Origin of the sequence: Streptomyces sp. RKAG293 (assembly GCF_023701745.1) — a bacterium.
Classification (GTDB): domain Bacteria; phylum Actinomycetota; class Actinomycetes; order Streptomycetales; family Streptomycetaceae; genus Actinacidiphila.
In genome coordinates this window covers 1659371-1714181 of the sequence record NZ_JAJOZB010000001.1, presented here as the reverse complement: position 1 = coordinate 1714181, position 54811 = coordinate 1659371, and the positions used below count along the sequence as shown (strand labels likewise).

The following is a 54811-nucleotide window of genomic DNA, read 5'->3' as shown; positions in this document are numbered from 1 at the left end:
CCGCACCGCCTGCAGATAGGTGGTGTCGGCGTCGTCGGGACCCGACGTGGTGAGCAGCATCAGGTGGTAGTCGGCCTCGGAGAGCGCGTTGCGCACCGCGCTCAACAGGCCCTGCAGGAAGGGATGCTGAAAACCGAGGGTCTCGTAGCCGGTGTCCCAGACCAGGCCGATGGTGTCGGACCGGCGCCGCACCAGCGTGCGGGCGGGTTCGTTCGGAGCGTATCCGAGTTCGCTGGCCAGTCGCCGGATACGGTCGCGGGTCGCCTCGCTCACCTCGGCCCGGTCGTTGAGCGCGCGGGAGACCGTAGCGGTCGAAACACCGCTGCGGAGAGCCAGTTCGCGGATGTTCACGGCGATTGCACCTGTTCCTGGAGTGGCGAGGGTGTGTGCTGCACACAGTCTTGACGATGTGTCATGGCGAAGACAGACTTCCGGCGCACCGGAAACGTTTACGTAACGCGGCTCCGCCACTGGGGCCCGACAGAAACGGGATGCTGCGATGCCACGCGCGATGCCAATGAAGTCCCCCAGGACCCGCTTCAGAGCACTTGTCACCCTGGCCACCGCCGCGGCCTGTGTCGCCGCGGTCGGCGCGGTACCGGCCACCGCCGGGAGCTCGGCCCAGTACACCGACGCCAGGGCGCCGATCGATCTGCGCGTCAAGGACCTCCTGAAGCGGATGACGCTGGAGGAGAAGATCGGGCAGATGGACCAGATCGCGGTCGCCCGGGTCCAGGGCGACTGCGAGTGGAGCGGCGGCGCCCTCAACGAGACCTGCATGAAGTCGGTGCTGGGCGACTACGCGGCCGGCTCGATACTCTCCGGCGGCGGCATGGGGCCCGCCGTGAACACGCCCGCCGAGTGGGCGAAGATGGTCAACACCGTACAGAAGTACGCCGTCGACAACTCGCGGCTGCACATCCCGGTGCTCTACGGGGTGGACGCGGTGCACGGCCACAACAACGTGCTCGGCGCCACCGTCTTCCCGCACCAGATCGGCCTGGGCGCCACCTGGGACCCGGCCACCGTCCAGGCGGCGGGGGCCTCCACGGCGCGCTCGGTCGCGGCGACCGGCATCGACTGGAACTTCGCGCCCGTCGCGGACCTCGCCCGCGACCAGCGCTGGGGCCGCTACTACGAGACGTTCGGCGAGGACCCGCTGCTGGCCGGGACGCTGGCCGCCGCGAGTGTCACCGGCATCGACACGGCGAACGGCGCCAAGCACGTCGTCGCCACCGTGAAGCACTTCGGCGGCTACTCCGAGCCGGCCAACGGCCACGACCGGGTGCCCGCGGACGTCTCCATGCGCTATCTGCAGGACACCCTGCTGCCCTCGTACAAGCAGGCCGTGCAGGCCGGTGCGAAGACCGTGATGGTCAACTCCGGTGCCATCAACGGCGTCCCCGCGACCTCCTCGAAGTATCTGCTCACCAAGGTGCTGCGCGACCAGTGGGGCTTCAAGGGCGTCACGGTCAGCGACTGGGAGGACGTCCGGGCGCTGCAGACGAAGTACAAGCTCGCCGCCGATTACCCCGAGGCGATCGCCCTCGCGGTCAACGCGGGCCTGGACATGGCCATGGAGCCGTACTTCGCCAAGGAGTGGAGCACCGGCCTGAAGACCGCTGTGGACCGCGGTCTGGTGTCGGTCAAGCGCATCGACGAGTCGGCCGGCCGGATCCTGCGGATGAAGTTCGAACTCGGCCTGTTCGAGCACCCCTACGTGGACGCGGCCAAGGCTGACGCCGCGGTGCTGGGGGCGGACAAGGACCTGGCGCGCAAGGCGGCCGCCGAGTCGCAGGTGCTGCTGCGCAACGACGCCGGGGTGCTGCCGATCTCCCCGGCGGCCAAGAAGATCGTCGTCGCGGGTTCCTACGCCGATGACATCAACGACCAGGCGGGCGGCTGGACCATCGGCTGGCAGGGTGTCCCCGAAGGGGTGACGCTGCCGGGCACGACCGTGCTGGCGGGGATCAAGGAGGCGGCGCCCGCGGGCACCGAGGTGGTGCGGGCCACGACCGCCGCCGACGCGGTGGCGCAGGCGGCGGACGCCGATCTGACCGTCGTGGTCGTCGGCGAGAAGGCCGCGGCGGAAGGCGCCGCGGACAGCCCGCGGCCCGAACTGTCGGCGGACCAGCAGGCGTTGGTCAAGGCGCTGAAGGCGGCGGGCAAGCCGGTCGTCACCGTCGTCATCGCGGGCCGGCCGCTCGCGCTCGGCGACGCGGACGGCACCCAGGGACTGCTGATGTCCTGGCTGCCGGGAAGTGAGGGCGGCCACGGGATCGCCGACGTGCTGTTCGGCGCGGTCAACCCCAGCGGCCGGCTGCCGGTCTCCTGGCCGAAGCACATCGGCAACGAGCCGCTGTACTACCAGCAGCTGCCGGGCACCAACGGCGGGCCGGAGTCCTCGTACGACGCGGCCTACCCGTTCGGTGCCGGTCTCTCCTACACCACCTACGCCTTCGGTGCGATCACGGCCGACAAGGCGGTGGTACGGGCCGGCGACCCGGTCGGGGTCAAGGTGACCGTCTCCAACACCGGTGCCAAGGCGGGCGATCTGGTGGTGCCGGTCTACGTGTCACGGCCGACCAGTGACGTCCTGACGCCGGCGACCCGGCTGGTCGCCTTCACCAAGGTGCACCTGGCCGCGGGGGAGACCCGTACGGTGCGGCTGCAGGTGTCGGCGGGGACCCTCGCGGTGACGCCGGGCGACCTGGACGGCGCGGGCGCGCAGAAGGTCGAGCGCGGCGCGTACACCTTCTCGGCGGGCGACAAGAGCGCGGCGGTGACGGTGCGCTGAGCCGGCGGGTGCGGGGCGGCGGTCGGTCCCTGCCGCCGCCCCGCACCCGTCCGTCCGCACCGGAGTCCGTGCGCACCGGAATCGTCCGTCCGCACCCGTCCGTGCGCCCGGCCCTTTCGTCTTCGTCGTTACTCGACGAGGCCGGCCAGCTTGCGCAGCGATTCGTTGAGGGCGGCGGTCGCCGAGTCCTTGAGCTTGCCCGCCATCATGGCGACCGCGGCGCCGGCGAAGCTGCTGTCGATCCGCAGCTCGGTGGCGTCGCCGTCGGGGGTCAGGGTGTAGCGCATGCTGAGGTTGACGCCCATCGGGCCCTTGCCCGCGATGCCCAGCACCCGTTCGGCCTCCAGGGCCTCCACGGTCCAGGTGACCTCGGCCGGGAAGCCCATCATCTTCATGTTCTCCTGATAGGTGGCACCGGCCGCCAGCGGCGCCGGACCCCCCTTCGGGAAACTGGTGTGGGTGGCGCTCCACTGGCCGTACGACGCGAAGTCGGTCAGCTGCCTCCAGACCTTCTCGGCCGGGGCCGCGATGCGCGCCTGTGCGGAGACTTCGGCCATGCGATCACTCCTTGTGCGAAGGCGCTGCGGCTCGCGCGCAGCGACGGTGTCGCGGAACGTAGTCGCAGCTGCCCGAACATTCAATACTGATGAAGCGTCAGAACTGATGAACCGTCAGGGATTCTCGGCGGGCCAGCCGTACGCTGCGGGTCGGCAGCGGCCCGCGGCTCAGTAACCGGTCCACATGACCCCGGTTCAGGCCGTGCCCTGGATTGATGCGCAGCAGCACCCGGTCGGGGCGGAAACGCGCCTGCCGGGCGAGCCGGCGCGGGATGACGTCGTCGATCCAGGCGAACGGACGGCCGCCGGCGTGGCGCAGGATCGGCGCCCACTTCCGGCCGGTGAACAGGTCCGCGCGCGGCAGCCGCGGATCGCCGGGACGCGGTCGGTAGCGGCCGAACTCCACCACCGGCAGCACCGGCAGGCCCAGCCGCGGGGCTATCTGCCGGTTGGCCTCGTGCTCCCAGGTGCTGGCCCAGGTGAGCTCGTAGACGGCGGACAACTCGCGCAGCCACGCGCCGTGTGCGGCGGAGAGCAGCACGGTGTGGTCCAGGATGTCGTACGCGGTGAATTCCGCCGAGGGCAGTACCGGATTGAGGACGCCGTCGATGTCGAGGAAAAGCAGCGGTTTGGCCATCGCTCTCCTTCCCCAGGGCGGGGCAGGCGGTCATTCGTGCCTGTGAGGGACGAAGATCGGGGCCATGGCGGTTGCGCGCTCAACAGGAGGACATATGGACGAGGAACTGCCGGCCCGGCTGCGCGCCGTTCCGGTGCTGGCCGAACCCCTGCCGCGGTTCGATCCGGACGGCGCTGACCCCTCTCCCGGGCGCCAGTTCGCCCGCTGGCTGGACGACGCGCTGGACGACGGTGTGCCGGAACCCCATGTCATGACGCTCAGCACCGCGGACCGCGACGGGCGCCCCTCAGCGCGGGTCCTCATGCTGCGCGGCCTCGGCGCCGACGCGTGCACGTTCGTGTTCGCGTCCGACTCGGGCAGCCACAAGGGCCACGACCTGTCGGCGAACCCGCACGCGGCGCTGAGCTGGTACTGGCCGCCCCAGGGGCGGCAGATCCGGGCGGCCGGCCCCGTCGAGGCGCTGGACGCCGGGATCGCGCGCGGCGACTTCCTGGGCCGTCGCGAGGCCTCCCGGATCGCCGGGTTCACCGGACGGATGAGCGCCCCGCTGACCGGGTCCGATGCCTACGACGAGGAGCGGCGGCGGGCCGCGGACCTGGTCGCGGCCGACCCGGGGGCCGTTCCGGCGGGCCACACCGTCTACCGGCTGCGGGCCGACGAGATGGAGTTCTTCCAGGGGGACCCGGGCGGCTTCCATGTGCGGCTGCACTATGCCCGGCAGGGCGACGACTGGAAGCGGGGACTGCTGTGGCCGTGAGCATCAGGTGGTGAGCGTCCGGTGGTGAGCGGTCCGGCCGTGAGCGTCCGGTCGTAAGGACGGGGACCGGCAGATCGACACCGCCCATCTGCTGCACTCCCTGCTGGAGACCGACCCCCGGGCCCGTGACGCCTGCGACGCGGGCGGCGGGCAGGTGGTGCGCGTGCTCGGGTACCTGGCGCAGCGCAGCATCGGCTACGGCCTGGAGCGGCAGGGCTCGGTCGAGGACTCCGGCGCGCTGCCGGTGGTCACCGCGCAGAGCACCCCGGGCTGGAGCCCGGGGGCCGCCGCCGCGATGCGCACCGCCGTGCGCTCGGCCCAGCGCGGAGGCCGCGGCCAGGCCGACGGGATCGATCTGCTCAACGCGCCGGCCGCCGACCCGCACAGCCGCGCCGTGGAGGTGCTGCGGACCGCCGGTCCGGACGTCAGCCGCTACCTGGACGAAGGACCTGTCGCGAGCTGACATCATGGCCCGATGCATGCGTCTCAGGGGAGGAACGCGGGGCTGGGGCTCGCCTTGGCGTCGGCGTTCGCGTTCGGTGGTTCAGGAGTAGCGGCGAAACCGCTCATCGAGGCGGGACTCGACCCGCTGGATGTGGTGTGGCTCCGCGTGGCGGGAGCGGCGCTCATCATGCTGCCGGTCGCGCTGCGCCACCGCGCCCTGCTGCGGCAGCGCCCCGGCCTGCTGGCGGGCTTCGGCCTGCTCGCCATCGCGGGTGTGCAGACCTTCTACTTCGCGGCGATATCCCGGATCCCGGTGGGCGTCGCCATCCTCGTCGAGTTCCTCGGCCCGGCCCTGCTGCTGGGCTGGGTGCGCTTCGTGCAGCGCCGGCCGGTGAGCCGGGCAGCGGCGATCGGAGTGGTGCTGGCGGTCGGCGGCATGGCCTCGGTGGTCGAGGTGTGGTCGGGGCTGGCTTTCGACGCCTTCGGTCTGCTGCTCGCCTTCGGCGCGGCCTGCTGCCAGGTCAGCTACTTCGTCCTGGCCGACCACGGCACGGAGGGCGAGGACGCCCCCGACCCGATCGCCGTCATCGCCTTCGGGCTGCTGATCGGCGCCGCGGTGATGACCGTCGTGGCGCGGCCGTGGGGGATGAACTGGGAAGTGCTGGGCCATCAGGCCGCGCTCGGCGACAAGCAGGTGCCCGCGGTGCTGCTCGTCGGGTGGATCGTCCTGGTGGCGACGGTCGTCGCGTATCTGACCGGGGTGCTGGCCGTGCGCAAGCTGACCCCGCAGGTGGCCGGGGTGGTCGCCTGTCTGGAGGCGGTCGTGGGGACCGTGTTCGCCTGGATCCTGCTCGGCGAGCACCTGGGCGTACCGCAGATCATCGGCGGAACGCTGGTGCTGGCAGGCGCCTTCGTGGCCCAGACCACCACCCGCAGCGGGGGGAACAAGCCGGTGGTCGAACCGCTGCCGCAGCCCGATCTGGTCTGAGGACGGCTCCGCCCGGCGGGCCCCTGATCTCGCGCCCCTGATCATGCGCCCCGGATCACGTTTCTCGGATCTCGCGCCCCCGGATCTCGTGTTTCGGACCTCGCGTCCCGATCTCGCGCCTTGGAACCGCCTTGTAGGGGTGCGTCCCCGCCTCGTAAGGTGACGATCATGCACCTCACCGTTCTGCCGCCGCCCGCCTCCTAGGCGGGCCGCCACCCCACGGACGACCCGGCTCGGGCACGTACCCGAGCAGGTCGCGGCTGCCCGCACACGGGACCACGCGACCATCTCAAGTCCTCCGCGGGAGAACACTCGTGCCGTCGATCCATGGCCACACCCTTGCCCCGTCCGTCGGACGCGGCCTGCTCTACATCACCTTCGCCGCCACCGCCTGGGGCACCGCGGGCGCCGCCGCCGCGCTGCTCATGGGGAGCAGCGGCCTCGGCCCCATCGCCCTGACCTTCTGGCGCACCGCCGGCGGCTTCGCGCTGCTGCTGCTCGTCCGGCTGGTCCGCCGCCGTCGCGGCACCGTCCGGACACCGGCCAGGAAGGAACCCCGGCGGCGCGCTGTGCTGCGCATCCTGGCCACCGGTCTCGGCCTGACGGTCTTCCAGACCGCCTATTTCGGCGCCGTCCAGTCGACGGGACTGGCCGTCGCGACCGTCGTCACCCTGGGCGCGGGCCCGGTCATCATCGCGGTCGTCGCCCGTCTCACCATGGGCGAACGGCTCGGCCGCGGCGGCGCCGTGGCGGTCTCCGGCGCTCTGGCGGGGCTCGCGGTGCTCGTCCTGGGCAACGGCGGCGGGTCCGTGGCCCCGGCCGGGGTCGGGCTCGCGCTGCTGTCCGCGTCCGGCTACGCCTGCATCACCCTGCTGACCCGCTGGATGGGCCGCGGCGGTGACGGCGGCGACCCGTTCATGACCTCGCTGTGGGCGTTCGCGGTGTGCGCCGTGACCCTGCTCCCGCTCGCCCTGATGGAAGGGCTGTCGCCGCGCGGCGCGGACCTGGGCCACACCCTGTGGCTGCTGGTCTATCTGGCCTCCGTGCCGACCGCACTCGCCTACGGGCTGTACTTCGCGGGCGCCGCGGTGGTCCGGGCGGCGACGGTCTCCGTCATCGCACTGATCGAACCGGTCTCCGCGGCCGTCATCGCCGTCGTCGTCCTCGGCGAACGGCTGACCGGCGCGACCGTACTGGGCACCGTCGTCCTGCTCGGCGCCGTGACGGCGTTGGGCCTGGAGGAGGCCCGGCTGGCCTCGGCCGGCCGCCGCGCGGCGGCCGGCACGGGCTGAACCGCCGAAGGCGGTCCTAGAGTCGGTTCGCCGGGTCGGAGGCCGCCAGCCGGCGCAGTTGGTGGGCGCGGGCCGCCTCGTCGTGCGGGGCGGCCCGCTCCGCGAGGCGCTCCGCGTCCCGCTGCTGCATCCGCCGGGGCTTGTTGCCGCCGTACTTGAACTTCGCGCGGACCTCGGTCACCTCCAGCCGGATGCCGCGGATCCCGGGCAGCAGCCGGCCGAACGGGTCCTGCCCGGGGGCGACGGGCGCGTAGTCGCCCGCCGGCTGGAAGTGCGCGAGCTGACGGTGCAGCACGGCGGCCTTCTGCGCCTCGTCGTCGATGACATGCGCCGTGCAGAGCAACTGGACGGCGGCGTAGAAGCTGGTCGGGGTGCCGTGCTCGGCGGGCACGCCCTCGGGGGCGTGCCAGGGGCCGGGGATGAACGTGTAGTCGTCCACGACGCTGAGCGTCACCCGTGGGTTCGCCTCGAGGGCGTGCCACAGCGGGTTGGGGCGGGCGAGGTGGGTGAACGCCTCATTGCTGTCCGGGTCGTAGGCGAAGTGCAGCGGCTGGACGAACGGGGGTTCGCCGGGCAGGCCGTTGACGGCCAGCTGCCCGAAGTCGTGGGCGGCGAGCCAGGTCTGCCACTCGGTGTCGTCCTGTGGTGCGTCCCAGGGGTGGATGAGCATGTCGGGTCCTTCAGAGTCGGGCTCAGGCTCAGGCTCAGGCTCGGGATCGGGCTCGGGATCGGGTTCGGGTTCAGGATCGGGTTCAGGCGAGGTAGGCGGGCAGGGCGATGGCCGGGTCGAGGTCGTCGGCCGGAACGGGGGCGCCGTAGGTCTTGGTGACGGGCACGATCCCGGTCCAGTACGGCAGTCCGGTGTCCTCCGGCTCGTCGTTCGGGCCGCCGGTGCGGACCTTCGCCGACACCTCCAGGAGGTCGAGCCGGATGACGGTGGTCGCGGCCAGCTCCTTGGCGTTGGCCCGGCGCGAGTCGTCCGCGCGGCCGGCCACCACCTGGTTGACGAGGGCGTCCAGCGCTTCGGCGCGCTCCTCCGGGTCGGTGACCTGGTGGGCGGTTCCGTGCACCACCACCGAGCGGTAGTTCATCGAGTGGTGGAACGCGGAGCGGGCCAGCACGAGGGCGTCGAGGTGGGTGACGGTCAGGCAGACGGCCAGCCCCGGGTCCTTCGCGCCGCGCAGCGGCCGCGACCCGGTCGAGCCGTGGACGTAGAGCCGCTCGCCGATCCGGCCGTAGAGGGTGGGCAGCACGACGGGCGCGCCGTCGCGGATGAACCCGAGGTGACAGAGGTAGCCCTCGTCGAGGATCGCGTGGACGGTGTCACGGTCGTAGGCGGCGCGCTCCCGTATCCGGGTGGGGACGGTGCGTTCCGTCGCCTCGTAGGAAGGGGCGGTGACGGTGGGGCCGGAGATGGTGGGGGCGGCGGCAGTGTCGGCCATGGCGCTATCCTTTGAACTAGTGCATAATGAACTTTGTGCTAGGAGAGTATCGAATCACCGGCCGGGGCGCATCGGGTATCGCCGCCGACATCGAGCGGGCGGTGGGCGAGGGCGCGCTCAAGCCCGGCGCGGCGCTGCCGCCGCTGCGTGAACTGGCCCAGGAACTGGACGTGAACCCGAACACGGTGGCCGCCGCCTACCGGCTGCTGCGCGACCGCGGGGTGATCGAGACGGCCGGCCGGCGCGGCAGCCGGGTGCGCTCCCGGCCCGCCACCACCTCACGCGACCAGATCCGGATCGAGGTGCCGCCGGGGACGCGGGACATCTCCAACGGCAATCCGGACGTCTCGCTGCTGCCGCCGCTCGGCGCGGCGTTCGCGGCGGCGGTGGCCCGTAACGCCGAGAACCCGGCGCTCTACGGCGGACCGGCCGTCGACGCCGGGCTGAGCGCTCTCGCCCGCGCGGCCTTCGACCGGGACGGTGTGCCCGACGGCCCCATCGGACTCACCTCGGGCTCGCTCGACGCCATCGAACGCGTGCTGGCGGCTCATCTGCGCCCGGGTGACGCCGTGGCGGTCGAGGACCCGGGCTGGGGGAGTGTGCTGGACCTGGCGCCCGCCCTCGGGCTGCGCGCGGTGCCGGTCGGGGTCGACGACGACGGCCCGGTCGTCGCGGACGTGGCACGGGCGCTGCAGGCCGGCGTGCGCGCTCTCGTCGTCACCGACCGCGGCCAGAACCCGACCGGCGCGGCGATCTCGGCGGACCGCGCCCGGGAGCTGCGCGAGGTGCTCGCGCGTCATCCGGAGGTGCTGGTGGTCGACGACGACCATGTGCACGGACTGGTCGACCTGCCGCTGCACTGTCTGTCCGGCGTCACCACGCACTGGGTGCTGGTGCGCTCCACGGCCAAGGCGTACGGCCCGGATCTGCGCCTGGCCGTCTTCACGGGCGATCCGGTCACCGTCGACCGCGTTCAGGGGCGCTACCGGCTGGGCGCCGGCTGGGTCAGCCATCTGCTGCAGCGCGCCGTGGTGCACCTGTGGGAGTCAGGCGCGGTCGACCCGCCGGTGGTGGCGCGGTCGTACGGCCGGCGGCGCGACGCCCTGGTCCTGGCCCTCGCCGAACGCGGCATCGCGGCCCACGGACGCAGCGGCATGAACGTCTGGGTGCCGGTCTCCGACGAGACGGGCGCGGTGGCCGGCCTGCTGCAGGCCGGCTGGGCCACCGCCCCCGGCGCCCGCTTCCGCCTCGCGTCCGCGCCCGGCGTGCGGCTCACGGTCTCCGCCCTCGGCGACGGCGACATCGTGCCGCTCGCGGACGCGGTCGCCCGGGTGGTCCGGGCGTCGGGCGCGGGACGCTACGGCTGAGTCGCAGCGGCGGCCGGTCGGGAACGGCGGGGGCGCAGCTGGGTGAGGGCGGCGCCGGCCAGGACGACGGCCGCGCCGACCGGCTCGTTCCAGCCCAGCCGCTCGTGGAGCAGCAGTACGCCCGCGGCGGTCGCGACGACCGGGATGAGATAGGTGACCATCGCGCCGATCGTCGGACCCTTCTCGGCGACCAGCCCGTACTGGAGCAGGAACGCGATCCCGGTGCCGAGGGCGCCGAGCGCCACGACCGAGAGCACCGAAAGGATCGGGAACGAGGTCGGCACGGAGGTGAAGAACGGTGTGACCAGGGCGAGCTGGACGGTGCCGAGCAGCAGCTGACTGCTGGAGAGCGCCAGGTTGGAGTGGCCGGACCCCGCCAGGGTGCGGCGCACGTACGCCCAGCCGACCGCGTAACTGGCCGCGGCGATCAGGGCCATGGCGGTGCCCGCCGGGTCCTGGCCGGAGAAGCCCTGCCAGGCGCCGAGCACGGTCAGCACACCGACGAAGCCGAGGCCGACCCCCGCGAACCGCTGCCGCGTCGGCTTGTCCTCGGAGAGCGCGACGACCGAGACCACCATGCTCCACAGCGGGGTGGTGGCGTTGCAGATCCCCGCGAGCGTGGAGGGGATGGTCAGCTCGGAGTAGGCGAACAGCGAGAACGGCAGCGCGTTGAGCAGCAGTGCGGCGACCGTCAGATGCAGCCAGGTCCGCTTCCCGCGCGGCAGCCGGTCGCGCTTGACGAGCAGGGCGGCGACCAGCACGACCGTGCCGAAGACCATCCGGCCCAGCGTCACCTGCAGGGGTGCGAACGCCTCCGTGCCGACCTTGATGAACAGAAAGCTGAAGCCCCAGATGAGGCCCAGAACGGCGAACCGGATCCGCCAGTCCACCGCGCGGCGGACGCCCGGGGCCGCCTCCGGTATCGGAGCGGGCGCGGCGGTGGCGGAGGCGGGCCGAAGGCCGGCGGGGACGCTCATGCTCCTAAGATGACGGATTCGACTCCGTAGAACAAGCGAGTTTACGTACGATGGAACGCGTAGAATCACTTACATGTTGAACCTGGAGCGCCTCCGGATCCTGCATGCGATCGCCACCTACGGCTCGGTCAGCGCCGCCGCCGACGTCCTGCATGTGACGACCTCGGCCGTCTCTCAGCAGATGGGCAAGCTGGAGCGCGAGACCGGTCAGCAGATGCTGGCCAAGAACGGCCGCGGGGTCCGCCTCACCGACGCCGGCCGGCTGCTCTCCGGCCATGCGGAACGCATCCTCTCGCTGGTCGAACTGGCGCACTCCGATCTGGAGGCGCACCGGGGAGCGGCCGTCGGCGAAGTCGTCCTGGGGGCGTTCCCGACCGCCGCCCGCGGGCTGCTGCCGACGGCCCTGGCGGCCCTGCGCCGGGACCACCCCCAACTGCGGCCCCGGATGCAGGAGATGGAGCCGGCCGGTTCTGTGGCCCGGGTGGTGCGCGGCGACATGGACCTCGCCGTCGTCCTGGACTGGTACAACAGACCGCTGTCCCTGCCGCCCGGCCTCGCCAAGGCGCCGCTGCTGGACGACATCGCCGATGTCGCGATGCCGTCCGACCACCCCCTCGCCGGCCGGGCGCAGATCGAGCTGGAGGACTTCGCGGACGACGACTGGGTCTCCTGGCCGGACGGCGAGTTCTGCCACGACTGGCTCATGTTCACCCTGCGCGGCAAGGGGATCGAGCCGCGCCTGTCGCACTCCGCCGAGGAACACCACACCCAGCTCGCCCTGGTCGCGGCCGGACTCGGCGTCGCGGTCGCCCCCCGGCTCGGCCGCGGCCCGGTCCCCGACGGCGTGAGCGTCGTCCCCGTCCGCCACACCATGCACCGCCACGTCTACGCCGTCTGGCGCGAGGACGCCGACCGCAGACCGGCGATCCGTGCCGCGGTCGAGGCCCTGCAGTCATCGGCGGGCACCGCGCTCGCCGCGTCCGCGGTCTGACGCGCGACGTTCACACCACCGGCGGTGACCCGGGCTTGCGGGCCCGGACGGCCAGGACGGTCGGGGTCGGTGTGCCGCCCTCCGTGAACCGTTCGGGTACCAGGCCCGCGGCGAGGAAGGCGTGCATCAGGTCGGGCAGCGGGTAGTGCGTGGCGCCGACCTTGTCGCGCACCCCCGCGCTCGTCCAGGACGCCTTGGTCCAGTGGCCGTCGCGGTAGCCGGGACGGATCAGCACCGCGTCGGGGTCCGCGCGGTCGGCGAATCCGCCGCAGAAGCAGGGGTGGACGCCGACGTGCACCAGCACCCCGCCGGGACGCAGCACCCGGGCCGCCTCGCGCAGCACGGCCGGGTATCGGGGCATGTCGGTGTGGACCATCATCGAGATGACGGCGGGCACCGAACCGGCCGCTATCGGCAGCCGCTCGGCGTCGGCCCGTGCGATGGGGAGCCGGCCGCGCGCGTGCCGCAACATGCCGGCGGAGAGGTCCACGCCGACAGGGGTCCAGCCGAGCGCGCGGACCCGTTCGGCGTGGGTCCCGGTGCCGCAGCCGATCTCCAGACAGGTGCCGCTTCCCTCGCCCAGCAGTTCGCGGGTGGCGCGGTGGATGCCCAGCGGATCGCCGTCCGCGACCGGTTCGCCGGTTCCGGTCCCCGCCTGCCGCCCGCCGAGGAACTCCTCCTCGTACCAGTCGGCTATCTCGTCGTATGCCGCAGCCGGGGCCATGGGGAACCTCCGCGTGTCACGTACCTCCGGGACAGCGGCCGGTGGTCCGGCCGCTGTTGGGCCCGTACCTTCCCCGGAGGACCCACGGGTACCGCTCGTTCGCCAGGGGCTTAGCCCTGCCCGGCGTGCTCGGCCGGCTGTGCGCGCCGGTGGGGCGCGGCATGGATGACCCCGGCCAGGCCGGTGTGCGGGTGCACGTCTGCCGGACGGCCGGAACCGTGCGGGGAAGCACCGGGGTCAATCGTTGAGCGCACAACCAAGTGTGCGCACTGAGACGTCAGGTGCGCACGTGAATCGCCGTACTGGGCCGGGCCGGACACGACTGCGCCGGCCTCGCCGTCCGGATTGCCCCGCATTGCTACGGTGTGGCGAGCTGGACGAGCCCCTCGGTGGCGATGCGTTCGAAGAGCTTGGGGTCGGCGGCGAAGTCGGAGTCCGGGATCGGCCAGTGGATGACGATCTCGTCGATGCCCAGCTCCGCGTGGCGGCCCGCGAAGTCGGTGAAGGCGTCGAAGGAGTCCAGCGGGCGGTCCGGGGTGAAGCCGGTGAGCATGGTCTTGTGCGCCACCGGCCCTGACGGCAGCTCGCTCGCCGCCCTCAGCGCCGCGCTCGTCTGGCCCGCCCTCGCCATCGACCACCACCCGCCCCGCCGGGATCGATCAACCCCGCCGTCGACGCTGATGGAGCACCCGCGCAGCCGGGCCGGTCACCTCTCATCGGGATCTGACGGGTTCGAATTTCCGTACGCATGACCCGTGCACGACAGGGCATCCGCTGGTCAGGAGGTTGATAACCATGGGTCCACTGCTTTTGGTTCTACTGCTCGCACTGATTCTGTTCGGTGCCGGGTTCGCGCTCAAGATCCTCTGGTGGGTCGCGGTCGTGGTGCTGGTCGTCTGGCTGCTCGGCTTCGTCATGCGCGGCACCCACTCGTCGGGAAGTCGGGGTCGCTGGTACCGCTGGTAGCCACGACAGGCGCGTGAACACGGGAAGAGGCCCGGCGGACAATCCGCCGGGCCTCCGCCGTGCCCACCCCCGGATCGTCAGCTGTCGAGGGCGCCTCTCTACCCAAGGGTCAGCGCGGAATGGCATGGGTAGGGGATCGGTGTCCGGGGGCGGCGCGGGGCGCGTGACCCATGCACGCGAACCTCCAAGACACCCGCCCCGCCCCCGGACGCCTGTCAGCCGATCTACCTCTCTCGCGCAATTGCGTGGGCGCCAGAGTCCGCCCATACGCACTGCGGAGCGTACGAGGCCGCCCGCACTGTGTGAGTTGCCCTACCGAGAGCGGCTCCGCCAGTACGCCACCCAGTCCCACGACAGGAGCGCCATGTGCTTCTTCCACCCCTGGGGATCGTGTTGGGCGATCTCGTCCCACAGCTGGGCGTTCGCGGCGGAGAATGCGGCGACGGCATTGTGCGGAGCCTGCTGCCATGAGGGAAAGCGTCGTACCCACTCGTCGGCGTCCTGCGCGCTGTGACCGGCTTCCATGAGGCGCAGGATCAGGACGACGGGGTCGATCCAGGCAGCGCCGCGGGTGGGCCAGGCCCAGTCGATGATGTGGGCGCGTTCGGTGATCAGGATGTTGTGCGGGGCGAGGTCGGTGTGCAGCAGGGTTTGGCCAGCGAACAGCTCGGCTTCTCCCGTATCCGCGTAGCTGCCCCAGCGTTGCTCGGCGCGCTTGAGCTCCAGGTCTGGGCATCGCGAAGCCTGCAGCTCGGCGATGGCCTCGGCGACGAGCGGGAGGTCGTCGGAACCCGGGGCGTAGTCCGCGTGGCGACCGATGATGCGTTCGTAGCCGATGAGGTCCCAGCTGGCGACCTGCACGCGCCACAGCAACCGTGGGGAGGCGGGGGGAAGGTGGGGGTTGATCTCGGCTTCACGTTGCTGCGTGCGGGCCTGCGGATGCTCCGAGGGAACCCCCTTGATGAACAGGCTCGCGTCGGCAGTGGTCGCCAGGACGGCGATGCCGGAGTTTGCGCCGCCTGAAGCTGTCTCGGCGTACAGGACGGGCCCGGTGTGCTGCTCGACGGCGGCACGGGCGGCCGACGGTAGGTCTTCCCAGTGGATGCGGGTGACGGGCATAGCGGTTCCCGGGGTGTGAATGAGCGGGCCGACCGTCCCGACCCTATGGGGCCGGGACGGTCGGCTGTGGTGCGGCGCGGTTTAGTACGGGTTGTCGTCGCCTGCGTTGCAGGAGCACATGACGGTTTCGACGAGGGTGTCCAGGTCGCCGACGATCTCGACCTCGTCCTCGGCGAGCGGTCGCGCGGTGATGGTGATGGGTACGGGTGTGGCGGTGGACGTGGGTGCCATGGGGTCTACCTCTCTGAGTGTTGGCAGTAGGTGCGTTTTGGTGCCTTCGCCTCCTGGTAGAGCTTGGCGAGCGGTCGGCAGGTCCAGCAGGTGCCGGACAGCGAACAGCCGGAGCAGCCACCGGTGCGAAGCATGAGGGAATCGGCGATCTCGCCGAGTCGGCGCAGCCCCTCGACGCCTTCCTCGATCAGCCGGATATTGGGGTCTCGGCCGACCTTGCAGATCGAGGCGACGCCGAAGGGGTCGGCGTGGAAGAAGGTGTGGCCGGCGTTGCAGCCGCCGAAGGGTTTGCGCTGCCGCAGGAAGTCCGCGGCCTGGGTGGGGAGCGGCTCGCTGCCACCGGCGATGGTCGGCGACATGTTGGCGTACGTCTGGTGCGGGAAGCCGTACTGTTCGGCCAGTGCTTGCATGGCGCCCAGTTCGTGAGCGTTGTCGTCGGCCACGATGAGGTTGAGCTTGACGGGCAGTTCGGCCTCACGGGCGGCGGACAGTCCTCGGGTGAAGCGGTCGAAGGCTCCGCGGTTTCGGGTGAAGCCGTCGTAGGTGGCCGCGGTGGCGCCATAGACGCTGAGCGTGATCCGGTAGGGGCGGCGCTTGGTGAGCAGGTCGAGGATGGGCGGCTTGGACAGCTGCGAGCCGTTCGACGAGATGGAGATCATCATCCCGAGCGCATGGGCCCGGGTGTAGACCATCGGGAACAGCCGGTCGATCAGCGGCTCACCGCCGGTGATCTGCAGCCAGAGCACCCCGGCGTCACGCATGATCTCCAGTAGTTGCGCCTTGTGCTCCCAGTTCAGCCCCTCGAACTTCTTCTGACCGAGGTAGCAGTGCGGACAGTCGTAGTCGCAGCCCTTGTTGATCTCGTACGACGCACGCCCGTAGCCGTAGGGAGACGGGTTGCGGACGAGGAGCGTCTCGTCTGCTGGGAGGCCCCCGACCTCTGCGTTCCAGGTGCGGCGCGCAGCGTCAACCAGCCAGACGGGAGATTCGAGATGCTCGTCGAAGGCTCGCTTGAGCTCCAGGAACCTGGTGAGGGGGATCTTGATCCCGGAGGCGTGTCCGGGTCGGACGACTAAGTAGTCGTCCAGAAATGGGCTGACGATCAGATCGTGCATGCTGGCTCCTCGACTCGGTGAGACCTTCGCCGCCCTGCACCTCGATGGAGATCGGCTCGTTGGAACAGGGCTGGCTGAGGACGGGATCTACCTGCGGTGGCGTCCGGCAGCGGTCCGGAAGTTGAGCGGGCCGCCCACATACGTAGGGGGCTGGGGGGCGTCCTTGGTGGTGCCGTCTTTACGCATGGTGGCCAGGAGGACCCGCTGATCGAGCTCGTAGAGACAGGCGAGGCAGGCCCACATCGCGGCGTGACTCCCGCTCGACTGGACGGGGCCGAGCCATGTCACGTCGACGCGATCGCGCCCGCACCACAACCAGCAGCTGCCGTGGGGGAACCACGTATGGCGATCCCATAGGGCTTGCGCCGCCGCTTCGCCGGTCTCGGGGTCGAGGTCACGGCGGGCGGGCCGAAAAACAACGTCGGGGTCGGGAAGGGCTGCGCGTAAGGCCGGCGGCATCATGCGGGTGCTTCTCCTGGCTTCGTGGCGTGCCGTCTGTACAAGTGATCGGTGCGGGTCCTGCGCAACAGCACGCGTCCTGGGTGGACCCCCGGGATCTTGAATTCGGTCCACACGACCTTGCCGCTCGGCGCCCGGGGGACTACTCCCCAGCTGTCCGCGAGGTTGGCTATGAGGAGCAGCCCACGGCCGCTGACGTCGTCGGCGCTGGGGTGCCGTAACCGGGGTCGGCAGCGATTCATGTCGCCCACCTCGACGCGTAGGCAGTCGTCGTTCCTGGCCACCTTGACGATGAAGTGGCCACCCGCCGGAACGCCATGACGGATAGCGTTCGTCGCGAGTTCCGAGACACATAGCAGTACCGCGTCCGCATCGCCAGAAATGCCCCAGGCGGCGAGAGTCTGCTGCACGAATAGACGTGCCTCGGGCACGGCTCGTGGCGTGCGATGAAACCGCTGGATCACCGGCTCAGGCATGGAGCACCGCCGGCTGCCGGAAGCAGTGTCTGCGGTTTCGCCTATCCGAGAGATCGCTGCGCACTGGTCGAGGGCAAGCCATCGCGGTGGCCACAGAGGTGGTCGGTAACGCGCTACTGGCCGCAGCTAACCCCATCGCGGCAACTCCCCTACCTGCGTCCGTTGTTCGTCCCTCAAGGCAACATCGACGACGCGGCGAGGGGTACCGTCGGAGGGGGTGTCGAAGGGTGTCACTTCCATTACCGCGCGTGGCTGAGGGGTAAGGGCTCCACATGACGACGCAGAAGATGCCGAACACGGACCTTGCCGGGTGGCTGGATCGATCAGGCATCAGCCGCAAGGAGCTGGCGCGACGCGTCAAAACCGCAGCTCAGGCGTGCGGGCAGCCTCACATCACTCCGGATGCGACCACGGTGCGGCGGTGGTTGGACGGTGATCATCCGAGGCCGCCCGTCCCGGAGATCCTCGCCGACGTGTTCTCGGCCTGCGCCGGATACCGGGTCACAACATACGATCTCGGCTTCGGTGAGAGCGCTGCCGCGGAACGCTCCCTCGATTACAACTCCTCGTTCGCCACTACCGTGGAAGCCGTTGCCGACTTGGGGAGAGCAGACGTGGACCGTCGGAAGTTCTTGGCAGCGGCACCCTTTGCCGCAGTGGCAGCCGTCGGGCCGTCCCGCGACTGGCTGCTCAACACCCTTGACCAGCAGCCCGAACCCGGACCTCGCGTGCGGCTCGAAGACGTGACCGCCGTGAAGAACATGTTCGGCGAGTTCCAGAGGATGGACGTACTCCAGGGCGGCGGCTCCGGCCGGCTCATCCTCGCGAAGTACATGAACGCCCACGTCTTCCCGCTGCTACGCCGTACGTACACCGACGAGGTGCACAAGGCTCTGTGTGAGGCAGCCGCCGAGCAGACATACCTGCTGGGTTGGATGGCCTACGACTCGGGCGAACACGGGACCGCACAGAGGTATCTGATCCAGTCCCTCCGCCTGGCGGAGGAGTCGAAGAACGCCGCCCTGGGCGCGCACGTTCTCGCCGGTATGGCCGACCAGGCAACCCTGCTCGGCAACCCGACCGAAGGACGCCGACTCGCACAGACCGGCCGCGCGGGCCTGGGACGGAACACGTCGGCTGCCTGCCTCGCGGACCTGTGGGCTCTTGAGGCACGGGCACTCGCCAAGCTCGGGGAGAAGACCGAGGCAGCCCGAGCGGTCACGCAGTCCGAGGCGGCGTACTCCCGGGTGCGGCTGGCAGACGAACAGGAATGGGCCGCGTTCATCGACCCCGCGTACCTGCACGGAGAGCACGCCAACACCTTCCGCGACCTCGGGCAGGCGCAGACCGCCGAGGTGCACGCCCGCCAGTCCATCGACCACGCACGAAAGCAGCGGCGAGCGCGGCGCGGCGCCATGTCACAAGCCGCTCTGGCCGTCTCCCACTTGCAACGACGAGATCTGGAATCGGCACACGCCGCCGGCATCCGAACGCTCTCCCTGTCCCGCCAGGTCAAGAGCTCGCGCTGTGTCGAAGCCGTACAGGACCTGCAGCGACGCATGGAGCCCTTCGGGAACCACCGCCTCATCGCAGACTTCAACGAGCGAGCCCGCGACCTGATGACCGCGGCATGATCACCCAGCTGATCCGGCGCGCCCTGCCCACGCTCACCCTCGCCGTCGTCCTGCCACTGCTCGCCACCACCGCCCCGTCGAAAGCTGGCACTCCTGCAGGGGAAGCCGGTCACCGGTAACGCCGATCTGCCTCGTGGGGGCGGCGGCTACTGCGGGGACATCAGGGTCACGCTCCAATGCCAGGTTCCCTCACTACCGTCAGACGTACCCGGTCCGGCGCCAGCGCTGAACGTCGGACCGTCAACCTCCACCCCAGGATCCGCCCGCGGCACGGTGAGCGTGACGTTGAAGGCAGGATGGTGTTGTCCGCTGACATCGGTGTACGCGTCGTACGCATAGGTGATGCGGTAGCCGTGGGGCACACGGTCCTCGTTGAGCACTACCGCTGCGAAGTGCAGTCCGTCCGGTGTTTGCATGGGGGCCCTGACGTCTGCGTGGGGGTCGTCGCTTGGTTCGATTGCCGTCGGCGAATCCGACGGGGTGAGTGATGAGGCGTCCAAGGTCGGAGTTGCGTCCAGGTCGGGCGGGGAGGCAAGGGCTGCAGCAGGATCGCCTCGGGGCAGGTCTTGCTCTGCATTCGCATTGCCCTCGTCGGGCTCCAGGTTCCGGACCGTCGAGGTAGAGACGGCGCAGGTCAGCGGGGTTGGCGCTGGGCCACCGGCAATTCCCAAGCTGGAGAATGCATGGGTTCCCGGCCGGACGTAGTACAAGCCCCTGCCAGACTGATACTCAGATAGGCGACCACCCCCGCTACAGGTCAGATCGATCAGGTAGGCACGCATCTGCGCACTGCGGTTGTCGACCGTCAGCGCGCAGCGACCGACGGATAGTTCCAGAACGGGATCTGGTGTTCCCTGCGCGCATGGTCCGACACTCGTGACGGCCGACGCGTCTATGCTCCTCGATGTGGATGTTGTGCAGGCCGAGGTCACTATCGAGACGACGACGGCAACCAGAAGGGGTACGGAACGGCGCATGGGGTGGCAGACTCCAACACTTCGTGGGGAGAAGCAGATCCGTGGGATATCTTGCCGTTCGCGCGCAGGCCGCCGCACCGCGATCGTTCCGCACCGTGATGGTCTTGGGTCACGGCCGATGAATCTGGTTTCTATCCCCCGAGGCGTTCCGGCGCCGCTTGGCCCGCTCGACTTGGCGCAGTAGCAAGTCGGCGAATTGGGTGATCTCGGCAGCCTCGATCGGATCATCGAAGTCCACGGTGCGGTGGCTGGCGGGGTTCTTATAGGCGCCCATAGCTCCGGCGAACAGCGCGGAAGCGGCCTCCTGCTCGCCGGGTTCTGCTTCGGCGTCGGCGAGTGGGCCGCCCGGCTTGCCGTTCTGGTGGGGCTGGAAGGCAGCGCGCATCAGCTTCACGCCGACCAGGGAGTTGTCCAGGCCGGAGGCATTTCGAACTGCAACCTCAACCGCTTTCATCGCGGCGAAGCTGGCGGTTTCGTAGTCGCCGAGGCTGAAGTTGGTGCGCACGGTATTTTCCAGGTCTGGGTGCAGCGCGCCGGACAGGCGCTCTCGTGCCTCGAACCTGGTGATTCCCTGCGAGCTTTCCAGCAACTCCGCTCCCAGAAGGGACACGCGGCGGAACGCTTCGGACTGTGACCAGTCCCGGGCTATGAGGGCGCGCGACTCCAGCCAGGCCCAGGCATCGGCCAATCCATCCAGGAGTTCGTCCGTGTCCGGTTCGTGCTGAAATGCTTGCTGTGCTGTGCTGACGACTACGGCGAACTGTACGTGCCGGCCCTGGGTGCTGCCGAGGTGCTGCAGGAGGAGCAGCGCGACATCCCGCGGAGGCAGTTGCCGGATCTGCTCGGCCGGCATTGGGGCTTTGTACGAGAAGGTCATGCGCACACGCTACGGACTGTCTGCAACGGCCACGCACGCTTTCCCGCGCATGCGGGCTGCCCGTACGGTCGCCTCGTCCCGGCGCTCGCGCGATGTCTTCGTTGCCAGATCGCAGGTGGGATCCCCCGCCGCTCGGAACGCCCTACAGGGCGCAGCGCTGATCTTCCTCTCAGGCGATCCGCTGGGCGGCACGGCATGGTCGACGAACGGGTCGACGGCGGCCAGGATTAGGCGCTGGAGCTCGGCCGCCTCCAGGGCTTCGACCTCCCACTGCACGGGGCGGCCGACGTCGAAGCCGTAGCGGCGTGCGAAGGCCGGCCACTGGGTTCGCTGCGCTTGCCCTTGGTCGCGGGGAGCTTGTACTCGTGGACCACCTGTTTGTAGGCGAGCAGCACCCGTCGTCCGACTCCAGCAGGCCGTGTGCGCCACCAAGTCGCGTCCTATGTTCTCGCCCGAGCAGTCGAAATCGCCGACCAGTGTCCGGGGCTCCGCCAGCGTGTGGTTGGAGTTCTCGCAGCTCAGAAGCAGTCAAAGTGACCATAATTTGTGCAACACCTGTAGTGCACGAGGTGCTCGGGACTTCGCTCGACCGAGGGAGCACTGGCGGAAATCTCCGCGAGATAGACCAGTCTCGCGGAGATTGCGAGATGCTGGGGTCACATCACGCCCAAGGAGGCAACCATGGCCAGCAGGCGCGTTCTCAAGCTCACCTTCGAGTTCCACGTCCCGGAAGGACTGAAGGCCAACGTCCGCAGCGCCCGCGTCGACAGCGCGACCGACGAAATGATCGGCGCCATCAAGGGCATGACCCCCCAAGTCTTTCCCTGGGCGAAGGACCTCGTCGTCCACCGGGAATGGGCTTACCGCTGGCTGGAGATGGAGCCGCAGAGCCACACATTCCCCGCGACCGACAAGAACACCGCTCCGCCGGAGGCCGAGGCCGACGAGGATGTCGTTGCCGGCTGACAGCGAATGCCGTGTGGCCACCCAGGATGCCCGGTGGCCACACGTACCGTCGCGGGGCGTTTGAAATCTCCGCAGTGCTCAGATCGTGGTCAGTTGATCCAAGGCGTCGATGATCGCCGCGATGATAGCCAAGTCGCCTTCGACGTCGGCAACAGCAATCGAAGCCCGACCTCGCCCACTTCGATCACCGGTATGTGCGATGAGATTGCGCCGCTCGACGATCCGGTCCAGCTCTACGGTCGAGACGCCATTCCCAACCTTGCGGATCTTGTCGATGCCGGGGAAGAGCTTGCTCTTGCCCACCAGTGAGAAGAGCGTTCCAATCTGCGCCGGCGCGGGACTCGCCCGCTGCCTCACTTCAAGCTCGACGACCTGCCGAAGACCCCAGGCGGTCTTCGTGTATCTCTTCTGGATCGTCAGATATTCCTCGACCGTGAGCGACAGTTCCAGCAGTCGGCTCGGCCGCGGGTCCTGCTTTATCGCCGCCGGGTACAGTTCCATGACGCGATCGGCGCAGAAGGTCTCGATTGCCGCACATGCCGCAACCAGGGACTGCCGGAGCAACGGTCGGAGGTTCGGCTCCTCAAGACGCTCGCGCCACTCAGCGTGCCCTGGCTTGAAGGTGACGAACACGCGCTCATTTTCAAGGCACTCAAGATCGTCCCACTGCTTCTGGGGGAGAGTCAGCGCTGCCCCCAGGCGCTCCCTCTTCTCTCGGCGCATGCTTCGGACCCGTTGGTTGCTCAGCAGCTTGGCCAGCTCCACCAGCATCTCGGCGTCGTGCATGTTCAGGTCGAAGGCCGCTCGTGCCGTCATCTTCGGTGGTGCGCCCATGGAATCTCCGTCCCGAACGGTGGGCTTGTCGATGCATTCTCCTGTACCGGGAGTGACCCCGCAGGCGGGAACCATGACTCGGCCCACACCTTCTACTGGCCAACCAACGGGCTCACCCGAGTCCGTTGGGACGACGGGCCTCGACCGCCGAATAGCCAGGGGCTGCGATGCCCCGGCTACTCGGCATCGCTAGCTCTGCTGTGGCCAGCGGCTGCGGCTCTGGAAGTACTCGAGAGCCGCAGGTTCCTCCGTGAACTCGAGCAGGCCGCCTGCTTTGTCTGCCAAAGTCGCTCGGACCTCGGACGGTGTGGCGAAGAAGAATTCGCGTCGCTCATTGACGAAGTTGACGCGGCGATCGGCGAAAGCCTTATGGAGTTCGGACTCCAGTGTCACGGCGTCATCGGAGAAGAACATGGCGTGGACGTCGTACCGAAAGGGCACTGAAGCGTCGCCAAGTTCGCGGACTCGGTCCATCGGCTCGAGACGGCGGGTCATGCCGATCTTGACGATGTTCGGACCGAAGGCGCCAATGTTGGAGATGACGTACACGTAACCAGCACGGATGTGGGCGATCCGGTAGTCGTTGGCTGCGATGGCCTTTTCAATGTCGGAGAGGCGACGGGACAGTTCGGTGACAGCGGTGTCGTCGCCATTGGCGCGGAGGGATTCCAGGACGCTGATGTAGTGCGCTCGCTCTTTCTCGAGTCGCTCTTTCTCGGCGGCCAATTCCTGCTCGGCCTGACGCTGTTCACGAAGAAGCTGGCGCGCCTGGCGGGCGTGTTCGCGCTCTTCCTGCACCATCATCTGGAAGTCAGCGGTCAGCTCGAGCTCAGCGACTCGCAGAGCATGATAATCGGGGTTGATCCGCATCTCCATGATCGTCCCGAGCCTCTCGATCGCGGTGACCGCCGACTCAAGTCGCTTCTGCGCAGTGCGCGTGTTCCCTGACCTCAAAGAGCGCACGCAGTTGTCCGCCTCGGCGTTGTAGGCCCGCAGCATCAGCTTGGCCAGATCGCCGACAAGCTTCCTTCCTCGGGCTAGAGATCCGTCGAAGGTGAACATGTCGGCGGCGAGGATCGCGCGCCCGTTCTTGATGACGTCGTCGATCTGGCCTTCGAGGTTGCGGAGCCGGTCCTTGTAAGCCGCTGCGTTCTCTAGAGGATGGTGGTAGCGGTAGATGCCGACGTCCTGCAAGGCGCGTTGGTCGCTGACATCGATCACGTCCGCAGCACTTTGCGTCGTGGCGAGGGCGGCTTCGAGATCGGCAATGCGGGCCAACATGGGCGCGGGGTCGATTTCGGAGAACGGTTGTGGAGTCTGGGGGCTGGCAGATATCTGGTCTGGCCCGGTTCCCTGTGACCCTGGCGCCGGGTCCGTGGGAGTCTCTGTGGTTGACGCGGGGGCGGACTCGTCGACGGCGTTGCCCGACTCGGAATCGTCGACGGGGACGAAGAGGCGCCAGCCAGGTGGTGGGGTCGGCCAGGCCGGGTCGGGCTTCCATCCCGCCGGGGGAGTCCAGCCCTCAGGTGGTGTGGGCCAACCTGGCGGTGAGTTGAACCTCATAGTCACTGCCCTCGCACGCGGATGCCGCGACTGGTGTCGGCCGGCACCAGGTCGAACGGCGCCTTCGACAGCGCGGCACCGAGATGCTGCAACGTCGCCTGCGGGACAACTCTGGCCAGATCGAACCCGTTGAAGGTCTCGCGGTCTGCGGCGACGACGACAAGAGGAACGGTTGCCGGTCGGCCAGTGCCGGGGTCGATTGTGTTGACACCGACCGTCAGTGCGATCGAGTGGATTTTGCCGGCGCGGTCGGCCTCGAAGACTTCGTGCAGACTGCGAACTGCGACCTGCCAGACCGCGTTCGCATACCGGTCCTTCTTTTCACGAATGGGCAGGTCGGTTGAGGTGATCTCGTCCCTCGCCTTCACGTATCGGTACCCCTTCACCGAGGGTACGGTTGAGGGATCAGGAACGCTGACTGCAAGCGTGAGTTCGCGGGAGCCGAGATTAAAAGCATGGTCATGCTCGACCGGGAAGACCTCGGGGTAGAGTGAGTTGGACAGGACGATGCTGACGTAGTCCTGGATGGCGGATTCAACATCGAAGGCAAGGTCGTTGATGAGCTTGGTGAGCTCGGCGTTATGAGATGACGCCTCGAGCTCACGCTTTTTGCATTCCTGCTCGTATTTCTCCTCGGCGGCAGACAGTTCCGCCACTCGCTTGGCTTCCATCTTCTCGCGCCGGGCAAGTTCTGTGACGTAGATTTTGTGGAGAGCATGCCTGACGCGCTCCCACTCGCTATGCGCGTTCTCGAAGGCGACCCTAGCTGCCTCGACAGCCTGCTGGTGCCTCTTCTTGCCACCGAGCACGGCTGAGAGTCCGCTGGGTGCAGTCGGCTCCTGATACACGGGCTCAGGGGTGTGCTTCGGCTCGATGGCCGCGGGCGAAGGGAGGGCCAAGCCACCAGGCTCGAACGGAGGGTGCTTAACCTTTGAGATCTTCAATGATTCGAGATCGACATAGTCATCTATGTCCAGGGTCCACGCGAGCAGACCGTCGATATCGGCAAGATCGCGGGCCAGATCGGTGTTCAGGGACTCAACCTCGGCGAGCCTGGACTCCAGCTGGAGCCGCGCGACCTCACGCTCGGCGGCCTTTTTGTCGGCAGCAGAGGCTCTTGCCGCCGTCGCCTGCGCGCGCTCGTATGACTTCTTGGCTCGTTCGGTTTCGCGCTGCGCTGCAAGATGAGCACGATGGGCGGCCGCATCCTGCTGTCGCCGGCGCTTTTCCGCCTGCTGCGTCTGGTAGTTCAACTCCGCGATGAAACCGCGACGTCTGCCCATAGCATCCCCCAAGACCCGGTGCCGCGGATCATTCCCTGTGCACCCACCGTAGCGATGATCACTGCCGCTGGAGAGTTAACCCAGAATTGGCGGTAGAGGTTGCCGTAGGTCTCGCGCAGGTAGCCAGCCAAGCGCGGTCGGTCCTGGGGGCCCGGCCTTGGGTCGGTGACCGGCCTTGTGCCGGCCCCCGGGTCGCCGCGGAAGGCGGCCTTGCCGATTCGCTACCCCGCCGCTGGGAAGGACGTCTGATGCCGCCGACCTGGCACGCGTCTCCGACCAGGTTGTTTAGGCGTGTTCCCCGTAGGCTCGGAGCATGCGACTCAGCACTGTGATCCTTCCCGTGTACCGCTGGCAGCAGGGCCAGGAGGTGTGGCGGCGCGCCGAAGACCTTGGCTTCCACACCGCGTATACCTACGACCATCTGTCCTGGCGGACCTTCCGCGACGGGCCGTGGTTCGGCGCAGTGCCCACGCTGGCCGCCGCTGCGGCTGCCACGACGCGCCTTCGGTTGGGGACCCTCGTAACGTCTCCTAATTTCCGGCATCCCGTGACGCTGGCGAAGGACCTGATCACGCTGGACGACGTGAGCGGTGGGCGGATCACGCTGGGGATCGGGGCCGGGGGGTCGGGGTTCGACGCCACGGCGCTGGGGCAGGAGGCGTGGACGCCGAGGGAGCGGGCCGACCGGTTCGCGGAGTTCGTGCTGCTGCTGGACAAGCTGCTGAGTGAGGACGTCGTCAGCTTCGAGGGCGCGTTCTACTCGGCGCACGAGGTGCGGAACATCCCCGGATGCGTGCAGCGCCCCCGGCTGCCGTTCGCTGTGGCCGCCACCGGGCCGCGGGGGCTGAAGCTGGCCGCACGCCACGGCCAGGCGTGGGTGACGACCGGCGACCCGAAGCTGTTCGAGACCGGCACCCCCGAGCAGTCACTGGAGGCCATCAAGGGTCAGCTCGACAAGCTCGGCGCGGCCTGCGAGGCGATCGGCCGGGACGTCGGCGAGCTGGAGAAGATCATGCTCACCGGCTTCACCCCCGACCCGCGCGGCCCGCTGGAGTCCGTGGACTCGTTCGTCGACTTCGCGGGCAAGCACCGCGAGGCGGGGATCACCGAGCTCGTGTTGCACTGGCCGATCCCGGAGACCGACTTCGCTGCCGACCTCAAGACCTTCGAGCAGATCGCCACCGAGGGCCTGAAGCAGCTCGTCTGAGACGGATGTTGCCTGGTCAGGCTGCGATAGGTGAAGAAGGCTTGACTGACGTGACGAGCGTGCCGAGCCGCAGTCGCTCGGTGGCCGTCGCGGCCGCGGTGAGGGTGGGTACCGCGCCGAACCACGGGCCGTCCCGGAAGGTCCGCCAGGACAGGTGGTCGTAGGTGTAGGCGGTGTCGAAGCCGAGATCCTCGGCCCGCCGCCACACCTCCCGGCCCTCGGTCCAGCGGTACACGGGAAGGATCACAGTGCTCAGTCGCATACCCCGACCTTACGACGCCGCAGGCCGGGCCCGCACAGCCGCATTCCGCCGTGGGCGATTCCGCTGTGAGCATGGAACGGTTACCGCCGGGCCGGTGCGGGGGCAGGGTGATCCGTATGAGGATTCTGCTGCTGGGTGGGACGGAGTTCGTCGGGCGCGCGGTCGCCGACGAGGCGCTGGGACGGGGCTGGGAGGTGACGGCGTTCCACCGGGGGCGCCATGCGGCGCCGCCGGGGGTGGCCACGCTGCTGGGCGACCGGACCGCGGAGGGCGGTCTGGCGGCGCTGGACCGGGGTGAGTGGGACATCGTCGTCGACACCTGGTCCGGCGCGCCGTCGGCGGTGCGCGACGCGGGCCGGCTGCTCGCCGGCCGGGTCACGTCCTACGCGTATGTGTCCAGCCGGTCGGTGTACGCGTACCCGCCGCCCGCCGGCCTCACCGAGGACGGCCCGCTCGTGGACGCGTCCCCCGACGACGACGGTGAAGTGGAGTACGCCCAGGCCAAGCGGGGCGGGGAACTGGCGGCGCTGGCGGCCTTCGGGGAGCGGGCGCTGCTGCTCAGGGCGGGGCTGATACTCGGGCCGGGCGAGAACATCGGACGGCTGCCGTGGTGGCTGGGACGGATCGCCCGCGGAGGCGGCGTGCTGGCGCCCGGCCCGCGGGAGCTGAGGCTGCAGTACATCGACGCGCGGGACCTCGCGGCCTGGACGCTGGACGCGGCCGTGAAGGGGCTCGGTGGCCCGTACAACCTGGTGAGCCCGCCGGGGCACACCACGATGGGCGAGCTCCTGGAGACCTGCGTGCGGGTCACCGGCTCGGACGCCGAACTGCGCTGGACCGACCCGGAGACCATCCTCGCGGCCGGGATCGAGCCGTGGACGGAGCTCCCGGTCTGGCTGCCACCGGGCGAGGTCCACGACGCGATGCACGGCGCGGACGTCTCGAAGGCGCTCGCCGCGGGACTGCGCTGCCGCCCCGTCGCGGAGACGGTGGCCGACACCTGGACCTGGCTCCAGACCCTGGGCGGCACCGCACCGCAGCGGCCGGACCGGCCCACGCTCGGACTGGACCCGGAGAAGGAGGCGAAGGTCTTGCGCGGGGAGAACCCGAACGCGGGCGGGGCGTAGGCAACTTCCGCACCCGACTCGGCAGACCGCGCGCGACGGCTCCCGTACCTTCCTCCTACGGCGTGGGAACGTACGAAAGGAACCGCGAGGATGTCCGGATCGCGAATTACCTTCCTCCAGGGGCAGGCCGACCAGCCGAACGCGCTGGAGCGGGTGGTCGCGCATGTGCGCGGGCAGTTCGAGGGGGCGGGCCTCGAGCGGCTGCGCGCCGCCGAGCGCCCGCTCTTCGCGGGGATCGGCGCGTCGTACGCGGCGCTGGGGGTGGCGGTCGATCTGCTGCGTGCCCGGGGGTGGTCACCCAGCGGGTGCTCTCCAGCGAGATCGATCGGGGCACCGCCGGGTTCGACGTCGATGTACTGATCGGGGTGTCGCAGGGCGGCCGCAGTTCGGAGACCCTCGCGGCCTTCAAGGAGGCCAACGACGTACCGCGCGTCGCCCTGCTGAACGTCACGCCGTCCCCGCTGGGCGAGCTCGCGGAGATGACGGTCGACCTCGGCAACGAGCCCGACTCGTACGCCTCGACGATCGGATTCACCGGAGCGGTCGTCGCCCTGGACCTGATCGCCGGGGCGATGACGGGCCGGATCGGCGCGGACGATCCCTGGCAGGGCATCGCGGCGCTGGCGGCGGCCGTCCGTCATGACGCGGCGGAGGTGATCGACCCGCTGCGGGCCCGCGCCGCGCGCCGGGTGGCCGCCGACGTCGTCGCGTCGGGTGCTTCACGGGCCGCCGCGGAGGAGGGGGCGCTGCTGCTGCGTGAGGTCGTCCGGATGCCGGCCACCGCCTCCGTCACCAGGAACTATCTGCACGGCGAGATGGAGTCCGCGGGCCGGACCCTGCACATCGTCTTCGGGGACGGCCGCGAGGTCGCCCTGGCCCGCTCCCTCTCGGACGCCGGGCACCTCACGCTGCTCGTCACCACCCGGCCGGTCGGCGGCGGCGCCGACCTCGGCGTGGTGCGGCTGCCCGACGTGCCGCCGAGTGTCCGCGTGGTGCTGGAGACCGTCGTCATGCAGGAGCTGGTGGCGGCGCTCAGCGACGAACGGAACATCTCCATCGAGTCGTTCGTCTTCGCGAACGACGACACGAAGCAGGGTGGCGTGGACCCGGCGGACTTCGCGATCGCCCCGCCCGCTCCGACGGCGCTCGACTGAACGTCACAGACCGCGGAGCATGGAGCACGGACCGCTGACCGCCGATCAGAGGTCCGGGCCGAGTTCCCGCTGCCGGCGCGTGAGGAAGTCGTGCTCCGGTTGGTTCCCGGCGAGCGCGATCGCCGTCCCGTATGCCGACCGCGCCTCGGCGGTGCGGCCCAGCCGCCGGAGCAGGTCGGCCCGGATGGCGTGGAGCACGTGGTATCCGTCGAGGCCGAGCTCGTCGACGAGGGCGAGCGCGGCCTCCGGCCCGTCGACCTCGGCCACCGCGACCGCGCGGTTGAGGGCCACGACGGGGGTCGGGGTGAGCGTCAGCAACTGGTCGTAGAGCTGCAGGATCTGCCGCCAGTCCGTGGCGGCCGTGCTCGGAGCATCGCTGTGGACGGCGTTGATGGCCGCCTGGACCTGGTAGGGGCCGGGCCGGCCGCGCCGCAGGCACTGCCGGACGATGGTCTGTCCCTCGGCGACGAGGGCGCCGTCCCACCGGGCCCGGTCCTGCTCGGCCAGCGGGACCAGCCCGCCGTCCGGGGCGGAGCGGGCCCGGCGCCGGGACTCGGTGAGCAGCATGAGCGCGAGCAGCCCCATGACCTCGGGTTCGTCCGGCATGAGTTCGGCCAGCAGCCGTCCGAGGCGCAGGGCCTCCGCGCAGAGGTCCTCACGGACCAGCCGGTCGCCCGAACTGGCCGTGTAGCCCTCGTTGAAGATGAGGTAGACGACGGCCAGTACGGCCCGGAGCCGCCCCGGGAGGTCCGCCTCGTACGGGACCCGGTAGGGGATCCGGGCGTCCCGGATCTTGCCCTTGGCCCGCACCAGCCGCTGGGCCATCGTCGGTTCAGGAACCAGGAACGCGTGGGCGATCTCGGTGGTGCTCAGGCCTCCCAGGAGCCGGAGCGTCAGCGCGACCTGGGCTCCGGTGGCGAGCGAGGGGTGGCAGCACGTGAAGATCAGGCGGAGCCGGTCGTCGCGCACGGGGCCCTCCTCGATCGGTTCGTCGCGGGCGTGCAGCAGAGCGGCCTGGGCATGCCGGTCCTGGCGGGACGCCTCCCGGCGGAGCCGGTCGATCGCCCGGTTGCGTGCCGTGGTGATGATCCAGCCGGCGGGGCTCGGCGGCAGCCCGGCGGACGGCCACCGTTCCAGCGCCGTGGTGAACGCGTCCTGGACCGCCTCCTCGGCGATGTCGATGTCGCCGAAGACACGGACCAGGACCGCCACCGAGCGGCCGTACTCCGCACGGAAGACCTGTTCGATCTCCGCGGCGGGGACGGCCGGCAGATCAGCCATCAGCCGGTGGCCTCCCAGTAGAAGGGGCGCACCTCGATCGGGAGGGTGGTCGCCCGGGCGCTCTTACGGCCCCATTCCAGCGCGGCGTCCAGGTCGGGCGCCTCGATGATGGACAGGCCGCCGAGATACTCCTTGCCCTCGAGGTACGGGCCGTCGGTGGTGAGCACGTCGCCGTCCTGGAGACGGACCACGGTCGCGGTGCTCGGGGCGTGCAGACCGCCGGCGAAGACCCACGCTCCGGCGGCCTTGAGCTCCTCGTGCAGAGCCTCCACGTTGCGCATGATCTCCTGCAGGACCTCGGGGGCGGGCGGCTCCCCTTCGGGCTGCATCACGCTGAGCAGGTACTGCGGCATGGTGTCCTCCTAGGTCGTTCCGCCGGCCTCGTGCCGGCTTCTCACTCCCTATACGAACGGCCCGGGCCCGGATCGACACCGCGGCGGGAAACATCCGCGGATTTCCGTGCCTACTGGTGCTGGGGGGTGTTCGACAGCCGGTCCAGCCATTCGGTCAGCAGGACCGTCTCGGCGACGCTGAGCGTCTGGTCTGGCGACTGGCGCAGCAGTGCGTTCAACCGGCTCGCGGTCGACTGCAGCCGCGCGTCGTCCCGGTCGCCGGCGGAGCCGTCCGGGGCGGCTCGGGTGCCGAACACGTCCGGGGTGAAGACGGAGGCGTGCACGGCGTCACGGACGCGATGCGATGTGCTCGGGTCGGTGAAGGTCGAGGGCCGGGCGACGAGCATCAGGGCCACACCGACGTTGGCCGACATCACTATCTGGGCGGCCAGCTCGGGGGCGAGCCGCAGTTTCCCCAGTGCCGCCGCCCGCTCCAGGTCCCGGGTGAGGATCTGATGGGACTCCAGCGCCGCGGCCGGGGTGGTGCGCATCGCGGGGGAGTTCATCAACCGGTACAGGTTCGGGTTCTGCAGGGCGAACTCCACGTGGCTGTCCCAGCCGTTGCGCAGATCCTCGATGGGGTCGGCACCGGCGCGGTGCTGCCGCTTCGTCGCCAGGTACTTGTCGAAGCCGTGGTCGACGACGGCCGACAGCAGGCCTTCCTTGTCCCCGAAGTACCGGTAGAGCGCCGGGGCGCCCACCTGCGCGGCCTCGCACACCGCCCGCGTGGACACGTCCCCGTCCGGAGACTCCGCGACCAGGTCGGCCGCCACTTCCAGGATGCGCGCTCGGGTACTCACACGGGGAACGCTATCAAGCACGGCGTAGCGGTGCTACGTACGGTGGCGGGCTTTCCGCGCCGCGGCCGGCCGGTCGTCATCCGGTGATCCGCATCAGGGAGATCCGGTCGCCCGCCACCGTGAACGCGAAGTCGGAGGGGCCGTTGAAGCCGTTCCCGCCCACCGTCGCGGTGACGGTCACGGTGTCGCCCGACCGGTGCACCGCCGTGACGTCCAGGCTGACGTCCACCCCGATGAACTCCTTGTCGCTCCACCCCCGGATGGCCTCACGTCCGGCGAAGACACGGCCCCAGTCGTCGACCGCGCCGTCCGCGGTGAAGCTGTCGAGGAAGTCGTCGGTGACGCCGGAGTTGGCGGCGTCCACCGCGCGCTGGACGGCGGGGTGCAGTTCGGTCGTGGCCATGGTGTTCTCCTGTCCGGTCGGGGTCGGTCGGGGTGGGGCGGGGACGGTCTCATGGTCTCCGCGCTCGCGCCGGGGTGCTACTCGGCGGCGTGCGGGTGGGTGTGCGGGTGAAGGAGGTCCCCGAGGCCGATCCGGGCAAGGAATTCGGCGCGGATGCGGTCGGCGACCTCGCTGACCTCCTCGGCGCCGTCGCCCGCGGGATCTATGTGGACGCGGAACGGACGCGTGCCGTGCGGCGCGTTGACGACGTCGACGATGGCGTCCGCGACCTGGGAGACGTCGGCACCGGCCGGGGCCAGGTCGGCGAGTCGCCGGGAGACCTGGTCCATGAGGCCGGCGTAGTGCTCCTCGTAGGCGTCGACGATGTCCTGCTGGGCCGGGTGCCCGCCCGTGGCGAAGTGGTTGGTGCCCGAGGTGAAGGAGCCGGGGACGACGATGGAGGTCTCGATGTCGAAACGGGCCAGTTCGGCGGCGTAGCTGACGGCGAGCGAGTCCATGGCGGCCTTGGCGGCGAAGTACGGGGCGAGGTACGGCGGGGTACCGCCACGGGTGCTCGTGGAGCCGATCCATACGACGAGGCCGTGCCGCCGCGCCCGCAGATGGGGGAGGGCGGCGCGGTTGACCCGCTGGGTGCCGAGCACGTTGGTGTCGTAGACGGCGGTGAGCTCTTCGGGAGTGAAGGCCTCGGTGGGGCCGGTGACCATGTGGCCGGCGTTGTGGATGACGACGTCCAGGGTGCCCGCCTCGGCCAGGATGGTGGCGACGGCGGCGTCGGCGGACTCCTGGGAGAGGACGTCGAGTTCGACGGTGCGCAGGTCCACCTGGTGCTCGGCGGCGTACTGCCGGGCCTCGGCGACCCGGTCGGCGTTGCGGCCGGTGGTGTTGCGCATGGCGGCGTAGACGGTGTGGCCCGAGCGGGCCAGCGCCCGTGCGGCCAGGGCTCCGAAACCGGAACCGGCTCCTGTGATGACGATGGTGCTGCCCATGGCGGAAACTCCTCGGTCGGTCGGTCGGTCGTTGGTCGTCGGTCGGTCGAGCGCGAAAGCGCGAGGGAAAGAACGCGAGGGAAAGAAGGGAAAGGCGGAAGGGACGGCCGGGGCGCCGGTCAGACGATGCCGCCGTTGGCCCGGACGACCTGGCCGTTCACCCAGCGGGCCGGGCCGGCGAGGAAGGAGACGACCTCGGCGATGTCCTGCGGGGTGCCGAGGCGCTCCAGCGGTGCCTGGGCGGCCATCCTCGCGACGGTCTCCTCGTCCTTGCCGTCCAGGAACAGGGCGGTGGCGGTCGGTCCCGGGGCCACGGCGTTGACGGTGATGTCCCGGCCGCGCAGCTCCCGGGCCAGGATCAGCGTCATCGCCTCGACGGCGCCCTTGGTGGCCGCGTATGCGGTGTAGCCGGGGATGGCCAGTCCCACCACGGAGCTGGAGAAGTTGATGATCGCCCCGCCGCCGCGCAGTCGTCGGGCGGCCTGCTGATCGACGACGAAGGTGCCGCGGATGTTCGTGCGGTGCATACGGTCCATGGCGTCCAGATCCGTGTCGACCAGCGGTGCCAGCGTCATGACGCCCGCCGCGTGCACGACGACGTCGATTCCGCCGAACGTCCTCTCGGCGGTGTCGAAGAGGGCCGAGACCGAGACCTCGTCGGCGACGTCGGCACGGAAGGCGACCGCCCGCCCGCCGGCGGCGGTGATGGCCGACACCGTCGCGTCGGCCTCGGTCTGGTTGCCGGCGTAGTTGACGACGACGGCGAATCCGTCGGCGGCCAGTCGCTCGGCGCTCTCCCGGCCGATGCCGCGGGAGCCGCCGGTGACGATCGCGACCCGGCTCGAGGACTTGGAGGTGGTGGTCTGCGCGCTCATGACGGTGCTCCCTGATCCGGCTGGGGTGGCGTCCTTCGCAACCCGACAACAGCAACGCTAACACCAAGAGAGTATCGACGCTACCCCCAGGCGTAGCGCTGTTACGCCGTGCCCGCGGACCTGGCTCACGGACCCGGACCGCGGACCCGGCCTGCGGACCTGTCCCGCGGACCCGGACCGCGGACCCGGCCTCCGGATCCGGTCCCCGGCAGCCGTCGGAACAGCGATCCGCCGCCCACCTGCTGTGATTGCCGACGACGGCCGGGTAGGCATCCCCGTATGCCCGAAGACGAAAGCACCCGCCGCTGCCTGGTCACCGGAGCCACCGGATACATCGGCGGCCGGCTCGTGCCCGAGCTGCTCGATGCCGGATACGCCGTCCGCTGCCTCGCCCGCACGCCGGAGAAGCTCCGTGACCACCCCTGGGCCGATCGGGTCGAGACGGTGCGGGGCGATGTGACCGACGCGGACTCGCTGCGCTCCGCGTTCGAGGGCGTGCACACCGCGTACTACCTGGTGCACGCGCTGGGCACCGGCCGTGGCTTCGAGGAGACCGACCGCCGTGCCGCCCGGCTCTTCGCCGAGCAGGCCCGCGCCGCCGGAGTGCGGCGCATCGTCTATCTGGGCGGGCTGACGCCGACCGGGGTCCCGGAGCCGGAGCTCTCCGCGCATCTGCGGTCCCGTGCCGAGGTCGGGCACATTCTGCTCAGGTCGGGGGTGCCCACCGCCGTCCTGCGGGCCGCGGTGATCATCGGCTCCGGTTCGGCCTCCTTCGAGATGCTGCGCTATCTCACCGAGCGGCTCCCGCTGATGGTCACCCCGAGCTGGGTCAGGACCCGCATCCAGCCGATCGCCGTCCGCGACGTACTGCACTGCCTCGTCGGCGCCGCCACCCTGCCGCCCGACGTCAGCCGGTCCTTCGACATCGGCGGCCCGGACGTCCTCACCTACCGCGGCATGATGCAGCGGTACGCGGCCGTCGCCGGCCTGCCGCGGCGGTTGATCCTGCCCGTACCGGTCCTGACGCCGGGCCTGTCCAGTCACTGGATCGGCCTCGTCACCCCGGTGCCGCGCTCCATCGCCCGCCCGCTCACCGAGTCACTGCGGCACGAAGTGATCTGTTCGGAGAACGACCTGGCGCGGTACGTACCCGACCCGCCCACCGGGCGGATCGGCTTCGACGACTCGGTGCGGCTGGCGCTCAAACGGCTGCGGGACGCCGACGTCCCGACCCGCTGGTCGTCCGCCGCGGTGCCCGGAGCCCCCAGCGACCCGCTGCCCACGGACCCCGACTGGGCCGGCGGCAGTCTGTACGCCGACCGGCGCGAACGCACGGTGGACGCTCCGCCGGACGCGCTGTGGCGGGTGATCGAGGGCATCGGAGGCGAGAACGGCTGGTACTCGTTCCCACTGGCCTGGGCCGTACGGGGCTGGCTGGACCGGCTGGCCGGCGGCGTCGGGCTGCGCCGGGGCCGCCGCGACACCGCGCGGCTGCGGGTCGGGGACTCACTGGACTTCTGGCGGGTCGAGGCGATCGAACCGGGCCGTCTGCTGCGGCTGCGCGCCGAGATGCGGCTGCCCGGCCTGGCCTGGCTGGAACTGTCGGTGGACCACGACGACGCGGGCGCCACCCTCCTCCGCCAGCGTGCGCTGTTCCATCCGCACGGTCTGGCCGGCCAGCTCTACTGGTGGAGCGTGGCACCGTTCCACGCCGTGGTCTTCGGCGGCATGGCCCGCAACATCTCCGAGGCGGCGGCGCGGGGGAGCAAGTGACGCCCGCCCGCTCCGCCCCGCGGCTCTACTGCGGAATCTTGCTGAAGTCCCAGGAGGCCATCCGTTCCGGGGTGAGCCGGAGCCAGGCGTGACGGCCGTCGTGCGGCATGGTGTCGAGCCCGAAGTTCTTGGCCGAGAACAGCCGCTCGGGGGCGTCCAGCTCCGGGACGGGCTCGCCGGTTCGGGGCGCCTCACCGATGAATTCGACGGTCCCGGAGAGCTCGATGCCGCGCAGCTCCCCGTACTCCACTCCGTCGTCGATCACGACCGAGACGCGGGGATCGCGCAGCAGGTCGGTCCAGCGCTGACTGCGGACGATGGAGTAGAGCCACAGCGATGCGCCGTCCCAGGTGAACCACAGGGCGCCGACGTGCGGACGGCCGTCCTTGGAGACGGTCGCCACGCGGCAGGTGCGCTGCTCCGCGAGGAAGGCGTCGACCTCGTGCGGGGTCATCATGATTCTGCGGCCCCGCCGCTGAATGACGGCCATGAGTCGAGCACCTCCATTTATCTGACTGTGTGTCAGAAATAATGGAGGACGGCGGCGCGGCCGTCCAGTGGTGGTGGCCGGCGGGTGCGCCCGTGCGCGCCGCATCCCTTCCTGGCTGACGGTTCGTCAGCTACGGTCGCTCCGTCGTCATCCGTTGCGGGCCCCTTGCGGTCCGTCGGTCCGTTGCGGCCGTTGAGGTCCGTCGTACGAGGGGGCAGTCATGGCGCCGAGCGACCGGCTGGCGGAACTGCTGGACCCGGCGGTCACCGCCGTACTGACCGTGGAGTGCCAGCGCGGCGTCGTCGGGCCGGACAGCGCGCTGCCGGAACTCGCCGCCGAGGCGCGGGACTCCGGGGCACTGGGCCATGTGGCACGGCTGGTCGGCGGCGCCCACGAGGTGGGCGCCGCCGTCCTGCACGCCATCGCCGAACGCCGCCCGGACGGGCTCGGCGCCAACCACAACGCGCGGCTCTTCCGTGCCGCCGGGCGGCTGCCCGTGCAGCAGCTGACCGGCACACCGGCCGTGCGGCTCGCCGAGGGGATACCGCTCGCCGACGGCGACCTGGTCGTACGCCGGCTGCACGGGCTGTCACCGATCGCCGGTACCGATGTCGACGCGCTGCTGCGCAACCTGGGCTGCCGCACCCTGATCGTCGCCGGGGTCTCCGCGAACATCGCGATCCCCAATGCCGTCTTCGACGCCGTCAACCTGGGGTACCAGGTGGTGGTTCCCGCCGACGCCATCGCAGGGGTGCCCCGCGAGTACACCGAGGCCGTCGTCCGGCACACCCTCGCGCTCGTCTCCACGGTCGGCACGACCGACGACATCCTGGCCTGCTGGAAGCGGCAGGGGCAGCACGCCGGAAAGCCGTAGCCGCCAACGCCCCGGCGGCGCTGCCACAGCCCGCTCGCGCCCGTCAGCCCAGCTGCAACGAGCCGCCCGCGACGGTGACCTTGGCGGCGGCCAGCGGCTTGGTCGCCGGACCGGCGGCGACACTGCCGTCCGCGATCTTGAACTTGCTTCCGTGGCAGGGGCAGTTGATGGTGCCGTCCGCCACGTCGCTGACCGCACAGCCCTGGTGCGTGCAGACCGCGGAGAACGCCTTGAAGTCACCGGCGGTCGGCTGGGTGACGACGACCTTCTGGTCCGCGAAGATCTTTCCGCCGCCCACCGGGATGTCCGTGGTCTTGGCCAGTGCGTCGGCGCCGCTCCCGCCCGGAGTGGTGGCGGCCGGTGCCGAGGAGTCCGCCGGGGCCGAAGGCTGGGCCGGGGTGGTGGCCGGGGTGTCACTGGCCTTCGTATCCGATCCGCCGCACGCGGTCAGAGCGGCGATGAGACCCACGCCGCCCGCCGCGGCGACCATCGTGCGGCGGGTCGGAGCCGCGGGAATACCGGAGGTGTCGGTCATGTGGCACGTCCTGTCGGTAGAGGAGCCGGGTGGCGCGGGAGCGGTCGCCCGGTGGGCGTGATGCCGTGCCCGCCCGGTCATACGCAGAGATCCTCCGGCGCGTTCAAAGCCTCCCGAAGAATTCCGGCTGATGGCCCAGCGCATTCGTGATCACCGGACTTCGCCACCGTTCCCCACGGTCGCCGTGGTCCGGCGCCGCGCAAGTAGCCTGGGGCGATGCTCACAGAGGTAACAGGGATCCGTTACGTGACGCCCTTGCGCGAGGGCGGCTCGGTGCCGGGGGTGGTCGAGGCCGACGACCTCGGTACGTACGTCGTGAAGTTCACCGGCGCCGCGCAGGGCCGCAAGGCGCTGGTCGCCGAGATCGTGGCGGGCGAGCTGGCCCGCCGGCTGGGACTGCGCGTCCCCGAGCTCGTCCGGTTCCAGTTCGACCCGGTGATCGGGCTCGGCGAGCCCGACGCCGAGATCCAGGATCTGCTCAAGTCCAGCGGCGGCCTCAACCTGGGGATGGACTTCCTGCCGGGCTCGCTCGGGTTCGACCCGCTGGTCTTCGAGATCGAGCCGGCCGAGGCCGGCCGCATCGTCTGGTTCGACGCCCTGATCGGCAATGTGGACCGGTCCTGGCGCAACCCCAACCTGCTGATCTGGCACAAGGACCTCTGGCTCATCGACCACGGCGCCTCGCTGATCTGGCACCACAACTGGAAGACGGCCGAACAGGCGTCGGCGAAGCCCTTCGACGCCGCCGACCACGCGCTGTCCCGGTTCTCGCCCGACCCGGCCGCCGCCGCGGCCGAGCTCGCGCCCAAGGTCACCGAGGAACTGCTGCGCGAGGTCACCGCTCTGGTGCCCGACGAGTGGCTGGACGGGGAGCCCGGTTTCGACGGTCCCGACGAGGTGCGCAGGGCGTACGAGCGGGTGCTGCTCGCCCGCGCGGGCTCGGTGCATGAGCGGATCGTCCTCGTGGCGGGACAGAAGCCGAAGCAGGACGCGCCGGACTGGCTGCGCACCTGGGTGGACGGGAAGGCCGCGAAGTGACCGGGTACCGGGGCAGTGGCCGGGATGTGTTCGAGTACGCGCTGGTGCGCGTCGTACCGCGGATCGAGCGCGGCGAGATGATCAACGCGGGGGTGCTGGTCTACTGCCGCGCGCAGTCGTTCGTCGGCGCGCGGATCCACCTGGACGAGGCGCGGCTGCGCTGTCTCGACGAGAAGGTGGACGTCGAGGGGGTGCGCGCCGCGCTGCGCGGGTACGAGGGTGTGTGCGAGGGCGGGGAACGGGCCGGACAGGCGGCCGGCGACGACCCGGGACGGCGTTTCCGCTGGCTCACGGCGCCGCGCAGCACGGTGGTGCAGCCCGGTCCGATCCACACCGGGCTGACCGCGGACCCGGAGGCCGAGGTGGACCGGCTGCTCGGTCTCCTGGTGCGCTGAAACACACTCGCGAGGGGTTCCGTTGACAGCGGGTCACAGGGCTCCTACGGTTTCGACAACTAACCTACTAAGCGGTTGCTCATGTGCGGAGTCCGTGCGGGATTCCGCCCGGCGCCGTATCTGAGGGCAAGGAGACTGCATGTCCACGACCGAGCAGCGCGTCGCGATCGTGACCGGGGCCGCGCGCGGCATCGGCGCCGCCACCGCCAAGCGGCTGGCGGCCGAGGGCCGCGCCGTCGCCGTACTCGACCTCGACGAGGGTGCCTGCAAGGAGACCGTCGAGCAGATCACGGCGGACGGCGGCAGGGCGCTCGCGGTCGGCTGCGACGTATCGGACGAGGCGCAGGTCGAGGCGGCGGTGGCCCGGGTCGCGGAGGAACTGGGCGCGCCGACCATCCTCGTGAACAACGCGGGTGTGCTCCGCGACAACCTGCTGTTCAAGATGAGCGCGACCGACTGGGACACCGTCATGAACGTGCACCTCCGGGGTGCCTTCCTGATGTCCCGCGCGGTGCAGAAGCACATGGTGGCGGCGAAGTTCGGCCGGATCGTCAACCTGTCGTCGAGCTCCGCGCTCGGCAACCGCGGCCAGGTCAACTACTCGGCCGCCAAGGCGGGTCTGCAGGGCTTCACCAAGACGCTGGCCTTCGAGCTCGGCAAGTTCGGCGTCACCGCCAACGCCGTGGCGCCCGGCTTCATCGTCACCGACATGACCGCCGCCACGGCCGCCCGGATCGGCATGGGCTTCGAGGAGTTCCAGGCGGCCGCCGCGACCCAGATCCCCGTCCAGCGGGTCGGCAACCCGGACGACATCGCCAACGCGATCGCCTTCTTCACCGGTGAGCAGGCCGGCTTCGTCTCCGGCCAGGTCCTGTACGTGGCCGGCGGCCCGCTCAACTGACGCGCATCGGAGATCTGAGCACCATGACACGTGAGATTCCCACCGACAGCGGCAAGGTCGCCCTCGTCACCGGCGCCAGCCGCGGTATCGGCTACGGCATCGCCGAGGCCCTGGTGGCCCGTGGCGACCGCGTCTGCATCACCGGCCGGAACGAGGACGCGCTCAAGGAGGCCGTCGAGAAGCTCGGCGCCGACCGGGTGATCGGGGTGGCCGGCAAGGCGCACGACGAGGCCCACCAGGCGGTCGCCGTCGAACGCACCATGGAGGCGTTCGGACGCGTCGACTTCCTGGCGAACAACGCCGGCACCAACCCGGTCTTCGGCCCGATCGCCGAACTCGACCTGAACGTCGCGCGCAAGGTCTTCGAGACCAATGTGATCTCGGCGCTCGGCTTCGCGCAGCAGACCTGGAAGGCCTGGCAGAAGGAGAACGGCGGGGCGATCGTCAACATCGCCTCGGTCGCCGGTCTCGCCCCGTCGCCCTTCATCGGCGCCTACGGCATCAGCAAGGCCGCCATGGTCAACCTGACGATCCAGCTCGCCGCCGAGATGGCGCCGGGCGTGCGGGTGAACGCCATCGCCCCGGCGGTGGTCAAGACGAGGTTCGCCGCGGCGCTGTACGAGGGCCGCGAGGAGGAGGCCGCCGCGGGTTATCCGCTCAAGCGGCTGGGCGTCCCGGAGGACATCGGCGGCGCAGCCGCCTTCCTGCTCTCCGACCAGGCCGGGTGGATCACCGGCCAGACCCTCGTCGTCGACGGCGGGTTGTTCCTGCACGCGGGCGTCGCCTGAGCGGGTCCGGCGAGCCGGGTCCGGGCTTCGGCCCGGGCCCGGCTCAGCTGTTTCCCGGTGTGCCGGCGGGCGTCGCGCGGCCACCCGGAGAGCGCGTTGTCAGTGGCTCCCGGTACGTTCTGAGTTCCAGCAACGGATCGTGTACCGGAGGTTCCTGACGTGCCCAGCATGCTGCCCGAATCCTGGCAGGACGTCCTCGGCGAGGAGTTGGAGAAGCCGTACTTCCAGCAGCTCACCGAGTTCGTGGAGACCGAGCGGGCCACGCACAAGATCTTCCCGCCCCGGGACGAGGTCTTCGCGGCTCTGGAGGCCACGCCTTTCGACCGGGTGAAGGTGCTGATCCTCGGCCAGGACCCGTACCACGGCGAGGGACAGGGGCACGGGCTGTGCTTCTCGGTGCGGCCGGGCGTGAAGACCCCGCCGTCGCTGCGCAACATCTTCAAGGAGATGAAGGAGGAGCTCGGCCACCCGGTGCCGGACAACGGCTACTTGATGCCGTGGGCCGAGCAGGGCGTCCTGCTGCTCAACGCGGTGCTGACGGTGCGGGAGGGCGAGGCGAACTCGCACAAGAGCAAGGGCTGGGAGAAGGTCACCGACGCGGTGATCAAGGCCGTCTCCGACCGGTCGGACCCGGCGGTGTTCGTGCTGTGGGGGAACTACGCCAAGAAGAAGCTCCCGCTGATCGACACCGAGCGGCACACGGTGATCCAGGGCGCGCACCCCTCACCGCTGTCCGCGAAGCTCTTCTTCGGCAGCCGCCCCTTCACGCAGATCGACGACGCGGTCAAGGCCCAGGGCCACGACCCGATCGACTGGCGGGTGCCCGACCTCGGTGTCCGCGCCTGACCGGGTTTTCCGGACCCTGCGGCTAGCGTCAGCAGGATCAGCGGGAACGGGACGCCCGCGGGGCGCAGGAGGCGGCAGTGACGGATCAGGAACAGGGTTGGGGTGTCGGCCAGGACGCGGTCATGACGCGGATCGGCCAGGTCATGATGCTGCTGCACGGCGGCGACCGTGAAGAGGCCAGGACCCGGTTCGGTCGTCTGTGGGAGGAGATCGGCGAGGACGGCGATCCCCTCCACCGCTGCACGCTCGCGCACTTCATGGCCGACACCCAGGACGATCCCGAGGACGAACTGGAGTGGGACCTCAGAGCCCTGCGGGCGGCCGACGGTCTCTCCGACGAACGCACCGGCCGGCACCACGAGTCGCTCGCCGTGCGGGGCTTCTATCCGTCACTGCACCTGAATCTCGCCGCCGACTACCTGAAGGTCGGCGAGCGGGAGCTGGCGCGCAACCACCTCGTCCGGGCGAGGAGCGCCTCGGGGGCGCTCGGTGACGACGACTACGGCGACGGCCTGCGGGCCGCGATCGGACGGATGGAGCTGAGGCTGGACGGCTCCGGTCACCGGCCGTAGGACTCGTGGCAGATCCGCGCCGCGGCGCTGTCCTCGGCCCAGCCGCCGTACGTCTCGCCCAGCGCGCAGACCCCCGCCCCGCCGGGCAGTGACGCCGCCGGGCGGGGGTGCGGAGCGGCCTTGGCGGCGGGCACCGGATCACGTTCCGCGGGCGCCACCGGAGTCCGTGCCCGGTGATGGCGCCGCACGGGCTGCGGGGGCGCGGGAGCCGCGGCGGAGGCCGGGGGACCGGGGTCCGGTTCCTGCACCGGTACGGTCGCGAGCGACTGCTGGTCCGGCTGCCGGACGACCGTCCGGTCCTGGGGGAGCGGGAGGACGGGCAACACCGGCGCCGACGAGGGGCCGGGGGCCGGCTGCGAGGGCACCGTCGTACACCCGGTGACGGCCGAGGCCGCCGCAATGAGCACTACTGCTGCTAAATGACGCATTCGGACAACTCTGCCGGTCGGCGGCACCGTTGGGTATTCCCCGCAGGAGTGACACGGAGTGACACCGCCGGAGGACGCCTCCGGCGGGCCCCGTATGCTGCCAGAACACATCGGACCTGTCGCCACGGCGACGCGGGCGGCGACGCGCGCGGCAGCGGCGGCGGGCGCGGTCGAGCGGTAGCGGCAGAACGGGAGAGGCACATGGGATCCGGCAACGCCCCCCTGAAAATCGGGGTGATCGGCCTCGGTGACATCGCCCAGAAGGCGTATCTGCCGGTGCTCGCCGCCCAGCCGGGGATCGAAGTGCACCTGCACACCCGTACCCCCGCCACCCTGGACCGGGTCGGTGACGCCCTCCGGCTGCCGCACCGGCACACCAGCCTGGACGCGCTGATCGGGCAGGGGCTCGACGCCGCCTTCGTGCACGCGCCCACCGACCGGCACGTCGAGATCACCGAGGCGCTGATCGAAGCCGGCGTCCCGGCCTATGTCGACAAGCCGTTCGCGCCCGACCTCGACGGGGCGCGGCACCTGGTGAACCTCGCCGAACAGCGCCGGGTCAGCCTGATGGCCGGCTTCAACCGCCGCTACGCGCCGGGCTACACCCAGTGCGCGGACCACCCGCGCGATCTGATCCTGATGCAGAAGAACCGGGTCGGGCTCGCCGAGGAGCCCCGCTCCGTGGTGTTCGACGACTTCATCCATGTCGTCGACACCCTGCGCTATCTCGCGCCCGGTCCCATCGAGCACACCGACGTCCGCGCCAAGGTCCGCGACGGCCTGCTGCACCACGTCGTCCTGCAGCTGTCCGGCGACGGGTTCACCGCCATCGGCACGATGAACCGGATGAGCGGCTCCACCGAGGAGATCCTCGAGGTGAGCGGCGACGACACCAAGCGCCAGGTCGTCAACCTCGCCGACGTCATCGACCACAAGGGCCAGCCCACCCTGCGCCGCCGCGGCGACTGGGTTCCGGTCGCCCGCCAGCGCGGTATCGAGCAGATCATCCTGGTCTTCCTGGACGCGGTGCGCAGCGGCAAGCTGCTCGACGCCCAGGACGCGCTGCGCACCCATGAACTGTGCGAGCGGATCGTCACCGCGATTCGCGAGCAGTCCGCCTGACCCGCAGCGAGACCTCGTACCCCGCGGCCAGCACCACGATCAGCAGCGCGAGGTGCGGCACCCAGTCGCCGAACCGGACGTACGGGCTGCGGCCCTCCGACAGCGGTACCTGGTACACCGCCGCCGTGCTGGCGCTGGTGCCCAGCCATGAGCCGACCTGCCGCCCCTGGCCGTCGTAGACCGCGCTCACCCCGGTCAGGGTGGCGTGCACCATCGGACGCCAGGTCTCCGCGGCCCGCAGCGCGGCGAGCGAGGCGTGCTGGGGCGGCGCCCAACTGCCCTGGAACGACGAGGTGGACGACTGCGCCACCAGCAGCTGCGCCCCGTCGTCGGCCAGCTTCCGGCTCATGTCGGGAAAGGCCGACTCGAAGCACACCAGCGGCCCGAAGCGCAGGTTCCCCGCGGTCATGACCACCTGGCGGTCGCCGCGCCTGCGGTCCTCGCCGGCCGCCTTGCCGACCGACGTGGCCCAGCCCAGCACCGAGCGGAACGGGATGTACTCGCCGAACGGCACCAGACGCATCTTGTCGTAGCTCGGGCCGGTGATGCCGTCCGCTCCCACCAGCACCGACGTCTTGGAGATACCGCGCCCGTCGGCCCGCTGGGCGTCCACGTTCACCAGGACGTCCGCGTCGACCTCCCGGGCGAGCGCGGCGAGCCGGTCGGCGAGGTCCGGCCGGGACGACAGGTCGAAGCCGACGCTGCTCTCGCCCCATACCACCAGGTCCACCCGCTGCCCGGCGAGCGTGCGGGTCAGCTGTTCCTCGCGGTCGAACCGGGCCTCAGCCCCCTCGATCACGCCCGGCTGCACCACCGCGATCCGTACCGTCCCGGTCCGGTCGGGCACCGGCGCGCCCAGCCACACGGCGGTCGTGCCGACCGCCACCGCGGCCAGCGCGGCGCCGGCCGGGGCGCGGACGGAGGGCGCCGCGATCAGCGCCGCCACCGCCGTGTTCACCGTCACGACCAGCGCGCTGATCAGCCAGACCCCGCCGACCGACGCCAGCCGCAGCGCGGGGGCGACCTGCCACTGACTGGCCCCCAACAGCCCCCACGGACCGCCCAGGTACTGCCAGGAGCGCACCAGCTCGACCATCAGCCATCCGCACGGCGCCAGCACCATGGCGGCGGCCACCCGCCGCGGGCCGGGCCGCCCGCCCAGCGTCCGCCGCAGCAACCACCCCCACGGCGCCCACAGGGTCCCCAGCAGCAGGGCCAGCACGACGATGAAGACGTTGAGGCTCGGGAACAGCCAGTGGTGCACGGCCAGCATGAAGCCGGCCCCGCCCAGCCAGCCGTCGAGTGCGGCGCGGCGGCCCGTCGGCGCGGAGCGCGCGAGCAGGATCCACGGCACCAGCGCCACGTAGGCCAGCCACCAGAGCGACAGCGCGGGGAAGGCGAGCGCCGGCAACGCGCCCGCCGCGGCCGCGGCGAGGCCGCGCGTCCAGGGCGAGGTGAGGCGGGATACCTGCCGGTCGGCTGTCACCGTCATACCCGCTCCCTAGTGAGTGCTTCGCCTCAGTGTCGGGGGTGCGGACGCCTCGTGCACAGAGGACGACATCGAGGTGACCCGGCGTGTCCCGGAGCACTCCGGCCCGCAGGGTGCGGCTGCCCGGTGCGGCTCAGGGCATGCGGTTCCAGGACACGAGGACCGGACGGCCGTGCTCGGTGCCGATCCGGCTGACGGTCCCGGTGGCCAGCTGGAACAGGGCGCCGTCCGCCGCCGGGAGTCCCAGCCGGCGGGCGGTCAGCACCCGCAGGAAGTGGGCGTGGGCCACCAGGACGATGTCCCCGGCGTCCCCGAGATCGCGGAACGCGGCGTCCACCCGGGCGAGCACCCGGTCGGCGCGCGCGCCGACCTCCGCCGGCAGCTCGCCGGGGTGCCCGGGGACACCGGGGGGCACGCCGTCGGTCCACAGGTCCCAGTCCGGCCGCGTCCGGTGGATCTCGTTCGTGGTGATGCCCTCGTAGCCGCCGTAGTCCCACTCGTGCATGTCGGGATCGACGGTGGTGCGGGCCAGGCCCGCGAGCTCGGCGGTGTGCACCGCGCGTCCGAACGGGCTGGTCAGGACGAGCGCGATGCGGAACTCCGCCAGCAGGGGTGCCAGACCGCGCGCCTGCTCCTCGCCCCGGGCGGTGAGCGGCAGGTCGGTGTAGCTGGTGTGCTGCCCCGACGCGCTCCACTCGGTCTCGCCGTGCCGGACCAGGATCAGTTCACCCATGGCGGGTCCCTCTTCTCTTTCGTGCTCAACCCCCGCGACGCTACGCCCAGCGGCCGCGCATGATCGCGCACCCCCCTCCGCCGCCGTGTCAGCTTCCGGTGGGGGCGAGCTCGACCGCCGGTTCCGCGGCGTCGGCGCCCTCCGGCTGCCCGTACCAGGCGACGGCCACCGCGCCCGTCACGGCCAGGACGAAGCCGGCGACCGCCACCCAGCCGAAGCCGTCGCGGGAGGTGTCGCCGAGCCAGAGCACCCCGAGGATGCCCGGGACCACGGTCTCGCCGACCACCAGCGCGGCCGTGGCGCCGTTGATCGAACCGATCTGCAGGGCCACCGTGTGCAGGTACATGCCGCCGATGCCGGCGACCAGGATCGCGTACAGGGCGGGGTCCGCCAGCAGCGTCGGGAGGTCGAACGGGTCCACGCCGTCCAGCACCCGCACGCCGACGCCCAGGGCGCCGAAGCCCAGCCCGGACAGCAGACCGGCCAGGATCGCGCCGCGTGCGCCGAGACGCCGCACCAGCAGGCTGCCGGCCCCGATGATCGTCACGGCGGCGGCGAGCAGCCACCAGTGGGTGGCGCGTGCGGTGTGACCGCTGCCCTCGGGACCCGCCGCCGTGGCCAGCAGCACCAGGGCGGAGCAGACGACACCGATGGAGATCCACTCGGGCCGGCTCAGCCGGATGCCGAGCATCCTGATGCTCAGCACCGCGGTGATCACCAGGTTGGCGCTGATCACCGTCTGGGAGAGGAACAGCGGCAGCAGTCGGGCGGCCAGTGCCCCGAGCCCGAAGCCGATGAAATCCAGCACCGTGCCGAGCATGAACTCCCAGGTCACGGCGGCCTTGGCGGTGGAGGACAGGCTCGGGCCGCCGTGCTCGGTGGTGCCGGTGGTCGAGGCGGCGGCCGCCTCGAGGCGGGCCGACCTGCGTGATCCCACGGCCTGCAGGACCGACCCCGTGCCGTAGCAGGCCGATGCCGCGACGGCTGTCAGAAGGCCGATGTACACCAAGAGCTCCGTTCCCGTACCACTGTGTCCTGCCGCGGAGATCGTCTCCTCCGGTCTACTGGACGCGCTGCCGGGGACGAAAGTTCCGTAAACCGGGCGCCGGGTGTCCGGATGCCGCGCCGACACTCCGGCTCCGCGATCTTCTTCGACCACTGGACCGGTCACATCGTATGGTCATCGGAATTGGCTGGTAGCGGCCGGGCACGTGCGTCACGGATCATGTACGGGGGAACGGATGTCGCTGGGTCGCCGGTTGATGCTCACGGCCGTGGCGGGCGGATTTCTGGCGGGGTGCACCTCGGCGCCCGACCCGGCCGGACGGTCGCCGGAACCGTCGTCCCCGCCCGGGCCCGGCACGGTTCCCACGCCGTCCGCCCTGCGACCGTCCCCCGCACCGCCGTCGCCCAAGCCGGCTCCCCGGGTCACCCGGGCCGCTACCGTCGCCCGCTACGGCCGGATGACCCCCACCGGCTGGGGCTTCACCGCTCCCGGGGTGGTCACCAAGCTGCCGTCCGCCGCGGGACGGGCGATGGCGCTGACCTTCGACGCGTGCGGCGGGCCGGGCGGTGGCGGCTACGACCGGGAGCTGATCGACCTGCTGCGGACCCGCAAGGTGCCCGCGACGCTCTTCCTCAACGCGCGCTGGATCGACGCCAACCGCGCGCACTTCGAGCAGCTCGCGAGCGATCCGCTGTTCGAGATCGCCAACCACGGGACGCGCCACCGGCCGCTGTCGGTATCGGGCCGCTCCGCGTACGGCATCGCCGGGACGCGCGACGCGGGGGAGGTCTTCGACGAGGTCGCGGGGAACCAGGACAAGCTCACCGCGCTGCTCGGACGTCCGCCGCGGTTCTTCCGCTCCGGCACCGCGTACTGCGACGACATCGCGGCGCGCATCGTCGCCGAACTGGGGGAGCGGTTCGCCGGATTCAGCGTCAACGCCGACGCGGGGGCCACGTTCACCCCCTCCCAGGTGCGCCGCGCCGCGCTCACGGCGACCGCCGGATCGATCGTCATCGGCCATATGAACCACCCCGCCGGCGGTACGGCCGAGGGCATGGCCCGGGCCCTGCCCGAGCTGCTCGCGGCCGGCCACCGGTTCGTCCGGCTCTCCGACGCCGTGCACTGAGCGTCGCGGGCGGCGCCACCCGGTAAGCTCCGTCCCTGAGTACTTGAACTTTCAAGGCAGATTGCTTGAAGTTTCAACTGAGTCGGCGTACCGTCGAAACAGGCCCGCCGACCACGGGGCCGACCGATGTCCGACCAGGAGCGCCACCATGCCTGTACGCCGCCTCAACCACGCAGTGCTCTACATCCGCGATGTCGCGCGCGCCGTCGAGTTCTACACCGATGTCTTCGGCTTCAAGGTCGATGTGGAGATCCCCGGGCGGGCCGCCTTCCTCAGCGCCCAGGACACTCTCAACGACCACGACCTCGGCCTCTTCGCGATCGGTGCGGACGCCCCCGGCCCCGAGCAGGGCCGGGTCGGCCTCTACCACCTGGCCTGGGAGGTCGGCACGCTCGGCGAACTCGCCGACACCGCCGCCAAGCTGACGGAGCGCGATTCGCTGGTCGGCGCGACCAACCACGGAGTGTCGAAGTCCCTGTACGCCAAGGACCCCGACGGCAACGAGTTCGAGATCATGTGGCGGGTGCCGCGCGAGGACTGGCCGGCCGGGGACGAGCCGAAGCTGCGGGCGCTGGATCTCCAGGAGTCGCTCGACCGCTGGGGTCCGGACCTGAAGACCGGTGCCGCCGCCGGCTCGGCCACCTGACCCGTCCCGCTCTGCGACTCCTGGCGTACCGCCGGCCCCCCTTTCGACCGCGAAAAGCGGTGGTTTCAGGTCGACAGCGGTGGGCCGGGAACCCTCGGGGTCCGACGTTCTCCCAGCTCACGGACGTGCCCCTGTCCGCGCCACGCGCGGGTGTCCGCATGCTGGACGGTTCGGCGGGGGTGCCCTGGGCGGCCACTGAGCTGCCCGTATCGAACAATGAGCCATCGTCCGATCACACACCGCGACCGGAAGTGATCGTTCGAAGTGCAGCCACGAAACACCTCCGTAATACTCCTGTCCGTTATCCGCAACCAACGGAGAAGGAGTGTTCGGAATGCGATACACCCTAGGTGCGATCGGAGTGGGGGCCGCCCTGGCTCTCAGCTGCGTGGCGGGCACCAGTGGGACCGCCCGAGCCGAATCCGCCCAGCCGCACAGTCTGTACGCGCCCTCGTCGATGGTGCTGACCATCGGCAAGGGCGAGGACGCCGCGACCGCCGCTGTCCAGCGGGCCGTGCTGCTGCGCTGTCGCCCCACCGCCGGAGGCGACCACCCGGACGCACAGGCCGCCTGCACCGAACTGACCCTGGCGGGCGGGAACTTCGAGGCGCTGTTAGCCTCCGACCCCAACCGGATCTGCCCCAAGATCTGGGATCCGGTGGTGGTCACCGCGGACGGAGTGTGGCAGGGGCAACGCGTCTCGTACTCCCACACGTACGCGAACTCCTGCATCAAGACAGGGGGTACCGGGGCGGTTTTCGGCTTCTGAAGCCGGAGGTGAACGACTGCACCGAGGCGGGTCGCGGCTGTTGTGATACCGGCCACTCGGGTCAAACCCGGCAGGCCGTGTTCACCTTGCACCGGTAACGTGCCCTTCGGCCCCCTTGCCGCGGCGCGGATGCCGCGGAGCCCGAGCGCAGCGCGGCCCCGGCGGAAAACCCGGATACGGCGCTCACCCGGCGGGCCGGGACGGTCCGTCCCCGGAGCGCGCCCGCGGCACCCGGCAAGCAGTCCACGTACCTCGGAGGGTAAGACATGCGTCCGTTCCTGGCCGGCACTGATCGGATCGACGCGCGCTGTGCGCCGCCGTCCTTCACCCCGGCCGGGAACGGGAGCGCTGTATGACGCTGGCAGAGGCACCCGAGCTGACGCTCGACACACTGATCGACCCCGCGGAGCTCCTGGCACCGCCCCGCGCGGTCTTCTCCGGGAACGGTCCCGCGCCCGAGCGGACCCTGCTCGACATCCTCGCCGAGACCACCCGAAGACACCCGAACGGCGCAGCCGTCGACGACGGTTCCACGGCGCTGAGCTACCGCGCCCTGGCAGCCGAGACCGAGGCGCTGCGGCTGCGGCTCGCGGCGGCGGGCATCGGCGCCGGCGACCGGGTCGGCATCCGGGTGCCGTCCGGCACCAACGACCTGTACATCTCGATCCTCGCGGTGCTGGCGGCAGGCGCCGCCTATGTGCCGGTGGACGCCGAAGACCCCGAAGAACGCGCCGAGTTGGTCTTCTCCGAAGCGGGAGTGAGCGCCGTCATCGGGGCGCACCGCGAGATCCGGCCCTGCGGTACCCCGCACGGCGTCGTGGGCCGGCGGCCCGGACCCGACGACGACGCCTGGATCATCTTCACCTCGGGATCGACCGGCAAGCCCAAGGGCGTTGCCGTCACCCACCGCAGCGCCGCGGCGTTCGTGGACGCCGAGGCCGGGCTCTTCCTCACCGAGGAGCCCATCGGCCCCGGGGACCGGGTGCTGGCCGGGCTGTCGGTCGCCTTCGACGCCTCCTGCGAGGAGATGTGGCTGGCCTGGCGGTACGGCGCCTGCCTCGTCGCCGCCCCCCGGTCTCTGGTCCGCACCGGGCTCGACCTGGGCCCATGGCTGGTCGAACAGCGCATCACGGTCGTGTCGACGGTGCCGACCCTGGCGGCGCTGTGGCCGTCGGAAGCGCTCGACGACGTCCGGCTGCTGATCTTCGGCGGCGAGGCGTGCCCGCCCGAACTCGCCGAGCGGATGGCCGTCGAGGGCCGCGAGGTGTGGAACACCTACGGTCCCACCGAGGCCACCGTCGTCGCCTGCGCCGCTCAGCTCACCGGCGAGGGCCCGGTCAGGATCGGGCTGCCGCTCGACGGCTGGGACCTGGCGGTCGTGGACGCGCGGGGCGAGCTCGTGCCCATGGGCGAGGTCGGCGAACTCGTCATCGGCGGGGTCGGGCTGGCCCGTTACCTCGACGCGGACAAGGACGCCGAGAAGTACGCGCCGCTGCCCTCGCTGGGCTGGGAGCGCGCCTACCGCAGCGGTGACCTGGTCCGTGCCGACGCCGAAGGGCTGTTGTTCGTCGGCAGGGCGGACGAGCAGATCAAACTGGGCGGCCGCCGGATCGAACTCGGCGAGGTCGACGCGGCGCTGCAGGCGCTGCCGAACGTCGCGGGTGCCGCGGCCGCCGTCCGCACCACCCGGGGCGGCAACCAGATCCTCGTCGGCTATGTGGTGAGCGCGGCACAGGACACGGCCGCCGACACCCCGGCCGGCGACGAGACCCCCGACGGCGAAGCGCGGGCCGACCAGGCCCAGGCGGCTGAAGCCCGGACCGACGAAGCCCGGACCGACGAAGCCCGGACCGACGAGGCCCGGACCGACGAGGCCGAAGTGGGCGTCGTCAGTGGTGTGTTCGACCCCGTCGACGCGCTGCGCCGGCTGCGCGAGGCGCTGCCCGCCTCGCTCGTGCCGCTCATCGCGGTGGTCGACACGCTGCCCACCCGGACCTCCGGCAAGGTCGACCGGGCCGCGCTGCCCTGGCCGCTGCCCTCCGTGGACACCTCCGGGCAGGAGAGCCCGCTGGAAGGCACCGAGGGGTGGCTCGCGGAACAGTGGGCTGAGATCCTCGGCACCTCCGTCGGCACCGCCGACGCCGAGTTCTTCGCGATCGGCGGCAGCAGCCTCGGGGCCGCCCGCCTGGTCGCCCTCATCCGTGCGCGCTTCCCCAACGTCTCCGTCAGCGACATCTACCAGAACCCGTCGCTGGGCGCGCTGGCCCGCGTCCTGGAGGCGTCGGACGCCCGCGAGAGCGCCGTGCGGACCGTACGGCCCACCCCGCGGCGCGCCGGCGCCGTACAACTGGCGCTGATGGTCCCGCTGCTGACGATCTCGGGGCTGCGCTGGGCCGTGGGCGTCGCCGCCCTGAACAACGTGCTCGCCCGGTACGGGGACTTCCCGTGGGCGCCCGCCGTGTCCTGGTGGTGGGTGGCGCTGGGCTGGCTGCTGTGCGTCAGCTCGGCCGGCCGGGTCGCCGTCGCGGCCGGCGGCGCGCGGCTGCTGCTGCGCGGGGTCCGGCCCGGTACCTATCCGCGCGGCGGCAGCGTCCACCTGCGGCTGTGGACCGCGGAACGCCTCGCCGAGCGCGTCGGCGCCAACCGGCTGACCGGCACCTGGATCACCCACTACGCCCGGGCGCTCGGCGCGCGGATCGGCGCGGACGCCGATCTGCACTCGCTGCCGCCCGTCACCGGGATGCTGCGGCTCGGCAAGGGCTGCGCCGTCGAACCCGAGGTGGACCTGTCCGGCCACTGGCTCGACGGCGACCTGCTGCACATCGGCAAGATCCGGATCGGCGCGGCGGCCACGGTCGGCGCGCGCAGCACCCTGTTCCCCGGTGCCCGCGTCGGCAAGCGCGCCGAGATCGCGCCGGGCTCCGGAGTGACCGGGGCGGTACCGGCCGGCCAGCGCTGGTCGGGCGTTCCCGCGGCCCGCTCCGGCAAGGCCGCCCACCGCTGGCCGGGCAGCCGCCCGCCGCGCACCCGTGGGTGGTCCCTGGTCTACGGCCTCACCTCCACCGCGCTGGGCCTGCTGCCCGCGCTCGCGGCGCTGCCAGGACTGCTGACGCTGCTGCTCTTCGTCCGCGGCGAGTCCGCGCCCGGCGACGTGCTCGCCGCCGCGCTGATCGCCGTACCGCTCGCCACGGTCGTCTCGCTGGCCACCTACGCGCTGCTCGTCCTGGTCCTGGTCAGGGCGCTGGGCACCGGACTGCGCGAGGGATATCACGCCGTGCACAGCGGCGTCGCCTGGCGGGCCTGGGCCACCGAGCGGCTGATGAACACCGCCCGCGTCGTGCTCTTCCCGCTGTACGCGAGCCTCTTCACCCCGGTGTGGCTGCGCGCCCTGGGCATGAAGGTCGGGCGGCGCGTCGAGGCGTCGACCGTCCTGGCGCTGCCCGCGATGACCACGGTCGGCGACGGCGCGTTCCTCGCCGACGACACGATGGTCGCCACCTACGAGCTGGGCGGCGGGTGGATGCGCATCGCCGCCGCCCGGGTCGGCAAGCGGGCGTTCCTGGGCAACTCCGGGATGACCGCGCCCGGCCGCTCGGTACCGAAGAACGGCCTGGTCGGTGTCCTGTCCTCGACGCCGAAGGGCGCCAAGGCGGGCAGCTCCTGGCTGGGCATGCCGCCGATGAAGCTGCCCCGGGCCGCCGAGGCCGGCGACCAGAGCCGCACCTACGACCCGCCCCGCGCCCTGATGGTGGCGCGCGCCGCCGTCGAGGTGTGCCGAGTCGTCCCGGTCATGTGCACCGTCGCCCTCGCGGTCCTGTTCGTGGGCGCGTTCGAGGCCCTGGTGAGCACGGCGGGACTCGCCGCCGCCGCCCTGTGCGGCGGTCTGCTGATGGCGGCCGCGGGTCTGCTGGCGTGCGTGGTCGCCGCCGCGGCCAAGTGGCTGCTGGTCGGCAGGTTCCGGACGGTCGAGCATCCGCTGTGGAGCTCGTTCGTGTGGCGCAACGAGCTCGCGGACACCTTCGTCGAGGTGCTCGCCGTGCCGTGGCTGGTGGGATCGGTCCCCGGCACCCCGCTGATGAACCTGTGGCTGCGCACGCTCGGCGCGCGGATCGGACGCGGCGCCTGGTGCGAGACGTACTGGCTGCCGGAGGCCGACCTCGTGCGGGTCGGCGCCGGGGCCACCGTCAACCGGGGCTGCGTGGTGCAGACCCATCTGTTCCACGACCGGATCATGCGCATGGACACGGTCACGCTGGGGGATGGTTCAACCCTGGGTCCGCATGGCATCGTGCTCCCCGGCGCGACCGTCGGGCCGCGCACCACCATCGGTCCCGCGTCGCTCGTCATGCGCGGCGAATCGGTGCCCGAGGGCACCCGCTGGCTCGGCAACCCGATCGCCGCCTGGCACACCGACCGGCACGCAGAGGGGACCCGCAGTTAGTGAACAAGGCACCGGGGGGCGGCCGTGCGGCCGCCCCGGCCAGGCCCGGGGCGGCCGTCTCCACCGATTCGTACCTGCCCGAGCACGGCAACGGCGGCTACCGCACGGTGCGCTACGACCTGGAGCTGGACTTCCGGCCGAGCGCCGACCGGCTGTCCGGCCGGGCCCGGATCTCCGCGGTCACCGAGCACGCGCTCTCCGAGTTCAGCCTCGACCTCGGAGCGTTCCGGATCGACCGGGTCCTGGTGGACGGCAAGCGGCCCGCCCGCTACACCCACCGCGCCGGGAAGCTGCGGGTGCGCCCCGCCCGTGAACTGCCCGCAGGCACGCCCTTCACCGTCGAGGTGCGCTACGTCGGCACCCCGCGGCCGATCCGCAGCCGCTACTGGGGCGACCTGGGCTGGGAGCCGCTGGAGTACGGCGCGCTGGTGGCCGCCCAGCCGATCGGCGCGCCCTCCTGGTTCCCCTGCAACGACCACCCGTCGGACAAGGCCGTCTACCGCATCACGGTGACGGCGCCGACGGTGTGCACGGTGCTCGCCAACGGCACCCTGGAGTCGTGCACCATCGGCGGTTCCACCACGACCTGGGTCTACGAGCAGCGGGCGCCGATGGCCAGCTATCTCGCCAGCGTCCAGATCGGCCCCTACGAGCTGGTGGAGCACCTCGGCGGCCCGATCGCGCAGCCCGCGGCCGTCCCGGTCGCCCTGCTCGCCCCGTTCGCCCACGACTTCGGCCGCCAGCCGGAGATGATGGAGCTGTTCCAGGACCTCTTCGGGCCGTACCCCTTCGACGACTACGCGGTGGTCGTGGTCGACGAGGAGCTGGAGGTGCCGGTCGAGGCGCAGGCCCTGTCGGTCTTCGGCGCCAACCACG

At 70.9% G+C, this 54811-nt stretch carries 56 protein-coding genes and 2 pseudogenes (2 of these 58 cut by a window edge); 29 read left to right on the top strand and 29 right to left on the bottom strand.

All coding sequences use genetic code 11. The features are described 5' to 3' along the window. Positions 1-351: the beginning of a LacI family DNA-binding transcriptional regulator gene (locus tag LNW72_RS07485; protein ID WP_250974678.1), read on the bottom strand. Its footprint begins 669 nt before the window's first position; the window shows 351 of its 1020 coding nt (coding positions 1-351); it begins with the start codon at positions 349-351; its stop codon lies off the left edge, out of view. A gap of 160 nt (positions 352-511) precedes the next feature. Here LNW72_RS07485 and LNW72_RS07480 point away from each other — a divergent pair, with 160 nt between their 5' ends. Continuing rightward, positions 512-2797 carry a glycoside hydrolase family 3 N-terminal domain-containing protein gene (locus LNW72_RS07480; protein WP_250974677.1) on the top strand — a complete coding sequence of 762 codons (2286 nt, stop codon included), beginning with the start codon at positions 512-514 and terminating at the stop codon, positions 2795-2797. A gap of 128 nt (positions 2798-2925) precedes the next feature. Here the strand turns inward: LNW72_RS07480 and LNW72_RS07475 are convergent, their stop codons facing one another. Beyond that, complete coding sequence (locus LNW72_RS07475; protein WP_138357380.1) at positions 2926-3354, bottom strand: SRPBCC family protein; 429 nt, start codon at positions 3352-3354, stop codon at positions 2926-2928. Between the two features lie 97 nt (positions 3355-3451). Continuing rightward, the gene (locus LNW72_RS07470; protein ID WP_250974676.1) at positions 3452-3991 is read right to left on the bottom strand and encodes an HAD domain-containing protein; all 540 of its coding nucleotides are present in this window, start codon (positions 3989-3991) and stop codon (positions 3452-3454) included. Positions 3992-4085: 94 nt separating this feature from the next. On the opposite strand from LNW72_RS07470, the gene LNW72_RS07465 reads away from it, so the two are divergent. The 4 genes from LNW72_RS07465 (at position 4086) to LNW72_RS07450 (ending at position 7472) form a co-directional block, all read left to right on the top strand. Beyond that, positions 4086-4748, top strand: coding sequence for a pyridoxal 5'-phosphate synthase (locus LNW72_RS07465; RefSeq protein ID WP_250974675.1), 663 nt, complete (start codon positions 4086-4088; stop codon positions 4746-4748). A gap of 163 nt (positions 4749-4911) precedes the next feature. Next, positions 4912-5211, top strand: coding sequence for a hypothetical protein (locus LNW72_RS07460; RefSeq protein WP_308401903.1), 300 nt, complete (start codon positions 4912-4914; stop codon positions 5209-5211). 12 nt (positions 5212-5223) lie between these two features. Continuing rightward, positions 5224-6180 carry a DMT family transporter gene (locus LNW72_RS07455; RefSeq protein WP_250974674.1) on the top strand — a complete coding sequence of 319 codons (957 nt, stop codon included), beginning with the start codon at positions 5224-5226 and terminating at the stop codon, positions 6178-6180. Positions 6181-6494: 314 nt separating this feature from the next. Beyond that, a complete protein-coding gene (locus LNW72_RS07450) occupies positions 6495-7472 on the top strand; it encodes a DMT family transporter (RefSeq protein ID WP_250974673.1) in 978 nt (325 codons plus the stop codon). Positions 7473-7488: 16 nt separating this feature from the next. Here the strand turns inward: LNW72_RS07450 and LNW72_RS07445 are convergent, their stop codons facing one another. Both LNW72_RS07445 and LNW72_RS07440 read right to left on the bottom strand, forming a co-directional pair. Beyond that, a complete protein-coding gene (locus tag LNW72_RS07445) occupies positions 7489-8142 on the bottom strand; it encodes an FMN-binding negative transcriptional regulator (protein ID WP_250974672.1) in 654 nt (217 codons plus the stop codon). 82 nt (positions 8143-8224) lie between these two features. Next, positions 8225-8914 carry a pyridoxamine 5'-phosphate oxidase family protein gene (locus tag LNW72_RS07440; RefSeq protein WP_250974671.1) on the bottom strand — a complete coding sequence of 230 codons (690 nt, stop codon included), beginning with the start codon at positions 8912-8914 and terminating at the stop codon, positions 8225-8227. 35 nt (positions 8915-8949) lie between these two features. On the opposite strand from LNW72_RS07440, the gene LNW72_RS07435 reads away from it, so the two are divergent. After that, positions 8950-10281 (top strand): aminotransferase class I/II-fold pyridoxal phosphate-dependent enzyme, encoded by a 1332-nt coding sequence (locus tag LNW72_RS07435; protein ID WP_250974670.1) that lies wholly within the window; start codon positions 8950-8952, stop codon positions 10279-10281. On the opposite strand, the gene LNW72_RS07430 is transcribed toward LNW72_RS07435, so the two are convergent. Next, positions 10272-11258 carry a DMT family transporter gene (locus tag LNW72_RS07430; RefSeq protein WP_250974669.1) on the bottom strand — a complete coding sequence of 329 codons (987 nt, stop codon included), beginning with the start codon at positions 11256-11258 and terminating at the stop codon, positions 10272-10274. The genes LNW72_RS07435 and LNW72_RS07430 overlap by 10 nt on opposite strands. A gap of 73 nt (positions 11259-11331) precedes the next feature. On the opposite strand from LNW72_RS07430, the gene LNW72_RS07425 reads away from it, so the two are divergent. Next, positions 11332-12249 carry a LysR family transcriptional regulator gene (locus LNW72_RS07425; RefSeq protein ID WP_250974668.1) on the top strand — a complete coding sequence of 306 codons (918 nt, stop codon included), beginning with the start codon at positions 11332-11334 and terminating at the stop codon, positions 12247-12249. Positions 12250-12259: 10 nt separating this feature from the next. Here LNW72_RS07425 and LNW72_RS07420 read toward each other — a convergent pair whose 3' ends face one another. Next, the gene (locus tag LNW72_RS07420; RefSeq protein ID WP_250974667.1) at positions 12260-12973 is read right to left on the bottom strand and encodes a class I SAM-dependent methyltransferase; all 714 of its coding nucleotides are present in this window, start codon (positions 12971-12973) and stop codon (positions 12260-12262) included. A gap of 358 nt (positions 12974-13331) precedes the next feature. Next, positions 13332-13532: pseudogene (locus tag LNW72_RS07415) on the bottom strand (LLM class flavin-dependent oxidoreductase); the annotation flags it as partial. 236 nt (positions 13533-13768) lie between these two features. On the opposite strand from LNW72_RS07415, the gene LNW72_RS07410 reads away from it, so the two are divergent. Further along, the gene (locus tag LNW72_RS07410) at positions 13769-13939 is read left to right on the top strand and encodes a hydrophobic protein (protein WP_198359557.1); all 171 of its coding nucleotides are present in this window, start codon (positions 13769-13771) and stop codon (positions 13937-13939) included. Positions 13940-14251: 312 nt separating this feature from the next. On the opposite strand, the gene LNW72_RS07405 is transcribed toward LNW72_RS07410, so the two are convergent. The 4 genes from LNW72_RS07405 to LNW72_RS07390 form a co-directional block, all read right to left on the bottom strand. Next, a complete protein-coding gene (locus LNW72_RS07405) occupies positions 14252-15058 on the bottom strand; it encodes an aminoglycoside phosphotransferase (protein WP_250974666.1) in 807 nt (268 codons plus the stop codon). Positions 15059-15139: 81 nt separating this feature from the next. After that, the gene (locus tag LNW72_RS07400; RefSeq protein WP_250974665.1) at positions 15140-15289 is read right to left on the bottom strand and encodes a hypothetical protein; all 150 of its coding nucleotides are present in this window, start codon (positions 15287-15289) and stop codon (positions 15140-15142) included. Positions 15290-15294: 5 nt separating this feature from the next. Continuing rightward, on the bottom strand, positions 15295-16404 hold the full coding sequence (locus tag LNW72_RS07395; RefSeq protein WP_250974664.1) for a radical SAM protein: 1110 nt from the start codon (positions 16402-16404) through the stop codon (positions 15295-15297). A 458-nt stretch (positions 16405-16862) separates the two neighbouring features. Continuing rightward, on the bottom strand, positions 16863-17339 hold the full coding sequence (locus LNW72_RS07390; RefSeq protein WP_250974663.1) for an ATP-binding protein: 477 nt from the start codon (positions 17337-17339) through the stop codon (positions 16863-16865). A gap of 272 nt (positions 17340-17611) precedes the next feature. Here LNW72_RS07390 and LNW72_RS07385 point away from each other — a divergent pair, with 272 nt between their 5' ends. Beyond that, complete coding sequence (locus LNW72_RS07385; protein ID WP_250974662.1) at positions 17612-18973, top strand: transcriptional regulator; 1362 nt, start codon at positions 17612-17614, stop codon at positions 18971-18973. Continuing rightward, positions 18970-19092: a hypothetical protein gene (locus LNW72_RS41140; RefSeq protein WP_285369396.1), complete on the top strand. Its 123-nt coding sequence runs from the start codon at positions 18970-18972 to the stop codon at positions 19090-19092. Before LNW72_RS07385 ends, LNW72_RS41140 begins: the two co-directional genes overlap by 4 nt. A 967-nt stretch (positions 19093-20059) precedes the next feature. Here LNW72_RS41140 and LNW72_RS07380 read toward each other — a convergent pair. Beyond that, positions 20060-20827 carry a TIGR02391 family protein gene (locus LNW72_RS07380; RefSeq protein WP_250974661.1) on the bottom strand — a complete coding sequence of 256 codons (768 nt, stop codon included), beginning with the start codon at positions 20825-20827 and terminating at the stop codon, positions 20060-20062. Positions 20828-21508: 681 nt separating this feature from the next. On the opposite strand from LNW72_RS07380, the gene LNW72_RS07375 reads away from it, so the two are divergent. Further along, positions 21509-21793, top strand: coding sequence for a hypothetical protein (locus LNW72_RS07375; protein ID WP_250974660.1), 285 nt, complete (start codon positions 21509-21511; stop codon positions 21791-21793). Between the two features lie 78 nt (positions 21794-21871). Here LNW72_RS07375 and LNW72_RS07370 read toward each other — a convergent pair whose 3' ends face one another. The 3 genes from LNW72_RS07370 to LNW72_RS07360 form a co-directional block, all read right to left on the bottom strand. Continuing rightward, on the bottom strand, positions 21872-22627 hold the full coding sequence (locus tag LNW72_RS07370) for a HEPN domain-containing protein (protein ID WP_250974659.1): 756 nt from the start codon (positions 22625-22627) through the stop codon (positions 21872-21874). A gap of 189 nt (positions 22628-22816) precedes the next feature. Next, positions 22817-23908: a DUF4041 domain-containing protein gene (locus tag LNW72_RS07365; RefSeq protein ID WP_250974658.1), complete on the bottom strand. Its 1092-nt coding sequence runs from the start codon at positions 23906-23908 to the stop codon at positions 22817-22819. 284 nt (positions 23909-24192) lie between these two features. Next, positions 24193-25443 carry a hypothetical protein gene (locus tag LNW72_RS07360; protein WP_250974657.1) on the bottom strand — a complete coding sequence of 417 codons (1251 nt, stop codon included), beginning with the start codon at positions 25441-25443 and terminating at the stop codon, positions 24193-24195. Positions 25444-25786: 343 nt separating this feature from the next. On the opposite strand from LNW72_RS07360, the gene LNW72_RS07355 reads away from it, so the two are divergent. Next, on the top strand, positions 25787-26680 hold the full coding sequence (locus LNW72_RS07355; RefSeq protein WP_250974656.1) for an LLM class flavin-dependent oxidoreductase: 894 nt from the start codon (positions 25787-25789) through the stop codon (positions 26678-26680). A gap of 25 nt (positions 26681-26705) precedes the next feature. Here LNW72_RS07355 and LNW72_RS07350 read toward each other — a convergent pair. Further along, positions 26706-26942, bottom strand: a pseudogene (locus LNW72_RS07350) (LLM class flavin-dependent oxidoreductase); the annotation flags it as partial. Between the two features lie 116 nt (positions 26943-27058). Here LNW72_RS07350 and LNW72_RS07345 point away from each other — a divergent pair. The 3 genes from LNW72_RS07345 to LNW72_RS07335 all read left to right on the top strand — a co-directional run bounded on the left by LNW72_RS07345 (position 27059) and on the right by LNW72_RS07335 (position 29223). Continuing rightward, complete coding sequence (locus tag LNW72_RS07345; protein WP_250974655.1) at positions 27059-28069, top strand: NAD-dependent epimerase/dehydratase family protein; 1011 nt, start codon at positions 27059-27061, stop codon at positions 28067-28069. 90 nt (positions 28070-28159) lie between these two features. After that, positions 28160-28429, top strand: coding sequence for a hypothetical protein (locus LNW72_RS07340; RefSeq protein WP_250974654.1), 270 nt, complete (start codon positions 28160-28162; stop codon positions 28427-28429). Further along, positions 28375-29223: a hypothetical protein gene (locus tag LNW72_RS07335; RefSeq protein WP_250974653.1), complete on the top strand. Its 849-nt coding sequence runs from the start codon at positions 28375-28377 to the stop codon at positions 29221-29223. The genes LNW72_RS07340 and LNW72_RS07335 overlap by 55 nt, the downstream gene beginning before the upstream one ends. 45 nt (positions 29224-29268) lie before the next feature. On the opposite strand, the gene LNW72_RS07330 is transcribed toward LNW72_RS07335, so the two are convergent. From LNW72_RS07330 to LNW72_RS07305, 6 genes are all read right to left on the bottom strand, one after another. Beyond that, the gene (locus LNW72_RS07330) at positions 29269-30504 is read right to left on the bottom strand and encodes an RNA polymerase sigma factor (RefSeq protein WP_250974652.1); all 1236 of its coding nucleotides are present in this window, start codon (positions 30502-30504) and stop codon (positions 29269-29271) included. Then, on the bottom strand, positions 30504-30857 hold the full coding sequence (locus LNW72_RS07325; protein ID WP_250974651.1) for a YciI family protein: 354 nt from the start codon (positions 30855-30857) through the stop codon (positions 30504-30506). The genes LNW72_RS07330 and LNW72_RS07325 overlap by 1 nt, the downstream gene beginning before the upstream one ends. A gap of 110 nt (positions 30858-30967) precedes the next feature. Next, positions 30968-31696, bottom strand: coding sequence for a TetR/AcrR family transcriptional regulator (locus LNW72_RS07320; RefSeq protein WP_250974650.1), 729 nt, complete (start codon positions 31694-31696; stop codon positions 30968-30970). Between the two features lie 76 nt (positions 31697-31772). Continuing rightward, positions 31773-32099, bottom strand: coding sequence for a nuclear transport factor 2 family protein (locus LNW72_RS07315; RefSeq protein ID WP_250974649.1), 327 nt, complete (start codon positions 32097-32099; stop codon positions 31773-31775). A gap of 77 nt (positions 32100-32176) precedes the next feature. Further along, positions 32177-33085, bottom strand: coding sequence for an SDR family oxidoreductase (locus LNW72_RS07310; RefSeq protein ID WP_250974648.1), 909 nt, complete (start codon positions 33083-33085; stop codon positions 32177-32179). Positions 33086-33204: 119 nt separating this feature from the next. Continuing rightward, complete coding sequence (locus tag LNW72_RS07305) at positions 33205-33960, bottom strand: SDR family oxidoreductase (RefSeq protein WP_250974647.1); 756 nt, start codon at positions 33958-33960, stop codon at positions 33205-33207. Positions 33961-34239: 279 nt separating this feature from the next. On the opposite strand from LNW72_RS07305, the gene LNW72_RS07300 reads away from it, so the two are divergent. Continuing rightward, on the top strand, positions 34240-35733 hold the full coding sequence (locus LNW72_RS07300) for an SDR family oxidoreductase (RefSeq protein ID WP_250974646.1): 1494 nt from the start codon (positions 34240-34242) through the stop codon (positions 35731-35733). A 25-nt stretch (positions 35734-35758) separates the two neighbouring features. Here the strand turns inward: LNW72_RS07300 and LNW72_RS07295 are convergent, their stop codons facing one another. Then, entirely contained in the window at positions 35759-36223 is a 465-nt protein-coding gene (locus LNW72_RS07295) for a pyridoxamine 5'-phosphate oxidase family protein (protein ID WP_250974645.1), read from the bottom strand. A gap of 220 nt (positions 36224-36443) precedes the next feature. Between LNW72_RS07295 and LNW72_RS07290 the strand changes: the two genes are divergently transcribed. Beyond that, positions 36444-37097: an isochorismatase family cysteine hydrolase gene (locus tag LNW72_RS07290; protein ID WP_250974644.1), complete on the top strand. Its 654-nt coding sequence runs from the start codon at positions 36444-36446 to the stop codon at positions 37095-37097. Between the two features lie 43 nt (positions 37098-37140). Here the strand turns inward: LNW72_RS07290 and LNW72_RS07285 are convergent, their stop codons facing one another. Further along, positions 37141-37632 carry a Rieske (2Fe-2S) protein gene (locus tag LNW72_RS07285; RefSeq protein ID WP_250974643.1) on the bottom strand — a complete coding sequence of 164 codons (492 nt, stop codon included), beginning with the start codon at positions 37630-37632 and terminating at the stop codon, positions 37141-37143. A 216-nt stretch (positions 37633-37848) separates the two neighbouring features. Between LNW72_RS07285 and LNW72_RS07280 the strand changes: the two genes are divergently transcribed. From LNW72_RS07280 to LNW72_RS07255, 6 genes are all read left to right on the top strand, one after another. Continuing rightward, positions 37849-38670: a HipA family kinase gene (locus LNW72_RS07280; RefSeq protein ID WP_164299522.1), complete on the top strand. Its 822-nt coding sequence runs from the start codon at positions 37849-37851 to the stop codon at positions 38668-38670. Beyond that, positions 38667-39065: a DUF3037 domain-containing protein gene (locus LNW72_RS07275; protein WP_250974642.1), complete on the top strand. Its 399-nt coding sequence runs from the start codon at positions 38667-38669 to the stop codon at positions 39063-39065. The genes LNW72_RS07280 and LNW72_RS07275 overlap by 4 nt, the downstream gene beginning before the upstream one ends. A 139-nt stretch (positions 39066-39204) precedes the next feature. Then, positions 39205-39966, top strand: coding sequence for a 3-oxoacyl-ACP reductase FabG (fabG, locus tag LNW72_RS07270; protein ID WP_164299520.1), 762 nt, complete (start codon positions 39205-39207; stop codon positions 39964-39966). Positions 39967-39989: 23 nt separating this feature from the next. Then, positions 39990-40754 carry an SDR family oxidoreductase gene (locus tag LNW72_RS07265; RefSeq protein WP_250974641.1) on the top strand — a complete coding sequence of 255 codons (765 nt, stop codon included), beginning with the start codon at positions 39990-39992 and terminating at the stop codon, positions 40752-40754. 168 nt (positions 40755-40922) lie between these two features. Beyond that, positions 40923-41600, top strand: coding sequence for a uracil-DNA glycosylase (gene ung, locus LNW72_RS07260; protein WP_250980047.1), 678 nt, complete (start codon positions 40923-40925; stop codon positions 41598-41600). A 122-nt stretch (positions 41601-41722) separates the two neighbouring features. Further along, positions 41723-42172 (top strand): hypothetical protein, encoded by a 450-nt coding sequence (locus tag LNW72_RS07255; RefSeq protein ID WP_250980046.1) that lies wholly within the window; start codon positions 41723-41725, stop codon positions 42170-42172. Here LNW72_RS07255 and LNW72_RS07250 read toward each other — a convergent pair. Then, positions 42160-42537, bottom strand: coding sequence for a hypothetical protein (locus tag LNW72_RS07250; RefSeq protein WP_250974640.1), 378 nt, complete (start codon positions 42535-42537; stop codon positions 42160-42162). The genes LNW72_RS07255 and LNW72_RS07250 overlap by 13 nt on opposite strands. 285 nt (positions 42538-42822) lie before the next feature. Between LNW72_RS07250 and LNW72_RS07245 the strand changes: the two genes are divergently transcribed. After that, entirely contained in the window at positions 42823-43722 is a 900-nt protein-coding gene (locus tag LNW72_RS07245) for a Gfo/Idh/MocA family protein (RefSeq protein WP_250980045.1), read from the top strand. On the opposite strand, the gene lnt is transcribed toward LNW72_RS07245, so the two are convergent. The 3 genes from lnt to LNW72_RS07230 all read right to left on the bottom strand — a co-directional run bounded on the left by lnt (position 43694) and on the right by LNW72_RS07230 (position 46950). After that, positions 43694-45214: an apolipoprotein N-acyltransferase gene (gene lnt / locus LNW72_RS07240; RefSeq protein ID WP_250974639.1), complete on the bottom strand. Its 1521-nt coding sequence runs from the start codon at positions 45212-45214 to the stop codon at positions 43694-43696. The genes LNW72_RS07245 and lnt overlap by 29 nt on opposite strands. A gap of 130 nt (positions 45215-45344) precedes the next feature. Continuing rightward, the gene (locus LNW72_RS07235; protein WP_250974638.1) at positions 45345-45944 is read right to left on the bottom strand and encodes a histidine phosphatase family protein; all 600 of its coding nucleotides are present in this window, start codon (positions 45942-45944) and stop codon (positions 45345-45347) included. 88 nt (positions 45945-46032) lie between these two features. Further along, entirely contained in the window at positions 46033-46950 is a 918-nt protein-coding gene (locus LNW72_RS07230; RefSeq protein ID WP_250974637.1) for a hypothetical protein, read from the bottom strand. 268 nt (positions 46951-47218) lie between these two features. Here LNW72_RS07230 and LNW72_RS07225 point away from each other — a divergent pair, with 268 nt between their 5' ends. The 5 genes from LNW72_RS07225 to LNW72_RS07205 form a co-directional block, all read left to right on the top strand. After that, entirely contained in the window at positions 47219-48079 is an 861-nt protein-coding gene (locus LNW72_RS07225) for a polysaccharide deacetylase family protein (RefSeq protein WP_250974636.1), read from the top strand. A 148-nt stretch (positions 48080-48227) separates the two neighbouring features. After that, positions 48228-48725, top strand: coding sequence for a VOC family protein (locus tag LNW72_RS07220; RefSeq protein ID WP_250974635.1), 498 nt, complete (start codon positions 48228-48230; stop codon positions 48723-48725). Between the two features lie 334 nt (positions 48726-49059). Beyond that, the gene (locus LNW72_RS07215; protein ID WP_250974634.1) at positions 49060-49494 is read left to right on the top strand and encodes a subtilase-type protease inhibitor; all 435 of its coding nucleotides are present in this window, start codon (positions 49060-49062) and stop codon (positions 49492-49494) included. 352 nt (positions 49495-49846) lie between these two features. Then, positions 49847-53935, top strand: a complete 4089-nt coding sequence (locus LNW72_RS07210) for a Pls/PosA family non-ribosomal peptide synthetase (RefSeq protein ID WP_250974633.1) — start codon at positions 49847-49849, stop codon at positions 53933-53935. Continuing rightward, on the top strand, positions 53935-54811 hold the 5' portion of the coding sequence (locus tag LNW72_RS07205) for a M1 family metallopeptidase (protein WP_250974632.1). 488 nt of this gene lie beyond the right edge of the window; only the first 877 of its 1365 coding nucleotides appear in the window; it begins with the start codon at positions 53935-53937; the stop codon falls past the right edge of the window. Before LNW72_RS07210 ends, LNW72_RS07205 begins: the two co-directional genes overlap by 1 nt.

Coding starts and splice junctions, on each gene's coding strand:
- LNW72_RS07480 (WP_250974677.1), top strand. CDS start 512: ATGCCAATGAAGTCCCCCAGGACCCGCTTCAGAGCACTTGTCACCCTG.
- LNW72_RS07475 (WP_138357380.1), bottom strand. CDS start 3,354: ATGGCCGAAGTCTCCGCACAGGCGCGCATCGCGGCCCCGGCCGAGAAG.
- LNW72_RS07470 (WP_250974676.1), bottom strand. CDS start 3,991: ATGGCCAAACCGCTGCTTTTCCTCGACATCGACGGCGTCCTCAATCCG.
- LNW72_RS07465 (WP_250974675.1), top strand. CDS start 4,086: ATGGACGAGGAACTGCCGGCCCGGCTGCGCGCCGTTCCGGTGCTGGCC.
- LNW72_RS07455 (WP_250974674.1), top strand. CDS start 5,224: ATGCATGCGTCTCAGGGGAGGAACGCGGGGCTGGGGCTCGCCTTGGCG.
- LNW72_RS07445 (WP_250974672.1), bottom strand. CDS start 8,142: ATGCTCATCCACCCCTGGGACGCACCACAGGACGACACCGAGTGGCAG.
- LNW72_RS07440 (WP_250974671.1), bottom strand. CDS start 8,914: ATGGCCGACACTGCCGCCGCCCCCACCATCTCCGGCCCCACCGTCACC.
- LNW72_RS07430 (WP_250974669.1), bottom strand. CDS start 11,258: ATGAGCGTCCCCGCCGGCCTTCGGCCCGCCTCCGCCACCGCCGCGCCC.
- LNW72_RS07425 (WP_250974668.1), top strand. CDS start 11,332: ATGTTGAACCTGGAGCGCCTCCGGATCCTGCATGCGATCGCCACCTAC.
- LNW72_RS07420 (WP_250974667.1), bottom strand. CDS start 12,973: ATGGCCCCGGCTGCGGCATACGACGAGATAGCCGACTGGTACGAGGAG.
- LNW72_RS07410 (WP_198359557.1), top strand. CDS start 13,769: ATGGGTCCACTGCTTTTGGTTCTACTGCTCGCACTGATTCTGTTCGGT.
- LNW72_RS07405 (WP_250974666.1), bottom strand. CDS start 15,058: ATGCCCGTCACCCGCATCCACTGGGAAGACCTACCGTCGGCCGCCCGT.
- LNW72_RS07400 (WP_250974665.1), bottom strand. CDS start 15,289: ATGGCACCCACGTCCACCGCCACACCCGTACCCATCACCATCACCGCG.
- LNW72_RS07395 (WP_250974664.1), bottom strand. CDS start 16,404: ATGCACGATCTGATCGTCAGCCCATTTCTGGACGACTACTTAGTCGTC.
- LNW72_RS07390 (WP_250974663.1), bottom strand. CDS start 17,339: ATGCCTGAGCCGGTGATCCAGCGGTTTCATCGCACGCCACGAGCCGTG.
- LNW72_RS07385 (WP_250974662.1), top strand. CDS start 17,612: ATGACGACGCAGAAGATGCCGAACACGGACCTTGCCGGGTGGCTGGAT.
- LNW72_RS41140 (WP_285369396.1), top strand. CDS start 18,970: ATGATCACCCAGCTGATCCGGCGCGCCCTGCCCACGCTCACCCTCGCC.
- LNW72_RS07380 (WP_250974661.1), bottom strand. CDS start 20,827: ATGACCTTCTCGTACAAAGCCCCAATGCCGGCCGAGCAGATCCGGCAA.
- LNW72_RS07375 (WP_250974660.1), top strand. CDS start 21,509: ATGGCCAGCAGGCGCGTTCTCAAGCTCACCTTCGAGTTCCACGTCCCG.
- LNW72_RS07370 (WP_250974659.1), bottom strand. CDS start 22,627: ATGGGCGCACCACCGAAGATGACGGCACGAGCGGCCTTCGACCTGAAC.
- LNW72_RS07365 (WP_250974658.1), bottom strand. CDS start 23,908: ATGTTGGCCCGCATTGCCGATCTCGAAGCCGCCCTCGCCACGACGCAA.
- LNW72_RS07355 (WP_250974656.1), top strand. CDS start 25,787: ATGCGACTCAGCACTGTGATCCTTCCCGTGTACCGCTGGCAGCAGGGC.
- LNW72_RS07345 (WP_250974655.1), top strand. CDS start 27,059: ATGAGGATTCTGCTGCTGGGTGGGACGGAGTTCGTCGGGCGCGCGGTC.
- LNW72_RS07340 (WP_250974654.1), top strand. CDS start 28,160: ATGTCCGGATCGCGAATTACCTTCCTCCAGGGGCAGGCCGACCAGCCG.
- LNW72_RS07330 (WP_250974652.1), bottom strand. CDS start 30,504: ATGGCTGATCTGCCGGCCGTCCCCGCCGCGGAGATCGAACAGGTCTTC.
- LNW72_RS07325 (WP_250974651.1), bottom strand. CDS start 30,857: ATGCCGCAGTACCTGCTCAGCGTGATGCAGCCCGAAGGGGAGCCGCCC.
- LNW72_RS07315 (WP_250974649.1), bottom strand. CDS start 32,099: ATGGCCACGACCGAACTGCACCCCGCCGTCCAGCGCGCGGTGGACGCC.
- LNW72_RS07310 (WP_250974648.1), bottom strand. CDS start 33,085: ATGGGCAGCACCATCGTCATCACAGGAGCCGGTTCCGGTTTCGGAGCC.
- LNW72_RS07305 (WP_250974647.1), bottom strand. CDS start 33,960: ATGAGCGCGCAGACCACCACCTCCAAGTCCTCGAGCCGGGTCGCGATC.
- LNW72_RS07300 (WP_250974646.1), top strand. CDS start 34,240: ATGCCCGAAGACGAAAGCACCCGCCGCTGCCTGGTCACCGGAGCCACC.
- LNW72_RS07295 (WP_250974645.1), bottom strand. CDS start 36,223: ATGGCCGTCATTCAGCGGCGGGGCCGCAGAATCATGATGACCCCGCAC.
- LNW72_RS07290 (WP_250974644.1), top strand. CDS start 36,444: ATGGCGCCGAGCGACCGGCTGGCGGAACTGCTGGACCCGGCGGTCACC.
- LNW72_RS07285 (WP_250974643.1), bottom strand. CDS start 37,632: ATGACCGACACCTCCGGTATTCCCGCGGCTCCGACCCGCCGCACGATG.
- LNW72_RS07280 (WP_164299522.1), top strand. CDS start 37,849: ATGCTCACAGAGGTAACAGGGATCCGTTACGTGACGCCCTTGCGCGAG.
- fabG (WP_164299520.1), top strand. CDS start 39,205: ATGTCCACGACCGAGCAGCGCGTCGCGATCGTGACCGGGGCCGCGCGC.
- LNW72_RS07265 (WP_250974641.1), top strand. CDS start 39,990: ATGACACGTGAGATTCCCACCGACAGCGGCAAGGTCGCCCTCGTCACC.
- ung (WP_250980047.1), top strand. CDS start 40,923: ATGCTGCCCGAATCCTGGCAGGACGTCCTCGGCGAGGAGTTGGAGAAG.
- LNW72_RS07255 (WP_250980046.1), top strand. CDS start 41,723: ATGACGCGGATCGGCCAGGTCATGATGCTGCTGCACGGCGGCGACCGT.
- lnt (WP_250974639.1), bottom strand. CDS start 45,214: ATGACGGTGACAGCCGACCGGCAGGTATCCCGCCTCACCTCGCCCTGG.
- LNW72_RS07235 (WP_250974638.1), bottom strand. CDS start 45,944: ATGGGTGAACTGATCCTGGTCCGGCACGGCGAGACCGAGTGGAGCGCG.
- LNW72_RS07220 (WP_250974635.1), top strand. CDS start 48,228: ATGCCTGTACGCCGCCTCAACCACGCAGTGCTCTACATCCGCGATGTC.
- LNW72_RS07215 (WP_250974634.1), top strand. CDS start 49,060: ATGCGATACACCCTAGGTGCGATCGGAGTGGGGGCCGCCCTGGCTCTC.
- LNW72_RS07210 (WP_250974633.1), top strand. CDS start 49,847: ATGACGCTGGCAGAGGCACCCGAGCTGACGCTCGACACACTGATCGAC.